Consider the following 55177-nt stretch of genomic DNA (forward strand, 5'->3'; position numbering starts at 1 on the left):
CCGGAGAGTGAACGATGCGGGAGTTCACCCAGGTGTCGCTCGCAGCTCAGCCCGTCAGAAACCACTTCCTGCGTGAGAAACCAGCGCAGAGCGCGTTTCTCATGAGGAATGTGGTTTCTCAGCGTGCGGTGTCGCAAGACGAGGTGCTGCAGGTGGGCATCCTGCTGCGCGGGCTGCTCCTCCCTCGCGGCGCTCGCCGTTTGCGGTAGGTGCGCGCCCGGCTCAGGGGGTGGCGGCGTGCAGCACGCGGAATGCCTCGCAGACCACGGGCATGTCAGGTTCGAAGCCGCGGGGGCTGTCGGAGTACCTCCGCCAGTAGCGCTCGTGCACCTCGCGCCAGTACTCGAGTGTGCGATCACCCTCGCCCTCGGCGAAGGCGTGTGCCGCCGAGACCCGGTCGAAGGGGACGACCTCGACGGCCGTCGTCTCGATCAGCGCGCGGGGCGCGCCGCCCCCGTCGAGGACGATGCTGAGCCACCCGACTTCGGGCAGCGGCTCGCCGGTGTGCTCGTAGTCCCACAGCGACGAGGCAGTCGCCGTCTTCGTCCCCGCCAGCATAAGCGCGAGGAGGCCGTCGGCGTGCTCGGCCGTCGCGCCGAAGGCCCAGGCCTCCGGCGCCGCCTCCGGCAGTCCGGGCACGACGGCCCGGCATTCGCTCCAGAACTGCTCGAGGGCTGCGTCAGCATGCATCCCCTCACCGTATGCGAAGCCCACCGCTGCGCTCGGCTCAGAGTGCGCCGCCCGGCCCCGGTACCCTTGAATCCATGCTCAATATGGCCGAGGGCCTGTCCCGACTCGGCGCTCTCGCCGCGAATCCCGTCGTCGCCACCCTCGCGACCGCCTTCGCCGATGCGGGCTTCGACCTCGCCGTCGTCGGCGGACCGGTGCGCGACGCGCTGCTCGGCCGCGAGACGCACGACCTCGACTTCACGACGAACGCCCGCCCCGACGACATCCTGGCGATCGTCAAGCCGATCTCCAGCACCCAGTGGGATATCGGCCGTGCCTTCGGCACCATCGGCGCCCGCGTGCAGGGCGAGCAGGTCGAGATCACCACGTACCGTGCCGACAGCTACGACGGCGTCACCCGCAAACCCGTCGTCGAGTTCGGCGACACCATCGACGGCGACCTGTTGCGGCGCGATTTCACCGTCAACGCGATGGCCCTGCAGGTTCCCGCCGTGAAGCTGATCGATCCGACGAGCGGAGTCGAGGACCTCGTCTCTGGCATCCTGCGCACCCCGATCGACCCCGAGATCAGCTTCGGTGACGACCCGCTGCGGATGCTGCGGGCGGCGCGCTTCAGCGCGCAGCTCGACTTCGCGATCGAGGACGCCACCTTCGCCGCCATCGAGAAGCTGCGTCAGACGCTCAAGATCGTCAGCCCCGAGCGCGTGCAGGGCGAGCTCGTGCGGCTCATGCAGACGGACGACCCGATCCGGGGCATCCGGGTGCTGGTCGAGAGCGGGCTGATCGAGGAGTTCCTGCCCGAGGTGAGCGCGCTGCGACTCGAGGTCGACGAGCACCACCACCATAAGGACGTCTACGAGCACTCGCTCACGGTGGTCCGCCAGGCGATCGATCTCGAGAAGGCGCGCAACCCCGAGGCCGCCCCCGACGTGCCGCTGCGCCTGGCCGCCCTGCTGCACGACATCGGCAAGCCGCGCACCCGCAAGCTCGAGAACGGCGGAGCGGTCACCTTCCACCACCACGATGTCGTGGGTTCGCGAATGGCGCGAAAGCGCCTGCAGGCTCTGCGGTTCGACGGTGACACGATCGATGCGGTCGCGAAGCTCATCGAGCTGCACCTGCGCTTCTTCGGCTATGCCGAGGGTGCGTGGACTGACAGCGCGGTGCGTCGGTACGTGCGCGATGCCGGAGACGTGGTCGAGCGCCTGCACATCCTCGTGCGCGCCGACGTCACCACCCGCAACAGGCGCAAGGCCGCTCGCCTCGCCTCCGCGTACGACGACATCGAGCGGCGCATCGTCGAGCTGCGCGAGCAGGAGGAGCTCGACAGCATCCGTCCTGAGCTCGACGGCAATCAGATCCAGCAGATCCTCGGCATCACGCCGGGCCGCGACGTCGGCGAGGCGTACCGGTTCCTGCTGGAGGTGCGCCTGGATGAGGGTGTGATCGGCGTGGATGCCGCCGAGCAGCGTCTGCGGGACTGGTGGGCCTCACGCGGTTGACCCTCACGGGGCCGGCGTGGCCGCGCCGCCGTCCTCGGTCGGCTCGGACGCGTCCGGCGTCGGGGACGGCTGCGGGACCGAGGGACCCGGCAGAGGGGACGGGTCGCCCGGTGCCGCCGGGTCGAACCGCTTCGGCGCACGGAGGAAGGGCGCTGCGTCCTTCTCGATCGTCGTCTCGCGCAGGGTCTCCGTCGCCGGGTCGAGCTCGCCGATGCGAAGCGGGTAGACGTTCCACACGTCGTCGCCTCTCGCGTCCTGGTAGGGCACGCGCACGGGATGCTCACCGTCCCATCCGAGGCCCCACCACCCTTCCTGCTCGATGCTGCGTCCACGTCCGAACAGGTTCAGCTGCGTGCCGCGGTCGGTGTAGAGCTGCACGCCGTCGAGCAGTTCCCCCTGCTCGTCGTAGGCGAAGATGTTCCCGACCTGCTTGCCATCCAGCAGCAGACCCCGCTGCTCGGATGGTCCTTCATAGACGTACTCCACGCGGGGCAGCAGCATGGATGCGAGCAGGAAGGGGAGCGCGAGCACCGCGACCACGCTGAGCACGCCCCGAACGGGTTGCAGCGCGGTGTGCGGAAGCCAGCGACCGCGGCCCCATTGCACGCTCAGCAGCACGAGGCCGATGCACAGCAGCCAGCCCAGAAGGGTGTCGGGTGTGGCGGATCCCATCGACGATCCGAACACGCTGTGCAGCAGGAAGTAGAGGGCGAGACCCCGCAGCACCCACCAGACCGGGCGCAGCGCGTTGAAGAGGTCGAGCAGCCACGCACCGAACTTGTGGCGCCGGATGCTCTCGGCCAGCTCCTGCAGGTTGCCGCGCATCCGGATGCCCAGCGGTTCGCCGCGCGCGGGTTCGCCGCGCTCGGGCAGGCCAGCGGCCGATCGAAGCTCGGCAGCGTACGCCGCGGGGTCGCCCAGATCGAGGACGCCTCCGCCGTCCGACGCCTGCTCGGCGAGGTCGGCGGTCAGCCCGTCGATGATGTCCTCGACCTCGTCGGCGGGAAGATCATCGAGATGCGAGCGCACCGCGTCGGCGAAGGTGCGAATGCGCTCGCGCAGCGGAACATCTGTGGCGTTCATGACTTCTCCCCGGTGGTGTCGGATGCAGAGCGGGTCGCGGCGAGCAGATCGGTCATCGCGTGCGAGAAGGTCGTCCAGCTGGCGATCTGCTCATCGAGGGATCTGGCTCCCTGCGCGTTGAGGGCGTAGTACTTGCGGTGCGGACCGCCATCGGAGGGCACGACGTAGCTCGACAGCGAGCCGGCCGCGTACAGGCGCCGGAGGGTGCCGTACACCGAGGCGTCGCCGACGTCGCCGAGTCCGGCGTCTCGCAGTCGTCGCACGATCTCGTAGCCGTACCCGTCCTCCCGCCGCAGCACTGCCAGCACCGCGACGTCGAGCACGCCCTTGAGCAGTTGAGTGGTGTCCAATCGGGACTCCCTTCCGTGCACCGCACGCTACCACGCAATGCACAGTACCGCGCGCAACACGCCACCGCCGATGCCCACGTCGGAGACAGGAGTCAGCGAGCGAGCTCCGCAACGACGGCCGCACGGAGCCACTGCATGTAGGTGTCCCGCTCCCACCCCGACTGCGCGACGAGCTGCTGATAGCTCTCGGGTGACAGCAGGAACGACAGCGTGGCCGCGGTTCTCCGGGGATCGTCCTGGGCGACGGCGAGGCCCCGGGCCATGAGCTCGTCGACCAGGCGGCGGTAGTCGTCGGCGCGACGGCGCAGGATCTGCGCGAGCACTTCATCGACGCGCTCATCCGACAGCGCGGCGCCCAGCAGAACCGTCCAGAGCCGGTGTCCTCGGGAGTTGGCCTCGGTGATCTGGGTCAGCACCGTATCGAGGAAGGCATCGTCCGGCAGGTCGAGCACGCCGCCGGCGACCTCGGTGTCGGTGAGCGACTCAGCGCCCTCTCGTCCCGAGAACGTCATCTCGAAGGCGGCGATCAGCAGCTCGGCCTTCGACGCGGCCGACTTGACGGTCTCGCCTGAGACGCCGGCCACTCGAGCGATTGCGGCGATCGTCGTCGCCTGGTACCCCTGCTGGGCGAACAGCTCTCCGGCCGCGGCGATGATCCGCGCGCGTGTCTCCCTCGCCTGACGCGCGCGGAGTTCGGAGCGGTAGACGCGAGCGGTGGATTCAACCATTGACTTTCCTCACGAGCAGATGAATACTTTCTCGGTATATCGATCTTAGAGAAGGAGCGCCATGTCCAGCCACCTCATCGCCTGCACCCCGGCTCACGGCCACGTCATGCCGCTGCTGCAGGTCGCCCGACATCTCATCGCGCGCGGTGACGACGTGACGTTCCTCACCAGCGCCCGCTACGCCGATCGCGTCGTCGGCACGGGCGCTCGGTTCGTGGCTCTTCCCGCCGCCGCCGACGTCGATCTCGACGACGCCGACGGCGCGTTCCCCGAGCGCGTGGGACTGACCGGAACAGCAGCCCTGCGCTTCGACATGAGCAATCTGTTCGTCAGGCCCGGAGTGGCTCAGCTCGCTGCCGTGCGCGCTGTGCTCGCAGAGCGACCTATCGACACCATGCTCGCCGAGCCTCTCTTTCTCGGCGCAGCGCTGCTGCAGCAGCTGCCACGGGGCGAGCGGCCGCCGGTGATAGCCCTGGGAATCTTCCCGCTCGGCGTCCGCAGCCGCGATGCTGCACCGTTCGGCCTCGGGATCACGCCGATGTCGGGACCGATCGGGCGCCTGCGCAACGTCGTGCTGCGAACCGTCGCCGAGCGCGTGATCTTCCGCCGCGTGCAGGAGGAGGCCGACGCGTTGGCCGCCCGGGAGACCGGCTCTGGCCTCGGGGGATTCATCCTGGACTGGACAGGACGAGCAGACGCGTACGTGCAGTTCACCGTTCCGGAGTTCGAGTACCCCCGATCGGACCTCCCGTCGACGGTGCATTTCGCCGGACCGCTTCCCGGCTCGTCCTCTGCGCACGCGCTGCCCGCGTGGTGGAGCGATCTCGATGCCGGCGCACCGGTCGTGCATGTGACCCAGGGAACCATCGCGAACAGCGACTTCTCACAGCTCCTGCTGCCGACCATCGATGCGCTGCGCGACAGCGATGTGCTCGTCGTCGCATCCACCGGCGGGCGTCCCGTGGGCGACATCGCATCCGACCTGCCTGCGAACGCCCGCATCGCCGAATATCTCCCCTACAACCTGCTGCTGGCGAAGACCGACGTCATGGTGACCAACGGCGGCTACGGCGGGGTTCAGCAGGCGCTGGCGCATGGAACACCACTGGTCGTCGCCGGGCGGACCGAAGACAAGGTCGAGGTCTGCGCGAGAGTGGGGTGGTCAGGTGCCGGCATCGACCTGCGCACGCAGACACCCGGTGCGCCGACGATCCGAGCCGCGGTGCACCGGGTGCTGAACGAGCCCTCCTTCCGGGCGAACGCATCGCGAATCGGCGGGGCGCTGCAGGCCGCCGACGCCTGGCAGACGCTCGACCGGGTGATCGACGCGGCCGCGCTGCAGCGCACGACCCCCGCCTGAATGCGCGCGTGACCGACGCGCGTCCCAGACGTACACTGGGCACACCCATCAGCGCCGATCGGAGCACGTGTGCCGTCCCCGTGGTCGTCATCGCGCGATGCCTCGCCGGAGGTCTCGCGTCTTCTGATCGAGCGAGCACATGAGGAGCTCGTGGCCGGCAACCTCGACGACAGTCGCCTTCAGCAGGTTCGGCCGCTGGTGCGAGCGTCGTGGGAACGAGCGTGGCAGAGTCGCGTCGGCGCGGAAGGACTGCCTCCCCTCGAGCTCAGTCAGGACGCGCTCGAGGCGTATCGCACCGGGCATCCGCTCGCCGGGGTGATGGACCTCATCCGCTCGCTGCTGCTGCCCGGCAGCGCAGAGGACTCCGGCGTGGTGGTCGCCGTCGGCGATCATGCCGGCCGTCTGCTGTGGGTCGAGGGTGACCTGCGCCAGCGGGTGCTGTCGGGGGAGATGGGCTTCGTCGAAGGCGCCAACTGGTCGGAGCAGACGGTGGGCACCTCGGCACCCGGCACCGCGCTCGCCGTCGGCGAGTCGGTGCAGATCCACCACGCAGAGCACTACAACCGTCTGGTGCAGCCGTGGTCGTGCACCGCCGCACCCGTGTTCGATCCCGAGACGCGTCGCATTCTCGGCGTGATCGACGTGACGGGTGGGGCCGAGGCGGTCACGCCTCAGGCCCGGATGCTGGTGGATGCCACGGTCCGAGCGGTCGAATCCCAGCTTCTGGTCGCCAGGCTGAGGGCGCGCAGCGAGTCCCCCCGCGTCACAGAGCGATCGCCGAGACGAGCACCCCGCGACACCCGTCAGGCCCGACTGCAGGTGCTCGCCCGTGATCGTGCGCGGCTCGAGCTCATCTCCGAAGACGGCGAGACCGTGGTGGAGCTCAGCGCCAGGCACGCCGAGATCCTGCTCATGCTCGCTGTGCACCGCCACGGGCTCTCGGCCGAGCGGCTCACCGAGCTCGTCTACGGCGAATCCGCTTCGCCCGACACCCTGCGGCCCGAGATGGTGCGGCTGCGCAAGGTGCTCGAGCGCGTGTCACCGGATCTCGCGCCGCAGTCGCGCCCGTACCGGCTGCCCGCGCCGCTCGAGACCGACGCGCACAACGTGCTCTCTTTGCTCGACCGAGGAGCGCACCGCGTCGCCCTGAGCGCCTACGCCGGTGCTGTTCTGCCTGAATCGACGTCGCCCGGTGTGGAGGAGTTCCGCGACACCGTGCGTGCAGCGCTGCACGAGGCGATGGTCACCGAGGCCAGCCTCGACGTGCTGCTCGCGTACGCGGAGATACCGGAGGGGAAGAACGACCCCGAAGCGCTGCGGATGTGCCTGGAGATGCTGCCCGCGCGCTCGCCGCGGCGTGCCGCTCTCGTCAGCCGGATCGAGAAGCTCGAGGGGCGCTGATTCGGGCATCCGGTTCGGGCATCCGATTCGGGCACCCGATTCGGCCATCCGGATCGACGCGCGTAGCGGCGCAACCCGATGCAACGTTGCGCATCGAGGTGCAACGTCACGCCACCTACTTTCGAACCCAACAGCCGCGCAGCATCGAGGCCGCGGCCCGTCGAAGGAGTCACCGATGACCATCGTCGAAGAAGACGTGTCCACCGCCTACGTCGCTCCCGGCCAGCCCGGAGCCGTCGCCAACTACCGCGCCCGCTACGGCCACTACATCGGCGGCGAGTTCGTCGAGCCCGCCAAGGGCCAGTACTTCGAGAACGTCAGCCCGGTCAACGGCAAGCCGTTCACCGAGGTCGCCCGCGGCACCGCCGAAGACATCGACCGCGCCGTCGACGTCGCCTGGAAGGCGTTCGAGTCATGGAAGCGCACCTCGCCGGCCGAGCGATCCGTGATCCTCAACAGGATCGCCGACCGCATCGAGGAGAACCTCGAGATGATCGCCGTCGCCGAGACGTGGGAGAACGGCAAGCCGGTGCGCGAGACGCTCGCCGCCGACATCCCGCTGGCGGTCGACCATTTCCGCTACTTCGCCGGCGTGCTGCGCGGGCAGGAGGGCGGCATCAGCCAGCTCGACGAGAACACCGTCGCGTACCACTTCCAGGAGCCGCTGGGCGTGGTCGGGCAGATCATCCCGTGGAACTTCCCGATCCTCATGGCCACGTGGAAGCTGGCTCCCGCCCTCGCCGCTGGAAACTGCGTGGTCATCAAGCCCGCCGAGCAGACCCCGGCATCCCTCCTCTTCCTCTTCGAGATCATCGGCGACCTGCTGCCGGCCGGTGTGGTGAACATCGTCAACGGGTTCGGCATCGAGGCCGGCGCTCCGCTCGCTCAGCACAAGCGCATCCGCAAGGTCGCGTTCACCGGTGAGACGACGACGGGCCGGCTGATCATGCAGTACGCGTCGCAGAACCTCATCCCCGTCACCCTCGAGCTCGGCGGCAAGTCGCCGAACGTCTTCTTCGAGGATGTCGCCCGCGCCGATGACCCGTTCTACGACAAGGCTCTCGAGGGCTTCACGATGTTCGCGCTCAACCAGGGCGAGGTGTGCACGTGCCCGTCGCGTGCTCTCATCCAGCGCTCGATCTATGACGGATTCCTCGCGGATGGACTCGAGCGGGTCGGCAAGGTGGTGCAGGGCAATCCGCTCGATCCTGCGACGATGATCGGCGCGCAGGCGTCGAACGACCAGCTCGAGAAGATCCTCAGCTACATCGACATCGGCAAGCAGGGCGGCGCGAAGCTGCTCACCGGCGGCGAGCGCGTCGACCTCGGCGGCGATCTCAGCGAGGGCTTCTACGTCGCGCCGACCGTCTTCGAGGGCACCAACGACATGCGCATCTTCCAGGAGGAGATCTTCGGCCCCGTGCTCTCGGTCACGAGCTTCAGCGACTTCGACGACGCGATCTCTATCGCCAACGACACGCTCTACGGCCTGGGCGCCGGGGTGTGGAGCCGCAGTGGCGACACGGCCTACCGTGCCGGTCGTGCGATCGAGGCGGGTCGCGTGTGGACGAACACGTACCACCAGTACCCGGCGCACGCCGCGTTCGGCGGGTACAAGCAGTCGGGCGTCGGCCGCGAGAACCACAAGATGATGCTCGATCACTACCAGCAGACGAAGAACCTGCTCGTGTCGTACGCGGAAGGCCCGATGGGCTTCTTCTGATCGGCATCCGGGCGGGCGTCGCGTGACGCCCGCCCGAGACCCCATTCGAGAGGAGCGGATCATGGTGAGCATCGGCAAGTACCAGCGGGTGGACGTCACGGATACCGCGGCCGAGCTGCTGCGCGAGCTGACAGCCCAGCACGGGCCGCTGATGTTCCATCAGTCGGGCGGATGCTGCGACGGCTCGTCGCCCATGTGCTATCCGATCGGCATGTTCATCACCGGCCCCAGCGACGTGCTGCTGGGGCGGCTCGAGGTCGAGGGTCTCGACCCGATCGAGGTCTTCATGTCGGAGGCCCAGTTCGAGTACTGGAAGTACACGCACCTGACGATCGACGCGGTGCCCGGCCGCGGAGCGGGGTTCAGCGTCGAGGGCCCGACCGGCATGCGGTTCCTGACCAGGTCCCGGATGCTGAACGACGCCGAGCTCGAGTACTTCGGTCTCGCCCCGGCATAGGCATCCTCCTAACTCGCGGTGGTCCCATATGGCCGCCTCGCGCGTGAGGATGCGGCCATATGGGACCCGCGGGGCTCGAGGGTGCGGCGGGCGCGGCGGATGCTGCGGCTGAGTGGTCCCATATGGCCGCGTCGGGCGTAGGGATGCGGCCATATGGGACCCGCGCGGCTCGAGGGCCCGCCCCGCGTCAGCGCAAGAACAGGAACGACAGGATGCCGATGAGCTGGGGCAGCAGCGTGACGCCGACGACGACGAGGATGATCACGAGCGTCACCCACGAGAAACCCCTCCGCAGGCGCCGGCCCTGAGGCGCGACCCCCGGAGGCGGCCGCAGCATCCCGGCCGGCGGGGCGAAGGGCAGCGCCGCCGCGGACGTTGCCGGGGCGTGGCCCGCGAGAGGCGACGCGGGCTGCGCTGCCGGATGCCGCACCGCAGTCTCCTGCGCGAGCCGCAGCCGGTCGTCGCGCCAGCGCGCCCACTGGTCGAACTTCGTCATCAGGGCGCCCACGGTGCCGAACAGCCACGCCCACGTGCTCGCATCGGTGGTCGACGCCGGGCGGCGCATGTAGAGGAAGAGCCAGTCATCGACGATCTCGACGTCGAGCTGCGCGGCGTGATCGATGAACCGCGCCATGATGTCGGGGGTGAACAGGTAGAGCGCGTCGGCCTCGTACCCGCTCGGGCAGTACAGCGTGAAGTGCTGGTCGAAGTCCCCCTCGAGCGAGAGCCGCTGGTCCTTCGAGAAGGTCGCGGGCAGGTTCGAGCCGAGTGCGTTGTTACCCAGCGCGTCGAGCACGATGTTCGGCAGGGGCACGTCGAGCTTCACGGCCACATAGCCCCAGCTGTGGGTCGTCTTGTTCTTGCCCGAGCCGGTCGTGTACTTGTAGTTGCCGAACTCGACGAAGCGCGGATTCTGGCCGCGCACGAGCTCAGAAGCCACCCGCGAGTGGCCGCGGTGGAAGATCATGCCGGGAAGCGGCGGGTCGTTCACGAGCGGGCGGAAGGTCATCGCGTTCGCCTGAGCGAAGCGGGAGATCCGGTAGGCGCTCTCCCGCGAACGGCGCCTCGAGACGATGAACAGCGGGATGCCGACGCCGGCGAGCGCGAGCGGGATCAGCACGGGGAGTGTGAACAGCGCCCCGAACCCCGCGTTTCCGGATGCGATGCCCGCGACCAGCCCTATCAGGGTCAAGCCGACCGTGGGCAGGAACACGAGGGCGAAGACCACCCCGATGACGAGCGCGATCGCGACCTGGGAGCCCGGAGCGGGGTTCTGCGCCTTGACCACCCGCCAGAACTCGTTCACCGCACGCGGATCGACGGGCTCGGTCAGCGGTCTGGTCTCGAACGGATACGGCCGCGGTGACAGGGGCGTCGTCATCGGCCACCCCCTCGCTCGGCGATCCACTCCATGCCTAAACGCTACCTGCCCCGCTCCCCGTCACCGGGTGTTCACTCGACGGACGCGTGTGCGTAAGAGCCACCCGGCACGATGACGCAGTGCCTGCACCCTCGATGACCGTGATCCTCCCCGCGAAGGACGCGGGCGGGTTCATCGGCACGGCGCTCGAGACCCTCACCCGCCAGTTCGCGGACGATCGCGTGCTGAAGCTCGTCGCGATCGACGACGGCTCGAGTGATGACACCGGGGCTGTGATGCACCGGTACGCCGAGCGGTTCGCGCACGCCGAGATCATCCGCAACGACACCCCCAGGGGCCTCGCCACCGCCCGCAATCAGGGGCTGGCGCACGTCGAGGGCGACTCCTTCTGCTTCCTCGATGGTGACGACTGGATGCAGCCCGGCCGGCTGCCCGTCCTGCAGCGAGCACTGCACGACCTCGGGTGCGACTTCCTGCGCACCGACCACGTCACCGTCCAGGGCGCGGAGCGCCGTCTGGTGCGCGCGCCGTTCACGGACCGCGGCGTCGCCGCCGATCCACGCGATGCGATCCTGCCCGCCGAGGATCGCACGATGGTCGACTATCCGTTCGCGTGGGCGGGTCTGGTGCATCGTCGGCTGCTCGATCAGGGTGTCGCCGATTTCAGAGACGGTCTGTTCACCGCCGAGGACCGCCCCTGGGTCTGGCGGCTGCACCTCACCGCACGCTCGTTCGCGGTCGTCGATGCTCCGCACCTGCTGTATCGACGTGGGCTGCCGGACTCGCTCTCGAAGACCCTGGATCGCCGCCAGCTGCATTTCACACGGGCTCTGAGTGAGGTCCTCGACCTCGTCGAGGCCGACCGGGAGGCCGATCGGCTGCTGCCCAAGGCCGTGTTCAGCGTGCTGGCGCTCAGCTCGCACCATCTCGTGCGCGCTCGCCGCATGCAGCCGGCCGTGCGTGGAGAGCTGCGCGTCGGCATCCGAGGTCTGCTCGCCCGCCTGCCGCGCGGCCAGGCGCAGACGGCGATCCAGCGGATCGGGGGTCCGCGCCGTCGTGTGCTCACGCGGGTGCTGCGAGAGGCGCACCGCGCATGAGCCGGCCGATTCAACTGTTCGCCCTGCACAGCGCATACGGGCTGATGACGGCAGTCGCCGCGATCGACGCAGGGCTGCTCGGTGGTGAGGACGACGACATCGAGCGCATCCTCGTGCCGATGAACACCGCCGCCGTGCCCGAGACCGCGCCCGATCTCGGGAGCGTGCCCCGACTGGCTTCGCTGCGCGCGCGATTCGATCGGATCGAAGCGCTGAACCCGCTGCTCGATCCGCTGCACCCGACGGCCTGGCGGCCCGATGACCACGACCTTCCCATCCTGGAACGGCTGTTGCGGCGGGCATGGGGCCTCGGCGACGCACGGCTCGAGCTGTTCGTGCAATCGCCGCAGGTCGCGCCGGCGCGCACGCTGATGACGCTGTTCTCACAGGCGCAGCTGAACGTCATCGGCGACGGGCTCATGACGTACTCGCCGATCCGCAGCGCGCTGCCACGGCAGGTCACCGAGCGCGTCGCACGCGTCGTGCACCCCGATGTCGTGCCTGGCGTCGCACCGCTCGTCTTCGTCGAGACCGGTGCGATCCGCGTGCCGGTCTCCGCTGCGGACCTCGGGCGAGTGCTGCGCGAGGCCGGGCGGGCGCAGCCGGATGCCGCTCTCGACACCCTTGTCACCCCCGGCGTCAGGACGGCGCTGGTTCTCGGGCAGTACCTGTCGGCCCTCGGGCTGATGAGCGCAGACGACGAGACCGCACTGCAGATGCGGATGATCGACCGAGCGGCGGATGGCGGCGCGCAGCGCGTCGTGTTCAAACCGCACCCCTCTGCGCCGCCTGCTCTGTCGGATGCGCTGGCGCAGCGGGCATCCGCTCGAGGGCTCGACTTGGCGACCTACGCGGGCGACCAGCCGGGCGAGTACGTCGCGCACCATTTGGGAGCGGCGGCCGTCATCGCCGGCTTCTCGACCGCTCTGCCGACCGTGCGGGCGGTGTTCGGCATCCCCGTGCACGCCGTGGGAGCCGACACCGTGCTCGCGCGACTGACGCCCTACGAGAACAGCAACCGAGTGCCCGCGGTCATCGTCGACGCTCTCGAGCGCCGCGTCGCGGCGGATGAGCTGCAGGGCGTCGTCAACGCCGTCGGGTACGCCATGCAGCCGGACATCGCCGCGCATCTGCGACCGAGCGCGATCGCCGCGCTCGCCGCCATGACCGCTGCCGACCGCGAGCGGTACGTTCCGCCCCATCGTCTGCGCGCCCTCGATCTGCCGGGAGCGCCCGCGCCGACGCGATGGCAGCGGACGGGCGACCAGGCCGGGGGAGTGGGGCGCTGGGAGGAGCTTCGGCTCACAATGGAGGGTGCGAAGCGCCGCGCCCGCAGAGTCTGGAAGGCGGCGTCCGGCCGATGACCGAGAACGAGCTCACTGTCGCCATCATCCCCGCCCGCGGCGGGTCGAAGGGCGTGCCGGGCAAGAACCTGCGGAGGGTCGGCGGGATACCGCTGGTCGAACGGGCGGTTCGCGCTGCTGCCGAGGCGCGAGGGGTGGACCTGGTGGTCGTCAGCACCGATGACGCCGAGATCGCACGAGTCGCCGCCGCGGCAGGTGCGCGGGTCATCGTGCGCCCGGCCGACCTGTCAAGCGACAGCGCGACTTCCGAGAGCGCGGTGCTGCACGCCCTCGACGCGCTCGCCGCCGACGGCGCTGCGGTCGGCACCGTGGTCTTCGTGCAGGCGACGTCCCCCTTCATCCCGAGTGAGGGCATCTCCGAAGCCGTCGCGCTCATCGTGACCGACCGATACGACAGCGTCTTCTCCGCCCACGAGACCTATGGCTTCCTCTGGCGACGGGATGCCGATGAGCTGGCGACCGCGATCAACCACGACGCCGCGCGTCGGCCGCGCCGACAGGACCGCGAGCCGCACCTCCTCGAGACCGGAGCGTTCTACGCCTTCACCGCCGATGGGTTCCGCGCGGCGCGTCACCGGTTCTTCGGGCGCATCGGCATCGTCCAGGTGCCCGAGACCGCTGCCATCGAGATCGACGACGAGCGCCAGCTCGCGGTCGCATGCGCTCTCGCGGCGCTCGAGGAGGCACCGGATGCCCCGATCGCAGCATCCGTGCTCGTCACCGACTTCGACGGGGTGCACACCGACGACACGGCCACCGTCGACACCGACGGCCGCGAGTCGGTGCGGGTGAGCCGGGAAGACGGCATGGGCGTCTCGCGGCTGCGCCGCGCGGGCATCCCGATGCTCATCCTCTCCACCGAGCTGAACCCCGTCGTGGCGCGCCGGGCCGAGAAGCTGCAGGTGCCGGTGCTTCATGGCGTCGATGACAAGGCCTCCGCTCTGGACTCGTGGGCCGCCGAGAACGGCGTCGCGCTGGCCGACATCGCCTACGTCGGCAACGACGTGAACGACCTCGGCGCCCTCGGCATGGTCGGCTGGCCGATCGCGGTGGCGAACGCGCACCCCGCCGTGAGGGCGGCCGCGCGCGTCGTGCTGACCCGTCGCGGTGGTGAGGGAGCGGTGCGTGAGGTCGCTGAGCGCATCCTCGCGGCCCGGTGAGTGAGCGGTCCTTGCCAGCCACCCCGGTTCGTCGCACCCGTGTCGGCAGAAGGTCACCGGCCCGACGCCACCGGTTCACCTGGCGCGCGTAGACCGGGAGGACACGACCGGAAACGGAGGGTCCTCATGACCGTCACCATCGCAGACCGCGTGATCGGCGGGGGCCGACCCACGTACGTCATCGCCGAGATCGGCTTGAACCACAACGGCGACGTCGAGATCGCCAAGCAGCTCATCGACGTGGCCCGCGCCGCCGGCGCCGACGCCGTGAAGTTCCAGAAGCGCACGCCCGAGATCGCCACGCCCGAGCACATGCGCGATGTGCCACGGGAGACGCCCTGGGGCACCATGAGCTACCTCGACTACCGTCGCCGTGTCGAATTCGGCCGCGAGCAGTACATCGAGATCGGCGACCACGCGACCATGGCCGGACTGCACTGGTTCGCATCGCCCTGGGACGTGCCGAGCGTGGACTTCCTCGAAGACCTCAACGTGGTCGCCCACAAGGTGGCATCCGCCAGCCTCACCGACACCGAGCTGCTTCAGGCGCTGCGCGCCACCGGCAAGCCGGTCATCCTCTCCACCGGCATGTCGACCATCGAGCAGATCGATCTCGCGCTCGACACGCTCGGCACCGACCGCACCATCCTCATGCACGCCACCTCGACGTATCCGATGGAGTCGGCAGAGGCGAACCTGAAGATGATCGCCACTCTGCGCGATCGCTACGCGGGCGTGCCGGTGGGCTACTCGGGACACGAGCGCGGCCTGCAGATCTCGCTCGCATCCGTCGCGCTCGGCGCGGTGGCCGTCGAGCGTCACATCACGCTCGACCGTGCCATGTGGGGCTCCGATCACGCAGCATCCCTCGAGCCGGCCGGGCTCGAGCGGCTGGTGCGCGACATCCGCGTCATCGAGGAGGCGCTCGGCGACGGAGTCAAGCGCGTCTATCCCGGCGAGCTCGCCCCCATGGCCAAACTGCGTCGCGTCGGCGCATGACCTTCCCCGGCAGCCGGCCGCCCCGGCTGCGAGTCGTCGTGATCGGCGATGCCGACTCGTTCGTCAAGTGGGCTGCGCACCTCATCGACCAGGTCGACGACATCAGCCAGCACCTGCTGCTGGTGCACACGCCGCTGGTCGTGAGCGATGCGCAGCGCGATGCCGCGGTCGCCGGAACCCGGTTCGCTGACCGCCCCGCGTCGATCACCCGGATCCCCTTCGACGACGTCGCCGACTGGCTCGCCAGAGACACCCCCGACATCATCGTGCTGGCCGGCCGCGCGCCCTTCGTGCGTCTGCTCGGACGCGAGATCGACCGGCTGACCCGCCGCCCCATCGTGGTCAGCGGTCTGCCGGGCATGTCGATCCCGGCGCTGCGCGGCGCGCTCGAGTACCGCCGGCACTGCGACCTCGTCGTCGTGCACTCGCACCGCGAGGTCACCGCGTACGCCCGCCTCGGTCGGGCTCTCGGACTGACGGTGCCGGTGGCGCTCGCGACCCTTCCCTTCGCCAAGCCGTCTCGTGCGGCGAGCACCGGCAGCGACCTCGTCTTCGCCGCGCAGGCGCTCGTTCCGGCGGATCGTGCGGAGCGGCGCCGCATCGCCGAGATCCTGCGCCTGGCGGCGGTCGCCGACCCGTCGCGCCGCGTCGTCGTCAAGCTGCGCTCGCGTCCCGGCGAGGTCGAAGCGCATCAGGAGCGCGACGGGTACACCGACCTGCTCGAGAACGCACCGGAGAACCTCGTCTTCTCGTTCGCGCCGATGGCGGAGGCGCTGGCGACTGCCGAGGGCCTGGTGACGGTGAGCTCGACGGCTGCGGTGGAGGCGCTGGCAGCCGGCATCCCGGTGATCGCGCTTGACGACTTCGGCGTCAGGCCCGACCTGCTCAATCGCGTCTTCGAGCGCAGCGGCCTGCTCGGCGGCGTGGACGATGTCGTGGCGCGGCGCTTCCGGCATCCGGATCCGCAATGGGCGGCGGCCAACTACTTCCACGATTCGCGGGATTCGCGGTGGTGGGAGCAGGTGCGCGCGCTGGTCGCGCAGCGACGCCGCGGTGCCCTGCCCGCGCGCACCGTGCCGGCACCGCGCGGCGGTGCGCTGCACGCCGCCTGGCACCGCCGCATGGTGCTCGGCGACGCCGACCGCACGCTGTCGGGTCGCATCGCGGCCGTGGTGGTGACGCCGGCGATCGCAGCTCTGGCCGCGCTGAAGCGCCGCCGCCGACCGGCTGTTCCGGATGCCCTGGCAGCCGACTTCACGCTCGCCCCGAGTCCGCTCGCGGAGCCGGTGCGACGCCATGCGGCATCCGCGTCGATCCGGTAGACCGCCGGTGTCTGCGAACTCGCCGGTCCGGTTCAGAACTCGCCGGAGCGAAGCAGGGCGACGGTTCCCGCGCCGATCTCACGGCGGGATGCCGGGGTCGCGGCGTAGTGCGCGATGAGCTCGGTGAGCAGGATGGGGTCGCTGGCGAGATCGCGCGGTGCCCAGCGCAGCTCACGGCCGTCGCGCATGCGCACCACGGCGTGCTGCTCAGCGAGCCCGGCGAATGCCACGTCGCCCCACGGGGCGGAGACCTCACGCCCCTGGCATCGCAGCCCCACCTGTTGCGGGGTCATCGACAGCACGGACCCCACCGGTCCCCTCCAGCCGCGGATGCTGCAGACGACCGCTGCTGCCGCGGGCACGAACATCACGGCCGGACCATAGCGCGTGGTCGAGGCGAGCTCACCGGTCGTGAGCACCCACACCACCGATGCGGCCAGCGCGAGGCCGGGGATCCCGAGCAGTCGCAGCGGCAGTCGCGTGCGCGTTGGGGGGCCGAACTCGACCATCTCGCCCTCGACCCGCAGGCGCAGGATGCGACGGCGCTGCACGCCGAGTTGCGCCACGACCGCCCACGCCGTGCAGGCGATCAGCGCCATGAGGCTCAGCGCGAACGCGAACACCGCCGGCGAGGGCGATGACAGCAGCAGGGATGCCAGCCATCCGCCGCCGACGAGTGCGATGATGCCGAAGCAGGTGAGCGCGATGCCGGTCGCCGCCGGGTTCGACCCGCGCCCTGTCCACCCCGAGCGGCCAGGCACCCAGATGCTCTGCGTCACTTCCAAGAGTCGCTCCACGCCTTCGTCGAACCGATCCTAGCGAGCGCCCGCGCCGGATGCGGCAGGCAGCAGCGGACGCGACGCACGATGCTGACCGCTCGTGTTTCCCAGGGAGCTCGGCTTCCGGTAGACTGTTGTGGTTGTCTGCCTGTCGGCATCCATTCGGGAAGCTGCGACAGACGACGTGCTACACACCCTCCTGCTTCCGGGAAAGTCCCGGGAGCCGTTCTAGTCCGAAGGAGGTGGGTAAGTGACGCACCAGTACGAGCTCATGGTCATTCTGACCCCCGAGCTGGACGAGCGCCAGGTTGCCCCCAACCTCGACAAGTTCCTGAAGGTCATCACCAACGATGGTGGCTCGATTGACAAGGTCGACATCTGGGGCAAGCGTCGTTTCGCCTACGAGATCAACAAGAAGAACGAGGGCATCTACGCCGTCGTCAACTTCACCGCCACCAGCGAGGCCACGGTCGAGCTCGACCGTCAGCTGAAGCTGAGCGAGCTCGTGTTCCGCACCAAGGTCCTGCGCGCCGAAGAGGCACAGGCCATGGTCGCCGCCGAGGCTAAGCGCGCTGCCGAGAAGGCCGCTCGCAAGCCCAAGGTCGCGAAGGCCTAAGGCTCATGGCCGGCGAAACCGTCATCACCGTGGTGGGCAACCTCACCGCAGACCCCGAGCTGCGTTACACGCAGAACGGCCTGCCGGTGGCGAACTTCACCATCGCCTCGACCCCGCGCACGTTCGACCGTCAGGCCAACGAGTGGAAGGACGGCGAAGCGCTGTTCCTCCGCGCGTCGGTGTGGCGCGAGTTCGCCGAGCACGTGGCAGGCTCGCTGACCAAGGGCATGCGCATCATCGCGCAGGGCCGTCTGCGTCAGCGCTCCTACCAGGACCGCGAAGGCAACCAGCGCACGTCGATCGAGCTGGAGGTTGACGAGATCGGTCCGTCGCTGCGATACGCGACGGCACAGGTCACGCGGGCCGCATCCAACGGCGGTGGACAGTCCCGTCCGCAGCAGCAGCAGCAACAGCAGGTCTCGGACGAGCCGTGGTCGACCCCCGGCTCCTCGAGCGCTGACGCCTGGAGCGCTCCGGGCAGCTTCGGCGACGACACCCCGTTCTGAATCTCAGGCCAGGGCCCTTCGACAGGCTCAGGGACCCAGGCCGATCATCTCTTAAGGAAGAAACATGGCTGGAAAGTCGAGCGGCGATCGCCGCAAGCCGCGGAAGGGTGGCAAGCCCACCGCTCCCGCGAAGTCCATCCGCGTTGGCGTCATCGACTACAAGGATGTCGCGACGCTTCGCAAGTTCATCTCGGAGCGCGGGAAGATCCGTGCCCGTCGTATCACCGGTGTCTCGGTGCAGGAGCAGCGTCTGATCGCCAAGGCGATCAAGAACGCTCGCGAGATGGCTCTCCTGCCTTACGCCGGCGCTGGCCGCTGAGGGGTACCGACATGGCAAAGCTGATTCTCACGAACGAGGTCGCCGGGCTCGGAAGCGCCGGTGACGTCATCGAGGTCAAGAACGGGTACGCCCGCAACTACCTCGTCCCCAAGGGCTACGCCGTGGCGTGGACCCGTGGTGGCCAGAAGCAGGTCGAGTCGATCCAGGCAGCCCGCAAGGCCCGCCAGATCCACGACCTCGACGAGGCGACCGCACTCAAGAACAAGCTCGAGGGCACCAAGGTCCGTCTGGCCGTCAAGGCCGGCGCCGAGGGTCGCCTGTTCGGCTCGGTGAAGACCGCCGACGTGGCCGACGCCGTCGCCGCTGAGGGCCTCGGCTCGATCGACAAGCGCAAGGTGCACTTCACCTCGCCGATCAAGACGACGGGCGAGCACGAGGCGACGGTTCGTCTGCACGACGACGTCACCGCCGCGATCACCCTTCAGGTCATCGCCGCGAAGTAATTCCGCTGCACCAGCAGGCCCCCGACATCTCCGGATGCCGGGGGCCTTCTGCATAGTGCGGCTGCGGTCCTTCGTCTGTCCAGCCTGCCGACGGCCGACGGCGATGCTGCGGGGTCGAAAGTGCACGCTTTCGGGGGCCCTTCTGTACACGATTGGCCCCGGCCAGTGGCCGCTGAAGTATTGCAGCGATACGCGATCCGTTGCGAATGCTGCGGGGTCGAAAGTGCACGCTGGGCGGGGCTCTTCTGTACTTTTTCGACCTCGCAGCGGCGCGTGGGCGGATGCTGAAGGGCATGCCTCTGCGGCGGATGCGACCGCAGAGGTCGCATCCGCCGCAAAGGCTGACATCAGGCCGTTGCGCGAGCGCGACGGACCAGCGCTGCACCGATGAGCAGCATCAGGCCGGCGAGCAGGGCGAGGACCGGAGCCATCTCACCGCCACCGGTCATGGCCAGCGCCGGGGTCCCGGCCAGGGCCGCCGATGTCGCCGAAACACGCGGCGACGTCACGAGGGCCGCGGTGACCACGCCGAGACCCGGCGCCTGGTCGATGCTGGGCCGCGTGCTCGGGTCGGTGCCCGGCTCAACGCCCGGGTTGGTGGTGCCGGGCTCAGTGCCCGGGTCGGTGGTGCCAGGCTCGGTGCCGGGCTCAGTGCCTGGGTCGGTGGTGCCAGGCTCGGTCCCGGGCTCGGCGCCGGGAGTGACTGCCGGCACCTCGACCGTGCTGTCGCCGATCAGGGAGATACCGTTGCCACCGATGGTGATGGGTGCGGTGATAGGCAGCAGCACCTGGGTGCCGCCGAGGATTCCACCGTTCCCGCCCGTGGTGGCGTCCGACGCAGGTGCACCGGACGCTGCGGTGCCGTCCGACCCCTGAGCGACGGTGGCGTCTCCGAGGAGGGAGATGCCGTTGCCGGTCACGGTGATCGGTGCGGTGACGGGTGCGAGCACCTGGGTGCCGCCGAGGATGCCGCCGTTGCCGCCGGTGGTGGCATCGGTCACGGGTGCCTCGGCGGGTGCGGATGCTCCCTGGGTCCCGTTGGAGGAGGTGGCGTCTCCGAGGACGGCGATGCTGTTGCCCCCGATGGTGATCGGCGCCGTGATGGGTGCGAGCACCTGGGTGCCGCTGAGGACACCCTCGGTTCCGTCAGTGGTGGCATCGGTTGCGGGTGCCTCGGCGGGTTCGGATGCTCCCTGGGTCCCGTTGGAGGCCGTGGCGTCTCCGAGGACGGCGATGCTGTTGCCCCCGATGGTGATCGGTGCGGTGATGGGTGCGAGCACCTGGGTGCCGCTGAGGATCGCGTCGTCGCCGCTGGTGCTGGCATCGATTGCGGGTGCCTCGGCGGGTTCGGATGCTCCCTGGGTCCCGTTGGAGGAGGTGGCGTCTCCGAGGAGGGAGATGCCGTTGCCGCCGATGGTGATCGGTGCGGTGACGGACACGAGGCCCTGCGTGCCCGACAGGATTCCGTCCGAACCCGAGGTGCTGGCTGGTGCCGGCGCAGGTACCGGTGCAGGTGCGGGCGCCGGTTCAGGCGCATCCGACTGAGCGGCGGTCGACCCGAGAACGCTCACGGCGTTCCCCGACACGTTCACCGGAAGGACCACGTCGATGACGGCCTGCGTGCCCGAAGCCACACCGCCGTCACCGGTGGTCTCGGCTGACGGAGCCGGTGCAGGAGCCGATGATCCGGCATCCGTCATCGATCCGGTGGTGGTTCCGCTGCCGAGCACCGAGACGGCGTTGCCGACGATGTCGATCGGCGCGGTGACCGGGGCGAGGATCTGGGTCCCCGAGAGGAGACCTTCGTCTCCGTTCGTTTCAGCCGCGTTCGCGGCCGTGGCGCCGAGCAGCGAGACGCCGCCGGCGATGAGCGCGCCCCACATGGCGTGCTTGACGATAGTGCGCATGAGAATTACTCCTGATCTGTGCGAGAGGAAGACCACACGGTCGCGTGGTCCGGCGTGCCGATACAGGATCGGCCGCCCTCTCGTCAGTCAGGAGAGACGTCGGTGCTGCCCGCCGGCGAAGCCGGCAGAGCGGCATCCGCGGGGATGCCCGTTCGCGATGACACGTCGAGATCAAGACGGTCGGAGGAGGGACGGTCAGAGCTGGTGCCGGGCGCACCCCCGCTGCCGCCCGCGGCGGATGTCGGGGCCACGACTCCCGGAGAACTGGCGGGCGCCCCGTGCGGATCGCCGGAAGGCCCGGTCTGCTGAACGCTGGAGTCTCGCGGAAGCGTGACGACGGCTGCGCGCTCAAGGACGAGCGGGACGGATGCCCAAGACTGCGCTGTGGAAGCGGCCGCGGGAGGTGCCGTGGCGGGCACCGTGGGCACCGCCTCGGGCTCGACAGCGAGTCCGGCAGCGCTGTCGACTGCGGGGTTCGCAGCCTCGGCGAGCGGAAGATCCAGCTCGGGACGGTCGGCACCACCGGTGCTCGGGATGCCGGGCTTGAGCCCGTCGACGACAGGGTCGACCGTGCTGTCGATGACGGGCGGCACGACATCGAGAACCGTGTCGACACCGGTCGCGACCTCGTTCACGAGGTCCGTCGCGCCGAGTCCGTCGACGATCGAGCCCACCACGGGAACGCTGCTGACAGCATCCGTCACCGGGGTCACGATCGCACTGACCGGAGCCGATGCGACGACGTCCTCGACGGTCTGCGTCGCGCTCGAGACCGTGTCGCCGACCTTCTCGACCACCTGCGCCGCCGGAGCTCCGACGACGGGAACCGATGCCACGGTGGACGTCGTCTTCGTGACCGCCTTCTCGACGGTCGAGACGACCGGAGAAGCGACCTGCTCGACGGTCGAGGTCACCGTCTTCGCGACCGGAGTGACGACACCGCCCAGGGTGTCGCCGACGAGTGACGTGATTCCTGAAAGAGGCGCAGGGGGCTCGTCATCCGCTCGAGCCTCACCGGCTCCGAGCACGGCGCTGAGAAGCGCCCAGGCGAGCACGAAGAGCGCGCCCCAGAGGTACACCGCAGATCTGCGGACCCCTGTCGTCTCCACGTTCATGCTCAACCCCCGTGCAATCTGAGAAATCTCTGATCGTGTCCAGGACGATACCTCACGAGTGGGACATCGTCCACCCTCGCGCATCCGATGAGCGACGCGCTGGACAGAGGTGCGTTAGGTTCAGGACTCATGAATGCGCCTGCCCTCACCATGCCCGCTCCGCGCATCGCGCCGCTGAAGGGCGGGCCGGTTCTGCGATGGGGTGTCGTCGCGCCGGGCGGTATCGCGACCGACTTCGTGCATGCGCTGCACACGCACACCGACCAGCGGGTGATCGCGGTAGCCTCGCGATCGGTGGACCGCGCCCGTGAGTTCGCCAGGCGGCACGGCATCCCACGCACGCACGACGACTATGCCGCCCTCTACGGCGACGAGCAGGTGCAGATCGTCTACATCGCGGCTCCGCACAGCGAGCACCGGCGACTGGCAATCGACGCGATCGCCGCAGGCAAGCACGTGCTCATCGAGAAGCCGATCGGGCTCTCCGCCGATGAGGCGCGCGAGATCGCCGCCGCTGCCGGGGCTGCCGGGGTCTTCGCCATGGAGGCGATGTGGACCCGCTTCCTCCCGCAGACGGATGTCATGCTGCACCTGCATGAAGACGGTGTCATCGGAGACCCGCGGCTGGTCATCGCCGATCTCGGGTTCGCCGCCGACCCGAGCGAGGGCGGACGACTCTTCGACCCCACCCTCGGCGGCGGCGCGCTGCTCGACCTCGGCGTGTACCCGGTCTGGCTCAGCCACCTGTGGCTGGGCGTGCCGACCGGCGTCACCGCGCTCGGCACCCTCACCGACTCCGGCGTCGACCAGCAGAGCGCGCTCGTGCTCGACTACCCCGCCGATGCTCAAGCGGTGCTGAGCACGAGCGTCCGGGTGACGTCGCCGGGCGCGGCATCCGTCTCGGGATCGGGCGGCATTCTGCAGATCGACCCCTCGTTCGTCTTCCCCGGTGGCTTCTCTGCGCAGCGGGGCGATGCTCGAGGGCACTTCGCCGATGACTCCGGTCTGCGCCACCGCGACGGGATGGCGTGGCAGGCCGCCGCCGTCGCGCAGCACATCGATGACGGGCTCACCGAGTCGCCGCTGCATCCGCTCCGGACGTCGATCGAGGTCATGACGAGCATCGACGAGGCCCGTCGGCAGCTGTCCGCCGCAGGCTGACCACGACAACGGCCTCCCTGAGCGGGTCCGAAGTGGGCGCCATGGGAGCGCGCCCATTTGCCTCTTGACAGTGTCGGAATCCCCGGCGTAACGTGAACGCCGAAGCTGCTGGGAGCGCTCCCACGAGAACTGTGGGAGCGTTTGCATGCTTCGCCCGAAGCGCACACAAGGGAGTGACCGTGAAATCAGCACGAAGCAGGATCGCCGCATCCGTCGCCGGCGTCGCAGCCGTGGCCCTCATCGCCACCGGATGCTCGAGCGGAGGTGGAGCCGAAGCGAGCGACGACCAGATCACCCTCTCGATCACGACCTTCGGCACCATGGGCGTCGACGCGAAGTACGCCGAGTACATGAAGCAGAATCCGAACATCAAGATCGAGGCGACCAACCTCGAAGGCGGTGGCGCGGCCCGCGACGACGCCTACGCGAAGATCGCGGCCGGCACCGGCCTCAGCGACATCGTCGCGATCGAGGAGGGCTGGCTCGGCACGATCGCCGAGGTGTCCGACGCGTTCGTCGACCTGCGCGACTACGGCATCGAGGACGTCAAGGACTCGTGGCTCGACTGGAAGTACGAGCAGGGCACCACGGCCGACGGAAAGGTTCTCGGCGCCGGCCTCGACATCGGCCCCCAGGGCCTGTGCTACCGCGGCGACCTCTTCGAGGCCGCGGGACTGCCCAGCGACCGCGACGAGGTGGCCGCATACTTCGGCGGCGAGGATGCCACGTGGGATCGCTTCTTCGAGGTCGGCAAGGAGTACGTCGACAAGTCGGGCAAGGCGTTCTATCACAGCCCGCGATTCTTCTGGAACTCGTTCGTCAACCAGCAGAAGGAGGGCTATTACAAGAAGGATGGCGAGACCCTCAACATCGAGGACAATGATGTGCTGAAGGAGCACTTCGGCAAGATCGTCGAGGCCGAGAAGGCGGGCCTCGGTGCAGGTCTTCCCGGCTGGGAGGTCGGGCCCGAGGCCAAGGCCGGTGACTTCGCCGTCTACATGTGCCCCAGCTGGATGCTCGGCATCGTGCAGGGCTACTACGACGAGGGCACCACCGACAGCGGCTGGGACTTCGCGAACGTGCTCCCGGGTGGCGCGGCCAACTGGGGCGGCGCATTCCTCGGCGTCGCAGAATCGTCCGAGCACAAGGAGGAGGCGGCCAAGCTCGCGCTCTGGCTCGCATCGCCCGAACAGCAGGCATCCGCGTTCGAGAAGGCCGGGCCCTACCCCAGCACGATGGAAGGCCAGAAGCTGGTCGCCGATACCACCAGCCCCTTCTTCAATGACGCTCCGATCGGCCAGATCTTCGCCGAGCGCTCCCAGGGCGTGGTCGCTCAGGTCAAGGGACCGGAGGACTCCAACATCCAGGACAACGTCTTCGGACCGATCTTCGACCGCGTCAGCCAGGGCGAGGTCACCGATCCCGACAAGGCCTGGGATGCCGCCATGGAACTGCTCGGCCAGATCCCGAGCTGACTGACTGCCGGGCGGCTCGACGCACGCCGTCGAGCCGCCCGGGCATCCACCCGCACCTCACCCCGTGATTGGTTCAACGATGAGCAGCACAACCGGCAGAGCCGCCCGCACGGAACTCACGTTCCGGCAGAAGGTCAGTCGCTTCGACCACACCTTCTCCCCGTACCTCTACATCGCGCCGTTCTTCATCCTGTTCGCGCTGATCGGCGTCTTCCCCATCGCCTACACCTTCAACGTGTCGCTCTACGACTGGCACCTGCTGAAGGGCCAGGGCGACTTCGTCGGGCTGCAGAACTACGTCGACGTGCTGAACGACCCGTTCTTCTGGAACGCCTTCGGCAACACGTTCAGCATCTTCCTGCTCTCGGCGATCCCGCAGCTCGTCATCGCCACGCTGGTGGCCGCGCTGCTGAACCAGGCCCTCCGCGGGCGCACGTTCTGGCGCATGAGCATCCTGCTGCCCTACATCGTCGCGCCCGTCGCGGTGACGGTCATCTTCCTGCAGGTCTTCAACCAGTACCACGGGCCGGTCGCCGGCCTGCTCGAGCTGCTCGGCCTCGATCCGATCCGCTGGGCCTTCGATGTCTTCCCCTCGCACGTCGCGATCGCGAGCATGGTCAACTGGCGCTGGACCGGGTACAACGCCCTGCTCCTGCTCGCCGCCATGCAGGCCGTACCGCGCGACATGTACGAGTCGGCCACCATCGATGGCGCCAGCAGACTGCGCCAGTTCTGGTCGGTCACGATCCCGCTCATCCGTCCGACGCTGATCTTCGTCGTGATCACGGCGACCATCGGTGGACTGCAGATCTTCACCGAGCCGAAGCTCTTCGACGGCCGCACCTACGGCGGCAGCGACCGGCAGTTCCAGACGATCGTGCTCTACCTGTACCAGCTCGGCTTCCCCATGCGCGACTTCGGCCGCGCCTCCGCGACGGCGTGGATCCTCTTCCTCGTCATCATGCTCGTCGGGCTGCTCAGCTTCTTGATCACCCGAGCCGTGCGCACCGCCGACGAGAAGACCTCGAAGGTGCGCAAGAAGCGAGTTCCGTCCCCGACCCCGGTTCCGGTCAACACTCAGCAGGGAGCATCATGACCGCCCTCCTCACCCCCGCGCCGGCGCCGGAGACGGATGCCGGGGCAGAACGCCAACGCCGCACCGTGGCATCCGAACGACGCGCTCGTCGCGTGCGCGCCTATGAGCGCCCGGGGATGCTGACCTATGCCCTGCTCATCGCGTACTTCGCCGGATCGGCGTTCCCGCTGTGGTGGTCGTTCGTCATCTCCTCGCGGCAGTCCTCCGACACCAACCTCGTGCCGCCGGCGATCCTGCCGGGACCGAACTTCGTCTCCCACGCCGCCGAGGTGTTCGAGACCGTCCCGTTCCTGCTCTCGCTGGTCAACAGCGCGGTGATCTCCGGTGCGATCACCATCTCCGTCGTCTTCTTCTCGACTCTCGCCGGGTACGCCTTCGCCAAGCTGCGCTTCCGCGGCCGCAACGGCCTGCTCGTGACGGTCATCGCCACCATGGCCGTCCCGACCCAGCTGGGCATCATCCCGCTGTTCATGCTGATGGCGGAGTGGCGCTGGATCGGCACCCTGCAGGCCGTCATCGTCCCCGGGATGGTCACCGCGTTCGGGGTGTTCTTCATGCGTCAGTACCTGGTCGACGTCATCCCCGACGAGCTCATCGAAGCCGCGCGCGTCGACGGCGCGAGCATGTGGGGCACGTTCTGGCACGTCGCCCTGCCCGCCGCTCGCCCCGCGATGGCCGTGCTCGGCCTCTTCAGCTTCATGGCCGCGTGGACCGACTACCTGTGGCCGCTGCTGGCCTTGAGTCCGCGGAATCCCAGCGTGCAGACCGCCCTCGCGGCGCTGAGCGCGGCCGGAGGACAGAACCCCGACAACGCCCTGGTGCTCGCCGGAGCGGTGCTCTCGGTCATCCCTCTTCTCATCCTCTTCTTTGTCGCGGGCCGTCAGCTCGTGACCGGAATCATGCAAGGCGCAGTGAAAGGCTGATATGACCATCCAGATGCAGGCGCACACCAGAGACAGCCCCGACTACCGGGACGCAGGACTCGACTTCCCCGCCGACTTCCTGATCGGCGCCGCCACCGCTGCGTACCAGATCGAGGGTGCGGCCACCGCAGACGGTCGCGGGGCGTCGATCTGGGACACCTTCAGCGCCACACCGGGCAGGGTCGTCGACGGCGACACGGGCGATGTGGCCGTCGACCACTACCACCGGCTCGAATCCGACCTCGACCTCATGGCAGAGCTCGGCATCGAGGCCTACCGGTTCTCGATCTCGTGGCCGCGCATCCAGCCGACCGGGTCCGGCCCGGTGAACGAACACGGCCTCGCCTTCTACGGTCGCCTCGTCGACGGGCTGATCGCCCGCGGCATCCGCCCGATCGCCACTCTCTATCACTGGGACCTGCCGCAGGCGCTCGAGGATGCCGGCGGATGGACCAACCGCGAGACCGCCTACCGGTTCGCCGAGTACACCCGTCACGTCGCCGAGGCGCTCGGCGACCGCGTGCCCGTGTGGACGACCCTGAACGAGCCGTGGTGCAGCGCGTTCCTCGGTTACGGGTCCGGCGCGCATGCTCCCGGCCGCACCGACGGCGCCGCAGCGCTTCAGGCCATGCATCACCTGAACCTCGCCCATGGCCTCGCGGTGCAGGTGCTGCGAGAGGTCGCGCCGCACGCGCAGGTGTCGGTCACCCTCAACTTCCACGTCGTCCGCGGCGCGGACGGTCAGGACTCCGAGGCCGTGCGACGCATCGATGCCCTCGCCAACCGGTCGTTCACGCAGCCCATGCTCGTGGGCGGCTATCCCGCTGATCTCATCGAAGACACGGCGCAGGTCACCGACTGGCTGTTCGTGCGACCCGGCGACGCCGAGATCATCCGTCAGCCGATCGACTTCCTCGGGGTCAACTACTACTCGACCACTCGCGTGCGGATGTGGGACGGCGTGGCCCCTCGCGAGCGGGCGGACGGGCACAAGGACGTCGGCGGCTCGGCCTGGCCGGGCAGTGACGTCGTCGAGTTCCTCACGCAGGACGGGCCGTACACCGCGATGGGGTGGAACATCGCCCCCGACGGACTCGAGGAGCTGCTGCTGAGCCTCAGCCGCGAGCATCCGGGACTGCCGCTGGTCATCACCGAGAACGGCGCGGCCTTCGACGACGAGCGCATCGGCGACCGCGTGCACGACGACGCCAGACTCGACTACCTGCGCCGTCACTTCACGGCCGCGCACCGCGCTCTGCAGCAGGGCGTCGACCTGCGCGGATACCTGGTCTGGTCGCTGTTCGACAACTTCGAATGGGGCTATGGGTACAGCAAGCGCTTCGGCGTCGTGCACGTCGACTACGACACGCAGGAGCGCACCGTCAAGGACAGCGGCCTGTGGCTGGCGCGGCTCATCGAGGAGCACCGGATCCCGGAGTGAGACCCCGCGCCGCCGTGGCGTACGGTGAAGAGACCCACCCTCGACAGCGAGGCGCCCACGATCGCGCGGGATGCGCAGCAGGAGACGAAGAGTGACCATCAGAGCGTCTCGCAGCGCGCAGCCCTGGGTCCCGACCCTCGAAGAGGTCGCGGCGCTCGCCGGAGTCTCGAGCTCGACCGCGTCGCGCGTCATCAACGGGTCGCCTCGGGTCACCGAGAACACCGTCGCGCGGGTGAACGCGGCGATCGCGAAGGTCGGGTACGTACCCAATCGCGCGGCACGCAGCCTCGCTCGCCGCAGCACCCAGACCGTCGCCATGATGATCCCCGAGCGCACGGCCGAGTTCTTCGCAGACCCGTACTTCGCCGAGGTGATCCAGGGCGCCGCGATGTACGCGTCATCGACCGAGTACTCCCTGACCCTGCTCATCGAGTCGGAGAAGGATCCGGAGAAGACGCATCAGCTCCTCCGCCGCGGCAACGTGGATGGAGCGCTGATCCTCTCGCATCACAGCGCCTCGTCGTCATATCGCGAGCTGGCGCGCACCCTGCCTGTCGTCTTCGGGGTGCGCCCGCCGGGTGAGACGGGGGAGGAGATCCACGTCGTCGATGTCGACAACATCGCCGTCGGCGCGCTCGCCACCCAGCACCTCATCGATCGTGGCCGCCGGCGGATCGCCACGATCAGCGGTCCTCTCGACACCTCTGCTGGCCAGGAGCGGCTGCAGGGCTGGCGCGACGCGCTCACCGCGGCGGGGCTCGAGGGCGCCGGCAGCGAAGAGGGGGACTACACGCCGACAGGGGGAGCAGCGGCGGCACGCCGGCTGCTCGAGAGCGGCGGAGAGATGGATGCCCTGTTCGTCGCGTCAGCGCAGATGGCGGCGGGTGCGCTGGGCGTGCTCAAGGAGCAGGGGATCCGGGTTCCGGACGATGTCGCCGTCGCCACCGTCGACAACAATGTCTTCTCGACGAGCGCGTCTCCGCAGCTCACCACGGTCGATCTGCACACTGCGGGGAAGGGCGCGGCGATGATGGCCACCATCGTGCGTCTGATCCGCGGCGAGCAGCTCGGTGCGGAGTCGGCGCTGCCGTTGGACCTCGTGATCCGCGAGTCCACTGGGTCATGACGCGCGCGGCGCGCCCGAGCCGCATCCGCGCTTGACTTTCCCCAGGTTCTGCACATCAGGGCCGAGGCGGGCAAACCTTCAATCTCACGTTGAGGCGGAATTTCGTCCACAGGGTGGGGAACCGAAGAAAACCTGATCAGGTGCAATAAAATTCGTTGATGTTAAAACTGTCCACTGACTTATCCACATCCGTTCTGCACAGACACTCCAGAGTTCTTCGCACACTCTCCACAGAGTTATCCACAGGCCTGCTTGCATGGGGATAACTCGGCTCCTACCTTGGGGGAGACCGGATGTCGGTGGCGCGTGTTCTGCTTGTGCCCGAGGCCGACTACCCGCCGGTCGCAAGCGCCGGTGACGTGTGTTCAGTCGTGCCGGCCGGGAGGAGCACCGTGTCGATCGCAGATATCTCGAACGAGCGTCTGGGTAACTCCCGCGCCCCCGAGCGCACGCCCCCGCACGACCTTCTCGCCGAGCAGAGCGCCCTGGGCGGCATGCTGCTTTCGAAGGATGCTGTCGCCGATGTGATCGAGATGCTCAAGGGTGCCGACTTCTACGTGCCCAAGCACGAGCTGATCTTCGAGGCGATCCTCTCGCTGTACTCGCACGGCGAGCCCACCGACGTCGTCGCCGTCACGGATGAGCTGATCAAGACGGGTGAGCTGGGGCGCGCCGGCGGGGCCGACTACCTGCACACCCTCACCTCGATCGTTCCGACCGCGGCGAACGCCGGCTACTACGCCGGGATCGTGGCGGAGCGCGCCATCCTGCGTCGCCTGGTCGACGCGGGCACGCGCATCGTGCAGCTCGGCTACGCGGGTGAGGGCGATGCCGCCGACATCGTCAACAACGCCCAAGCCGAGATCTACTCGGTGACCGGCTCCGAGACGGCCGAGGACTACGTGCCGCTCACCGTCGCCGTCGACGCGGCTGTCGAGGAGATCGAGGCGGCCAACGGCCGTGACGGCACGATGACCGGCATCCCCACCGGATTCCGCGAGCTGGACGAGCTGACCAACGGTCTGCACGGCGGTCAGATGATCGTCGTCGCGGCGAGACCGGCTATGGGTAAGGCGCTGGCGCTCGACACCCGGCTGCCCACCCCTACCGGGTGGACCACGATGGGTGACGTGCAGGTCGGCGATGATCTGTACGACGCGCATGGCCGCCCCACACGGGTGGTGGTGGCGACGGAGATCATGGTCGAGCGTCCTTGCTACGAGGTCGAGTTCTCGGATGGCTCGGTCATCGTCGCTGATGCACAGCACCAGTGGGTGACCGAGACGCGCGCGACCCGTCGTTCGCCCGCTGGCGGATCGGTGACGGTGACCACCGAGCAGATCCGCGACACCCTCACCGTCGGAGCTGACGCACGAGCCAATCACTCGGTGCAGAATGCGGCCGCGCTGCGTGCGCCGGATGCCGAGCTGCCGATTCCTCCCTACGTGCTGGGCGCGTGGCTCGGCGACGGGCACAGCGACGGTGCGCGCATGACCAGCGAGACTGCGGAGATCCCCGGGCTCATCGCAGCCACTGGCATCCGCGCCGAAGCGCGCGGCAACATGCTCTACGCGCTGAAGCTCCCCACCCAGACGCTCGTGCGCGACTGCGAGGTGTGCGGCACTCCATTCACTGCACGTCATCCGCACGTGCGCACCTGCGGGCGCACCTGCGGACCGAAGAACAAGGGCGCCCACCCCGAGCGCCTGAGCTGCCCCGACTGCGGTTCGCCGTTCTCGGGAGAGGCGCAGCGATGCGCTGAGTGCTACCGCGACCACGGCTCATTCACGGCCCTGCTGCGCGGCCTCGGCGTGATCGGCGACAAGCATGTGCCCGCGCAGTATCTGCGCGCCTCCGTCAGCCAGCGCCGCGAGCTGCTCGCCGGTCTGATGGACACGGATGGCACAGTCGTCCGTGGCGTCGGCTCGTGCCAGTTCGCGGTGACGAACAAGCGGCTCGCCGACAGTGTGTACGAGCTGATCGTGAGCCTCGGATACAAGTGCGGGCGCACGTCCAAGCGAGTCCACGGGCGCTCCGAAGCGTCGTCGACCTGTTACATCCTCAACTTCTCCACCGTGGACGACGTGTTCCGTCTGGAGCGCAAGCGCCGTCTGCACGAGCAGGAGCGGCCGGTCAGCATCGCCCGCATCGGCCGTCGCTACGTCAAGGCGGTGCGTCCGATCGCGAGCGTGCCGGTGCGATGCGTGCAGGTCGACAACGCCGAACACCTCTACCTCGCCGGCGAGTCGATGATCCCGACTCACAACTCGACGCTCGCCCTGGACTTTGCGCGCGCGGCAGCCATCGGCCACAACGAGCCATCGATCTTCTTCTCCCTCGAGATGGGCAAGAGCGAGATCGCGATGCGCCTGCTCAGCGCCGAAGGCGCGATCCCGCTGCAGAACATGCGCAAGGGAACCCTCGACCCGCGCGACTGGACCACGGTCGCCGCGACCCGCGGCCGCATCAACGATGCGCCGCTGTACATCGACGACAGCCCGAACATGACGCTCGTCGAGATCCGGGCGAAGTGCCGCCGGCTCAAGCAGCGTGAAGGCCTGCGGCTGGTCGTGATCGACTACCTGCAGCTGATGACGAGCGGCAAGCGCGTCGAGTCGCGTCAGCAGGAGGTCTCGGAGTTCTCGCGTGCGCTCAAGCTGCTCGCGAAGGAGCTGCAGGTGCCGGTGATCGCGCTGTCGCAGCTCAACCGTGGTGCCGAGCAGCGCTCGGACAAGAAGCCCGCGATCAGCGACCTGCGTGAGTCGGGCTCGATCGAGCAGGACGCCGACATGGTGATCCTCCTGCACCGCGAGGCGGCCTACGACAAGGACATCCGTCCCGGTGAGGCCGACCTGATCGTCGCCAAGCACCGCAACGGCCCGACCGCGACGATCACCGTCGCCTTCCAGGGCCACTACTCGCGGTTCAAGGACATGGCTCCTGGTGACTTCGGTGGCGGAGGCGGCGACTTCAACTGATCGTCCCGAGCGAGTGACGCAGGTCGTCCGGAGTGGTTGACTGGCGCGATGGCAGCCACTGCGATGTTTCCGCTCGAGACGGTGCTGTTCCCGTACACGCCTCTCGCCCTGCGCGTCTTCGAAGAGCGCTACCTGAAGATGCTCGGCGCGGCCCTCGAATCGCACGACCCATCATTCGGCGTCGTGCTCATCGAGCGCGGATCCGAGGCCGGGGGAGGAGACACCCGTTTCGCCACCGGCACGATGGCGCGAATCGTCGAGGTCGCGGCGACCGAGCGCGACATCGAACTGCTCGTCGTGGGCGCGGAGCGCATCGAAGTGGGCGCCTGGTGGAACGACGAGGTCTACCCGACCGCCGAGGTGCACGCGGTCCCGGAACTGACCTGGGACCCGATGCTCGCACCGCTGCGCGATGAAGCCGAGAAGCACGTCCGCCGCGTGCTCACCCGCAGTGCGCTCACCTCCGGCAGCCGGTGGGATCCCAGCATCGAGATCTCCGACGATCCGCTGGAGTCCTCGTGGCAGCTCGCCGCGATCGCGCCGCTGGGGCCGATCGACCAGCTCGAACTGCTGCGCGCGACCTCCCTCGCCGGGCTGCTCGCTCGAACCATCGACCTCACGCTCGAGGCCGAGCAGATCCTCACCGCGACATTCGACGGCGGGGACGACAACGACGATCCCGGGCTCACCGCCTGATCCGAGGGGTCACCACCCCATCGAACCGGGTTCGCCCTTGAAGGGACCCCGGATGCTCGAGGTGATCCAGCCGCCGTAGAAGCGACCCGGTTGCGGTGTGACCAGCTCGTCTCCGACGGTGCAGGCATCCATGTCGCCCGCGTAGACCGCGACCCCTCCGGTGAGCGACTCGAAGCCACGCGCCGGGCGCGGGTAGGTCCACGCCCCTCTGCGCACAACCCGCCCTCCACCATGCACGTCGAAGTACGCCGCCTCGCCCTTGAACTCACAGAACGACGACCCCTCCGTCGGTATGAGCGCTCCGTCGACGAACGATTCGAAGGGCAGGTAATACACGGGAGGATGGCTGGTCTCCAGCACGCGTACCGCCCCAGTGGTGTCCGCGATCAGCACGCCGCCCAGGCGGATCGTCACCCGCTCGGGCACCGGCTCGACGCGCGGTGGGCGTGGGTAGTCCCACACCGACTCCTCGCCGGCGTGGATGGGATCGGGTACGGGCCGTCTCATACCGCGAGGGTACTCGTCCACCGCGGCCCGACCGCCCGTCAGACCCGCTCCGCGATGACCCGCGCGGTCGCCACCGGATCCGGGCGGTGCATGACCGACTCGGGCACGATCACCAGCTCGGCGCTCTCGATCTCCGCGGCGAGCCGGTCGGAGGACCCGACGAGGAACGGGAAGGTCTGCGCGCCGCGCAGCACGGTCACCGGCACATCGACGTCCAGCAGAGCGGCATCCGGATGCCGATAGCGCAGCGTCAGCCGCGCGTCGTACACCGTCGACTGCGCGAGCGGGGCGAGGGCGGTCAGCTGGCCGCTTGCACGGCCCGCCTCGATCATCTCGGCCGGCAAGCCCACGGCGTCGCGCTGGAACATCGCGATGGCGTCCTCGTGCCGCTCGGTGTCGACCAGCTCCTGCAGTCGTCGCGGCAGCTCCTCGCCCCAGCCCTGCCCGTCGAAGTCGATCGGCGGCTCCGACAGGAACAGCGCACCGGTCGGCACCCCGCGTGACGCCGCGAACAGGGCCAGGATCGCGCCCGAGGAGTGGCCGAGAACAGCTCCCACTCCACCGACCCCCGCGATGACGGCCGCCAGATCGTCGGCCTCATCGGTCGGCGCCGAATCCGGGCGATCACCACTGCCGCCGCGCGCGCGACGATCCCAGGTCACTGCGCGGAACCCCGCTTCAGCCAGCGCCTCCGCCAGCGGCGCAGCATCCGCCGCTGTCGACAGCGCGCCGTTCACGACGACGACAGCCGGTCCCGCCCCGGTGGTCGTGTAGGAGGTCTCGGTTCCGTCTGCAGAGGTCGCGATGCTCATGACGCCATGCAACCACCTGGGCGAGCCCAGCGCGACGGGTTCTCGATGCCCGGCCTCAGGCGATCTCGACCGCGGTGCTCTCCGAGGCCCGCGGCTCACGCGGCTTCCGCCGCGCCCACTTCACCGGCAGGTTCTCGCCGTCCCACACCTGGATGATGCCCCAGACGGCCGCCGTCACCGGCACGGCGAGCACGGCGCCGACGAGGCCGCTCAGGGCGGTGCCCACGGCCAGGGCGACGAGGATGACGAACGCGTGCAGCTTCATCGTGCGGCCCATGAGGAACGGCTGCAGCAGGTTGCCCTCCAGCTGGTTGACCAGCACGACGACGCCGACGACCAGCAGGGCGCTCACCCAGCCGTTCGCGACGAGGGCGACCAGCGCCGCGAGCACGCCGGCCAGCGTCGCACCGACGATGGGGATGAATGCCAGCAGGAAGACGAGCACCGCGAGGGGGATGGCCAGCGGCACCTGCAGGATGAGCAGACCGATCAGGATGCCGACGGCATCCACCAGCGCGACGGTCGCCGTGCCGCGGACGTACGACCCGAGGACGCCCACCGTCTTGTGGCCGATCCGGCGCGCGCGGCGCTCGCTCTCGCCGTGGAACGGTCGCAGCAGGAACTCCCACATCTGCGGGCCGTCCTTGAGGAAGAAGAACAGGATGGTGACCAGCAGCACGAGTCCGGTGACGAAGCTCGCCACAGCGCTCACGCCCGCGAGCGCACCGGAGCCGAACTGCGCGCTCGTGACGAAGTCGGTGAGCGTCTTGGTCCACTCCTCGATCTGGTCGGGGGTGAACAGCTGGAACGGCAGCGTGTCGGTCCAGTCGATCAGATGGTCGACGCCCTGCTGCGCCTGCGAGTACAGGTCATCCCACTGATCGCGAACGGCCCAGACGATCAGCCAGCTCAAGCCGCCCAGCACGATGACGATCGTGAGCAGCGTGATGACAGTCGCCAGCAGGTCGGGGATATGGTGCCGCCGCAGCCATTTCATCGCCGGGGCGAAAGCGCACGCGAGGATGAGCGCGATGGCGAGCGGGATCGTCACCAGGGTGAGGTACTGGATGACGAACACGATGCCCGCCGCGACGGCGACCACCAGGAGGATCTGGATCGAGCGGATGCCGAGGCGTCCGAATCCGTCGGCCCACAGGCTCCACGGGGCACGCGTCGCCCGGGGCTCCACGGTCGTCTGATCGAGCTGGATGCGACGGGGACGATCGCTGCGGAACAGGGCCATTCCGCGAGCCTAGATGCCGCTCACGTCGCACGGCGAGTGCTTGACCGCGCGCCGCTCATGCGGCACACTGCCGGACGCCCCGCACACCGGCCGCCGGGCGCTGTCTTCAGCGGACGCTCGGGTCGATCGCATCCGTGGTGCGCGCGACCAGCATCCAGGCCAGAGCGCTGGCCGCGATCCAGAGAACATCCCCGGCGATCGACACGTTCAGCGCTGCGCTCAGCTCAGGCACCGAATCCGCGGCGTTCATCATGTTGCTGGAGGCTACATAGGTCAGGCTCGAGGCGATCCACAGCGCCCACCACCCGCGGAGCAGCCCGGAGCTCACCGGTGCCTGCGACCCTCGGACGATGTCCTTGACGTTCTGGAACGGGAACCACAGCGCCACAACGGGGATGAACCACGACCCGACATGCCATCCGGGTGAGCGGCGCAGTGCTGCCGGCGGCACCGACGAGGCCGCGCGGTGCTGCCAGATCAGCCAGCAGACACCCGCGCCGATCATGGTGAGGCCGGTGACGCCGGAGAGCAGCAGCGTCACGGAGTCGTACATCTGCAGGCTCTCGAAGCCCGTCCTGCCCGACGCGAGCCCCCCGAGCAGCGAGATGCCCCACAACTCGACGGCGGCCGCGAGCAGCGTCACGACACCGGATGCCAGGATGAGCCAGCGCGTCGCAGCGCCGATGCCGCGCAGCGGTCGCAGACCGACCGGCTGAAGCATCCCGGGCGCAGCGTAGGGCGACGGGCTCGGTGAGCCCGGGTGAGCAGGAGAGCCGTAGACGGGGCCGGGCATCTGCGGGTATCCCGGATCGCCGTACCCGGGCACGGACGGCTGCGGGTGCGAAGAGCGGGAGGGCTCGCGTGACGGAGGAGGGGGAGTGACGTTGCTCATGGGGTCCTTCGGCTCGACGGTGCTCGAACAGTATCAGTCGGCCACGCGACGAGAAGGGCGCTCAGGACTCGGCGGGCTGCATGGGCAGGTGCGGGCCGTGGTTCCAGGCGAGGATCGCCGGCTGCTCGCGGGCGAACCCCAGCACCGAGACCGACCCGGCGTCGAGCGAGATCGACGCCGCGAACCGCGGCGCCTGGCGCAGGAACACCGCGGTGAGGATGCGCAGGTAGTGACCGTGCGCGACGAGCGCGACATCTCCGGATGCCATCGCAGGCAGCACCCTCGTCAGCACGCGCGATGCCCGGGCGGCGACCTCCTCGACCGTCTCACCCGGCGTCTCGCCGCGGATCACACCGTGCGCGAAGGTGGTCCAGTTGTAGCCGAGCTCCGCGCGGATCTCCTTCGTGGTGCGGCCCTCGTATCCGCCGTAGTCCCACTCCACGAGCAGCGGGTCGATCCCCGCCTTCAAGCCCGCCAGCTCCGCCGTGCGGCGCGCGCGCTGCAGCGGCGAGCTCAGCACGAGCTGGAAGTCGTAGCCGGTCACCAGCTCGCCGGCCGCCCGGGCCAGTTCCTCGCCGTGCGCGGTGAGCGGGATGTCGGTCAGTCCGGTGTGCCTGCCCGTGCGCGACCACTCGGTCTCGCCGTGGCGCAGCAGCACGAGCTTGCCCGACGGGGCATCCGGAGCGGGGTGATCAGGCATCGGGTCGACGGCATCCACGCTCTCACCGTAACCCCCACGACCAGATCCCGGCACGGGCACCCGGTGCTCCCTCGCGCGACATCACGGCGAGAGCACGCGCACGCTGTGCGTCAGGCGGCTGCGGACGTCGAAGGCCTCGTTGCCGCCGAGCACCCGCGCCCCAGGCACCCCGCCGCGCAGCACCGTGCGCAGCGCGCTGCGGCGCACGACGACGACCGGCACGCCGCGAATGGCACCCAGTGGCGTCACGGCGTCGTCGAGGTCGTCGTCGGGGAGGATGAGGATCGCACCGCCGAAGCGCACCCGCGCAGCGCGCGCGACGGTCCGCATGCCGGCGAGCAGATCGCGGATCGGCGTGGCCGCCCCGACGGCGCTGCCGATGACCTCGCCCTGCCGGAACCGGACCGGCCCGCCGAAGTCCTCGGACATGAGACCGTACAGCCCGCTCGGGCTGAGCACGACGTGGTCCAGCTTCCCGCCGTCGTCCTCGCCGGTGGCGACGTCGTGCCAGGCCGTGAACCCGATGCCGAGCTCCTCGATCGCCGACGCCGTGACCTCCTCGGCCAGTGCGTCGGCCAGCATCCGTCGGGCCTCCCATGACGCCGCGCGCACCACGAGCGGGTCGTAGGCCTCGGCCTCCGTCACCTCGTGGCCGAGCTGGTCGGCGAGCAGCGCCCGGTAGCGGCGACGGCGCCACGCGCCCGCCTGTCCGTGGGACCGTCCTCGCGGGTGGGTGCCGGTCGCGCCAGGGGCCGCGGGGCGTGCGGCCCAGGATGCCGCTCCTCGTCCCCGGTCGTACGCGGCGCGGGCTGCTGAGGTGCCGACGAGCTCCCAGGCCTGCTGCACGCGGACGAACACCGCCGCATCTCCGCCGGTGTCGGGATGCGTCTGGCGCAGTCGGAGCCGGTAGGCGCGGCGCAGCTCGTCGTCCGAGACGGTGGCTGCGACTCCGAGAAGCTCATACGCGGATGCCGAGAGCGGGCCGTCGAAGGTCACCATCACACGTTAGACGCATCTTCTAGGCTGAGGACATGACCAAGAGCACCCTCTGGACCATCGTCGGCGTCGTCGTCTCGGTCGTCATCGCATTCTGGATCGTGAACGTCCTCTTCTCGCTGATCTGGTTCATCGCCAAGCTCGCGATCGTCGCGGTGGTCGCCGTGATCGTCTTCGCGGTCATCCGCACGCTGATGGCGCGCTCGAGCGGCGAGCGGCGCTGAGCGCTCAGCCTCTGAGAAACTCCAGCGCGGCCAGGCGGAACGCCTTCGCCCCCGGGGCGTTGAAGTGGTGTCGACCGGGAATCTCGAAGAACGTCGCCTGCGCAGCGGCCTCGGCAAGCCGCCGCGAGCCCTCGAGCACTGCATCCTGCGCACCGGTGGCGAACAGCACCGGCTGCTGCGGAGCGTGGGCGGGATCGGGGTCGATCGAGCGCGAGTCGCGCATGCCCTCGGCCAGCGCGAGCAGCGCGTGCATGTCGTTGCCCGCCACGCGCTCGGCCAGCGTGATGTAGCTCTGCGTCACCGGGTCTGCGACGGGAGTGCCGTCTGCGGCGTACCGGCGCACCTGGTCGGTGTCCAGCCGATCGAGCGGGATGCCGTCGGGCACCCCGCCGAGCACCGCCCGCTGAATGCGATCGTCGAGATCCAGCGCCACCTGCCAGCCGACCCGCGCTCCCAGCGAGTAGCCCGCATACAGCGCCTCGTCGACGAGGAAGGTGTCGAGCACCGACTCCACGTCGCGGGCGAGGTTCCGCACCGTGTAGCCCGCGGAGTCGTGCGGCTTCTGGCTGGCGCCATGCCCGCGCTGGTCGATGCCGAGAACGCGGAATCCTTCGCGTTCGAGCATGCGCACCCAGCCGGTGTGCACCCAGGTGTCGGCCGTGCTCGATGCGAATCCGTGCACGAGCACGACCGTCGGCCCGTTGGCATCACCCCACGAGTACGTCGCGAGGGCGACGCCGTCACCCACCTCGACATACTGGGGCTCGGGCGTCGTAGAGAGCGCGGAGAGGATGTCGACCACCCCTCCATCATGCTCCTGCCGGGCCGTCGACGGCCCGCTGCGCTGCGGCGGCGGGTCTCAGCCCTCGGCCGGAGACGGGTGCCCGGTGGTGTCGGGATCCGGCCGCGTCGTCGGGTTGTCCGGGTCCTCGCCCTCGGCCTGGCTGGGGTGATCACCGCCGCCCGAGCGGCCGCTCGTGTCGGCGTCCTCCGTGCCCTCATCGCGGTGGCCGAGTTCCTCGGTGCCGATTTCCTCGGCGGACATGTCGTCGTTCATCGCTCCTCCTTCGTATGCGGACTTGTGCAGGCGACGTTAGCCTCGGGCATCCGGCGTCGCCCACCGGGTTGACAGCCTCAGGAGAACAGCGTCACGAGCTGTCCTTCGACCCGCCGAGAAGGGTCGACGACGACACCCTCGTCGTACAGATCGAACACCCGTGGGTCGATGTAGCTTGCGCGCGCGACGGTGGGAGTGTTGCCCAGGGCGGATGCCGCGACACGCACCGCCTGGGCGGCCGCACGAGAGCGCGCGGTGGCGGTCGGCTTCAGGCCGATCTCGGCCAGTGCCACCGCGGCGGAGATGGTGCCGTGCAGCGTGCGGAAGTCCTTCGCTGTGAAGTCGCCTCCGGTGCGCAGCCGGACGTCGGCGTTGATGTCGGCGGCGCGAAGCGCGTGCCAGGCGGCCGTGCGGGCCGTGTCGTCCTGCCAGCTCAGCAGCAGCGAGCGACCGCCGCGGCGTTTCAGTCCGGCGATCAGCACGGCGAGATCGGGGTCGTCGACCTCGGACTCCCAGGGCTGGCCGCTCTTCCCCGGGAAGCGCAGCTCCACGATCCGGCCGCCGCGCACCCGGGCGTGCGATCCGCGAAGCGTGACCAGCCCGATGCTGCCGTGCGCCTTCGCGTACTGCTCCGACCCGACCCGCAGCAGGGCCGAGTCGAGCATCCGGAACGCTCCCGCGAGCACCCGAGGCCGGCCGAACCCGTCCGTGCGCAGGTCGCGGGTCACGCCGCCGCGGGCGGCGGGAAGCACCTCGGCCAGCTGGAGCATGCGATCGAACTTCTCCCGCGCCATCCGCTCATGCCACGCCGGGTGATAGATGTACTGGCGCCGCCCGGCGGCATCGATTCCGGTCGCGAGGATGTGTCCGTTCGCGTAGGGGCACATCCACACGTCAGTCCATGCGGGCGGCACGACGAGCGCGCGCAGCCGCTCGAGCATCGCCGGGTCGTCGACAGCGGCACCGTCAGGGCCGAGGAACCGATAGCCGCGCCCATGACGCAGGCGCCGGATGCCGGGGGCGTGCGGATCGCTTCGACGCAGGCGGGTCATGCATCCGGATTACCCACCGAAGCCGACCGTCGGCAAGCCCCTGGCGGCGCATCACGGAAAGAAGTAGACGCCTCCGTGTCGATCTTGTCGAAACGATTCGATAGAGTATCGGAGCGGCGCCGTGACGATCCATGGTGCCGCCCTCTTTTTGCCGGCACCTCCTCATCCCCCGGATCATCATGGCCACCACCCTCATCACTGGCCGCCCCTGGCGCGTCATCCTCCTCTTCTCCGTTCCCCTGCTCATCGGCAACGTCGTGCAGCAGCTCTACCAGTTCGTCGACACGATCGTCGTCGGACGCCAGCTGGGCGTGAGCTCGCTCGCCGCCGTGGGCGCGACGGGCAGCCTGATCTTCCTCGTCATCGGCTTCGCGTGGGGTCTCGCGAGCGGCTTCGCCATCCCCACCGCTCAGGCGTTCGGGGCGGGGGATGCCCGAGGTGTGAGCCGCTCGGTGGCCACGGGCACGGCGCTGACCGCGGCCACCAGCGTGATCCTCACGGTGCTCGGACCGCTCATCGCACGACCGTGTCTCGAGCTGCTGCAGACGCCGCCCGAGCTGATCGCCGAGGCCACCGCCTTCACGCAGGTGACCTTCATCGGCGGCAGCACGATCATGTTCTTCAACTATCTGGCGGCCATCATCCGCGCGGTCGGCGATTCGAGGACCCCGCTGGTGTTCCTCACCATCTCGTGTGCCCTGAACGTGGGGCTCGTGATCGTCATGGTCGGCCCGCTGGGCTGGGGTGTCGCCGGTGCCGCCTGGGCGACCGTGGTCGCGCAGGCGATCTCGGTGGTGCTGTGCCTGGCGTACCTGTGGCGCAGGCTGCCCGTGCTGCACGTGCACCGCGACGACTGGAGGATCAGCCGCGCCGACGTGCTCGAGCATCTGCGGCTCGGCCTGCCGATGGGATTCCAGGCGTCGATCATCGCGATCGGCACCCTCACGGTGCAGGTGGCGCTGAACAGGCTCGGCGCCGATGCGGTCGCCGCGTACACCGCTGCCTCGCGTATCGACGGCATGGCGGTCGCCGTGCTCGCCTCGCTGGGTCTCGCGTCGTCGATGTACGCAGCGCAGAACCTCGGTGCGCGCCGCCCCGACCGCATCCGCAGCGGCACGATCCAGGCGCTGGGGATGGCGATCGTCGCCTCGGTGCTGCTCGGCGCCTTCATGATCGCGTTCGGCGCATCGGTGGTGCGTCTGTTCGTCGGCGAGGGATCCGACCGCGTCGTGGACCTCGCGCATCAGATGCTGATCATCAACGGGGTGAGCTACTGGACGCTCGGCACGCTGTTCGTGCTGCGTGGCGCGCTGCAGGGGGTCGGACGGGTCGCCGTGCCGACGATCACCGGAGTGATCGAGCTGGTCGCGCGCGTGATCGCTGCCCTCGCGCTGGGTGCGATGTGGGGATTCGTGGGTGTGGCGCTGAGCAATCCGCTGGCCTGGATCGGTGCGGTGGCGCTTCTCGTGCCGGCCTATCTCTCCGCGCATCGCGCGTTCGCCCGCATGCCGGTCGAGCCGGTCGAGACCACACTGACCACGCCGGTCGCGGTGGTCAACCCCGCCGAGGGTGCTCAGCTGGTGGATGCTGTGTTCACCGGCCCGGCGCCGGTCGCCGCCGCACGTCTGAGCGCGCTGCGTCTTCCCAGGAGGATACGGCGCCCGCGCTGACACGGGCCGTTCACCCGTCATCCCTCAGGATGATGCCGAATCGTTCCCCGGGGGGACGCACAATCCGAATCTCCGCGCGTAACCTGGCTGTCACGAGCACGCCGCGACGCGGGGTGCGGATGACCGGGGGGTCGGGGAATGTCCAGTCTTGCAGTGGCCAACACGCTGGCATCGGTGCTCGTGCCGATCGGCAATGCCGGTGCGGTTCTCGCCATCGTCTGCTCGCTCGTCACCGCCTTCGCGCTGGCGCGCGGCGCCGCAGGGCTGGCGGGCGGTGGCGGGGGCGTGTGGATCCTGGGTGCGATGCTGAGCCTCTGCGCATCCTTCGCGTCGGTGTGGACTCCGGTCATCGTGTCGGTGGGCGCGCTCGCCGCGGCCTTCGTGGTCGGCACCGTCGTGCGCGTGCTGCTGCGCCGCGTGACACGCGCAGCCACGCCGGCATCGGTAACCGCCGCACCGGTCATCTCCGCAACGGCCCAGTCCGCGCCGGCCGAGCCGGCTCGGCACGACTCGGCACTCCCGGTGCGCGGCATCCAGACGCGAGCGATCACCGAGACGGTTCGCGTCGCCTCCTGATCGTGCGCAGCGCCGGCTATCGGTGATCGCGATCGAAGCGCTGCCCGGCGCTGTCGCCGGATGCCACGCGCTCGGCTTCCCGCGCGCGCAGCTCCACCCGGCGGATCTTGCCCGAGATCGTCTTCGGCAGCTCGGGCACGAACTCGATGACGCGCACCCAGAGATGGGATGAGAGGCGCTCGCGCGCGAAGGCGAAGATCTGCGCGGCGGCGTCGCGCTCGGCATCCGGACCCTCGACGGCGTCCGCTCGCAGGCAGACGTACGCCTTGGGCACCGCCAGCCGCGTCTCATCGGGGCTCGGGACCACGGCCGCCTCGACGACGAGATCATGCTCGAGCAGCACGGACTCGAGCTCGAACGGCGAGATCTTGTAGTCGGATGCCTTGAAGACGTCGTCGGCACGGCCGATGTACGTGAGGTAGCCGTCGTCGTCGCGTACGGCGATGTCGCCGGTGTGGTGATAGCCGCCCGCGCGGGACTCGGCTGTCTGATCGGGGTCGTCGTAGTAGCCCGCCATCAGGCCCAGCGGGCTGTCGGCGAGATCGAGGGCGATCTCGCCTTCGCGCTCGGTCGGCTCGCCGGTGACCGGGTCCAGCAGCACCACCGGGTACCCGGGCAGCGGCCGTCCCATCGATCCGTCCTTGACGATCTGACCAGGAGAGTTGCCGATGCACGCGGTCATCTCGGTCTGCCCGAATCCGTCGCGGATGGTCGAGCCCCACGCCTCGCGCACGCGCGCGATGACCTCGGGGTTCAGCGGCTCACCGGCTCCGACGAGTTCGCGCGGCGGGTGGAGCAGGCGAGTCAGATCGGCCTGGATCAGCATCCGCCACACCGTCGGCGGAGCGCAGAACGTCGAGACGTGATGGCTGTCCATCACCTGCATGAGGGTGTTCGCGTCGAACCGCTCGTAGTTGTACACGAACACGGTGGCCTCGGCGAGGAACGGCGAGTAGAAGCTCGACCAGGCGTGCTTCCCCCAGCCGGGGGAGGAGATGTTCAGGTGCACGTCGTCCGGCTTCACCCCCAGCCACCACATGGTGGAGAGGTGCCCGATCGGGTAGGACTCGTGCGTGTGAGCCACCAGCTTGGGCCGGCTGGTGGTGCCGCTGGTGAAGTAGAGCAGGGCCGTGTCGGATGCCGGGGTCGGTCCGTCCGGCTCGAAGCTCCGGTCGGCATCGCGCGAGGCGGCGAACGCGTGCCAGCCGTCCGCTGCCTTCCCGACGCAGATGCGCACGACCTCCGTGCCGCTCGTGCGCACGGCGTCCGTCACCCGTTCGGTCAGCGAACCGAGCGCGATGACCGCACGGGCGCGGCCGTGTGAGATGCGGTACGCGAGATCGGATGCCGAGAGCAGGGTCGACGTGGGGATCGCGATCGCCCCGATCTTCGTGATCGCGAGCATGATCTCCCACAGCTCGATCGTGTTGTCCAGCATCACGATCAGATGATCGCCGCGCCGGATGCCGAGGGTGCGCAGCCAGCTGGCGACCTGGTCCGAGCGGGCAGCGAGCTCTCCGTAGGTCCAGCTGCGCAGGGAGAGGTCGGCCGACACGATCTGCACCGCCGGCCGGTCGGGCCTCTCGCCGGCGACGACGTCGAACCACTCGAGAGCGAAGTTGAACTCGTCGACCTGCGGCCACGAGAACCCGGCGCGCGCTCCGTCGTAGTCGTCGCCATGCGCGAAGAGGAAGTCGCGCATCTCGCGCACTGCCATGGTGGCGGCGGTTGCGGCTCGGGTCATCGGAGGCTCCTTCGCTCGGTCGGCCCTTCCATGATGGCGCGACTGCGAGGCTGCGCAAAGGTGGCGCGACGTAGACTGGTCGGGTCACCGATCCGAGGACTGTCATGCCCGCCGCTTCCCACACGCGCACCGCGCGTCCCGCTACGGGGCGCCCTTTCACCGTGCGCACCGTGCAGCTCGCGCGCGCCCTCATGGCGGCTGTCGCCGCGATCATGATCACGTTCTCGCCCGATCACTCCGCCGCCGTCGGCCTGTCGTTGTTCGGCGGGTTCGCGATCGTCACCTCGCTGGTGCTGATCGTCGCCGCGATCATCGTTCACCGCGCGGGCCAGCGCTGGCCGTCGGTGCTGATGGGCGCGATCACGCTCGTCCTCGGCATGGCCGCGAGCATCTCGACCTGGCGCACCGACGCGCTGTTCTTCGTGCTCGTGATCACGTGGGCCGCGCTGACGGGTCTCGTCGAGCTGATCTCGGGCATCCGCTCGCGAGGCCAGGAGGGCTCTCGCGACGCGATCACCATCGGAGCGCTGGGACTGCTGCTCGCGGTGCTGCAGCTGTCCGTTCCCGTCGGATTCGTGCAGGACTACGCGGTCGAGGGGCACGAGATGTCGCTCACCGGCATCATCATCGGCGTGGGACTGTTCGGCGGCTACGCCGCCATCGTGGCGGTGTTCCTCGGCATCGCGGGGCTCGCACCCGCCGCGAAGAGCACCGCGACGACGGGCGAGACGACTGCCGGGGCCGACCGCCTGGCCGACCACGGAGGAGAGGCATGACCGACAACAAGCCGACGCGCAAAGAGATTCTGCGCCCGCTGCACCTCGTGGGCATCGCCCTCGCCGCCGGCGTCTTCGCGACGGTCGTCACCCTCGTCTCCACCGGGGCCTTCACCCAGCGCGTGAACCTGTCGATCGCCAAGGGCACCTATGAGGGTCTCACCCCGATCGGCTTGGGCCTGGTCATCGGCGGCGCCTCGTTCATCGTCACCCTCCTCGGTCTCGCGATGCTCATGCTCGCGGTCGACCCTGCGGATGTGACCAAGACCATCGATCGCCCGGTGCTCTTCGACCACGACGAGGCATCGTCGTCGCCGAAGACCGGCCAGACCGGCGCTTCGAACACCGGGCAGACCGGCGCGCCGAAGAGCGGGGAGCGCCGGGATGCCGGCGACGGCCCGGCCACGGCATCCTGACCCGCTTCATCCCTCCGGCAGCGTGAGCTGCAGCAGCCGATCGTCGTCGCGTCCGGGTGATCCACGACCGTCGGTGTTGTTCGTCAGCACCCAGAACGTGTCGCCGGGACCGGCGATGACGTCGCGGAGCCGACCGAACTCGCCGGTGTAGACCGGCCAGGGCTCGATGCTCGGCGTGGCCGTGTCATACAGCCAGAGCCGCCCGCCGCGCAGCCCCGCGACGTACACGACGTCGTCGATCACCGCGATCCCGCTGGGACTCGCCTCGCCGGGCGCCCAGACTGCGACCGGATCGATCGCGTCAGCCGCCCGCGCGAATCCCTCGTGGTCGGGCCAGCCGTAGTCGCCTCCCGCGTCGATGCGGTTCAGCTCATCCCAGGTGTCCTGCCCGAACTCGCTCGCCCACAGGGTGCCGTCGTCGGTCCACGCGAGACCCTGCACATTGCGATGGCCGAGGCTGTACACCGCGGTGCCGAACGGGTTCCCGCGCGCCGGCTCCCCCTCCGGCGTCACCCGCAGGATCTTCCCGCCGAGGTGGTCGCGGTCGCGAGCACGCTCGCGCTGCCCGGCATCGCCCGTGGCGATGTAGAGCATCCCGTCCGGGCCGAAGGCGATCCGTCCGCCGTCGTGGGTCGACGCACGGGGGATGCCTGAGACCACCACCTCGACTTCGCCGAGGGTCAGTGAGCCGGGCTCGCCGGCGAGCGGCATCCGCACCACCCGGTTGTCGTCCGCGGCACCGTGATAGGCGTAGAGCCAGCGCGTCTCGCCGTCATCGAGCAGCGCGAGCCCGTGCAGACCGGACTCGCCGCCCGAGACGACCCCGGGCACGACGCCCGCCTCGCGCAGGTCTCCGGATGCCGTCAGCTCGAGCACCTCGCCTCCGTCGCGCTGTGAGATCAGCGCCCCGCCGGCGTCGAGCCGCACCACCGACCACGGCGCGGCCAGACCCGATGCGAGAGTCACCGGCTCTGCGTTGGCCGTGTCGATCGGGCCCACGGCGGGCGGCCGCGGGATGCCGGGAGCCGAGCACCCCGCGAGAACGAGAGCGCCGAGCACGATCGCGGGTGCGACGCGTCGTCTCATCGGCCGCTCCTCTCAGGCGTGTGCTCTCCAGCATCCGCCACTTCGCGCCGCCGATCCACCCGCAGCGGGAATAGATCGGTCGTGGTCCGGCTTGGCCTTGTCATGACCGTCTCCGTCGATCGCGCCTCCGTCGGTCTGCGATCAGAGCGCGGCCCCGTGCTCGGCGCGCTCATGCTCGCCACCGGGCTCATCGCGATCGACACCACGATCCTCGCCACCGCCGTCCCGACGATCGTGCGGGATCTCGGCGACTATCAGCTGTTCCCGTGGCTGTTCTCGGTCTACCTCCTCGCGCAGGCGGTGAGCGTGCCCATCTACTCGCGCTTCGCCGACACGATCGGCCGCAAGCCGATCATTCTCATCGGCATCGGGCTGTTCCTCGCCGGATCTGTGCTGTGCGGGTTCGCATGGAGCATGCTCACGCTCATCCTGTTCCGCGTCGTGCAGGGTCTCGGCGCAGGCGCCGTGGGCCCGATGGCCATGACGATCGTGGGCGACATCTACACCGTCGCCGAGCGGGCCAAGGTGCAGGGCTACATGGCGAGCGTCTGGGCGATCTCATCGGTCGTCGGCCCGTCGCTCGGCGGGATCTTCGCGCAGCTGGATGCCTGGCGATGGATCTTCTTCGTCAACGTGCCGCTGTGCCTGCTGGCCGGATGGATGCTGATCACCAGGTATCACGAGCAGGTGGAGCGGAAGCGGCACCGGATCGACTACCTCGGTGCCGTTCTGCTGACGCTCGGGCTCACCGGCATCATCCTGGGACTGCTCGAGGGCGACAGCGCCTGGGCCTGGCTCTCGTGGCAGAGCGCGATCTGCTTCGGCGGAGGTGCGCTGCTTCTCGTCGCCTTCGCCTTCGTCGAGAAGCGGGCAGCGGAGCCGATCATCGACTTCGCCCTCATCACGCGGCGGCTCATCCTCACGTGCACGGCCGTCGCCTTCGGCGTCGGGGCGCTCACCATCGGCGTGACCAGCTTCGGCCCTGCCTACCTGGAAGGCGCGGGCGGGGCCATCCCGCTCATCTCCGGGCTCGCGGTCGCGGCATTGAGCATGGGCTGGCCGCTCGCGGCATCCCTCGTCGGCCGGCTGTACCTGCGCATCGGCTTCCGCCGCACGGTGCTGATCGGCATGTCGATCACGACCGTCGGGGCGGCCGGTCTGGTGCTCATCGCACCCTGGCCGAATCCGCTGCTGTTCGCCGCCGTCGCCTTCGTGCTCGGATTCGGGCTCGGCTGGACGGCCGCGCCGACGCTCATCGGCGCCCAGGCGGCCGTCGGCTGGGGAGAGCGCGGCGCCGTGACGGGCATGAACGGCTTCGCCCGATCCGCGGGAAGCGCGGTCGGTGTGGCCGTGCTCGGAGCCATCTCGAACTCGCTGCTCGACGCCGGCAAGGGCGCGGGTGACCCCGCCACCGTCGTCTGGGCGTCGACGTGGGTGTTCGTCGGCGCCGCCGTGTTCGCGGCACTGACGCTGCTCGCCGCGGTGCTCATGCCGCGCGACGACGTGCCCGAGCCGGACGCGGTGTGACGGCGCTCAGCGCGCCAGGCGCTGACGCTCAGCCGTCGCGGCGCTGGCCGAGGTTCTTCTTGATGTCCTCGAGCATGCCGCGCAGCCTCGCCTCGTCCCGCGCGTCCTGAGCAGCGCGCACCTGCGTCTGCTGACCGTTCTGTCCGCGACGGTTCAGCTGCGCGGCGACTCGGTCGAGCAGGTCGTCCACAGCGTCGGCGTCGTACCCGGAGCCGAGTAGACCCACCGCAGGGAACTGCTTCCGCGTCACGTCATCCGGTGCGAGCGTCGTCGTCAAGCTCGATTCCGCCTTCTTCAGCGAGGCGACGGCCTCATCGAGGAAGGCGTCGACCGCGTCGACCGCGTAGCGCTGACCCGACCGCCGCCGCCGAATCCGCACGTCGGCCAGCTCTGCGGCGGTGATTCCGGTCATCGCGCCAGGCGCTCGGCGATGCCCGTGTAGCTCGCCGGCGTGAGCGCGAGGAGGCGCTGCTTCGCGGCATCCCCGATCTCGAGCTTCTCGACGAACTCCGCCAGCTCCGCGCCGCCGACTCGGTGACCACGGGTGAGCTCCTTGAGCAGCGCGTACGGGTCGCTGATGCTCGAGCGGCCGGCGACGACCTCGGCGCGGATGACGGTCTGGATCGCCTCGGCGAGCACCTCCCAGTTGTGGTCGAGGTCGTCGAGAAGCACGTCGCGCCGCAGCGAGATCGCGTTCAGGCCCCGGCGCAGGTTGTCGAGCGCGAGCAGCGAGTGCCCGAACGCGACGCCGATGTTGCGCTGGGTGGTGGAATCGGTGAGATCGCGCTGGAGACGCGAGGTCACCAGCGTCTGCGAGAGCGAGTTCAGCAGCGCGCCCGACAGCTCGAGGTTCGCCTCGGCGTTCTCGAAGCGGATCGGGTTGATCTTGTGCGGCATGGTCGACGATCCGGTCGCGCCGGCGACGGGGATCTGCGCGAAGTAGCCGAGCGAGATGTAGGTCCAGACGTCCGTGGCGAGGTTGTGCAGGATGCCGCCGGCGTGACGCACCCGGTCGTACAGCTCGACCTGCCAGTCGTGCGACTCGATCTGCGTGGTGAGCACGTTGAATCCGAGGCCCATGCCCTCGATGTACTCGCGGGCGATGGTCGGCCAGTCGGCATCCGGGTCGGCCGCCAGGTGTGCAGACCAGGTGCCGGTCGCGCCAGAGAACTTCGCCAGGTAGTCGGATGCCGCGATCTGACCCCGCACGCGCTCCAGGCGCCACGCGAAGACGGCGAGCTCCTTGCCCATGGTCGACGGCGTCGCGGGCTGACCGTGCGTGCGCGACAGCATCGCGGCGTCGGCGTGCTCGACGGCCAGCTCGCGCAGCTTGGCGATCACGAGGTCGAGGGCGGGCAGCCAGACCTGCTCGACGGCGCGCTTCACGGTGAGCGCGTACGAGGCGGAGTTGATGTCCTCGCTGGTGCAGGCGAAGTGGGTGAGCTCGGCGATGGCATCCAGGCCCAGCGTCTGAAGCCGGTCGCGCACCAGGTACTCGATCGCCTTCACGTCGTGCTGGGTGACGGCTTCCTTCTCAGCCAGCCAGTCGATCTCGGCCTGACCGAAGTCGCGGTACAGCGCGCGGAGGCTCTCCTTCTCGGCATCCGGCAGCGGCGTCGTCTCGAACAGCGACCGGTCGGTGAGAGCGATCAGCCACTCCACCTCGACCTCGACGCGGGCGCGGTTCAGGCCCGCCTCGGAGAGGTAGTCGGCGAGACCTGCGACGGCGGCCTGGTAGCGGCCGTCGAGAGGGCTGAGCGGCTGGGTCGGGAGCGAAGGCAGAGAAGTCAGGGCAGGTCCTCCTGCTCAGGGTCCCGCGTCACGCGAGACGGCGATGGGATGCCCGCACAGCCGGCTCCAGCTGTGCGAAGAGGCCGCGGGTGGCGGTCTCAATCATACCGAGCACCGAATCGAACATCGCGGGGCCGGCGTAGTACGGATCGGGTACATCCATGCTCGACGCGTGCGGATCGTAGGCGCGCAGCAGCGTGACCTTGCCCTCGTCGTCCTCGCTGCGCGCCCACGCCCGCAGGATGCGCTCGTGGGTGCGATCGAGGGCGACGATCAGATCGTTCTCCGCGAAGGATGCGGCGCTGAACTGCTTCGCGCGGTGCGTCGACCCGTCGAGCCCGCGTCGGCTGAGCGCGTCGAGCGTGCGGCCGTCGGCGCGCTCGCCGACATGCCAGTCACCCGTACCGGCGCTGCGCGAGATGACGCGCGCGCCGAGTCCGCGCTGCGCGGAGAGCGCGCGAAGCACCACTTCGGCCATCGGGGAGCGACAGATATTGCCTGTGCAGACGAAGATGACGCGGAAGGGATCCGGGTCGGTCATCACACCATTCTGCCCGCAACCACTTCCGTCCCCAATCGCTGATCTCGTCGACTTGTGCACAGCGCCCAGGATCCCGGTGGGGCGGGGCTCGCAGAGTCGCGCACGCTGGACGCATGCTCACGATCTCCCCTCCCGGTGCACCGTCGGCCGATGAGATGGCAGCGGTGCTCACCGGGGTCCGCCTGCTCGACGATGCGCTCGACACCCTCGCGCAGGTGCGAACGGAGCTGGCGCGGCTGGTCGCCGACACGCACTGGCGAGCGGACGCCGTGGAGATCCTGCGTGCGTCGCTCATCGAGCGGCGGCACCGCGTCGACACGTACTGCTCAGAAGTCGCCGCGCAGCGCGACGCCTGCATGCGAGCGATCGCATGAGCAGCGACCTGCAGATCACCGGCGGGGGAGCCATCGCCGTCGATCCCGAGCAGATGCGAGCGGTATCGGATCGCATGGCCGCAGTGGCCGCGCGGCTGACCGATGCCGGGGAAAGCGTTCGCCGAGCGCACGGGTCTCTGATCGCCGCGTGGAGCACGGCGACGCGCATCGAGCTGTGGGCGCTCTGGGCGACCGCGCAGAGGCTCGCAGACGAGGGCGAAGCTCTCGCGTCCGATGCCGCAGGAACGGCGATCATGGCGGATGCCTTCGAACTGGCGGACCTGCGCGCGGAGCAGGACATGCTCTCGACCCAGCTGCCCGCCGCGGCGGACCGGCTGCAGGCGCGCATCGATGCGCTGCTCGACTCGAACCCCGAGCTCGACGCCATGGCGTCGACCCTCACCTCGACGTGGCAGAGGTCATCCACGGCCGGTCTGCTCGCGCAGCCCCTGGATGCGATCGCCTGGGGCGCGCTCAGCATGCAGGCCGCGGTGCCCGTGTGGATACTCGCGGGGCTGCTGCGCAGCGGCACGAGAGTGATGGGCACGGTTCCGAGCGGCACAGGCATCACGGGCGGAGCCCCGCCGGTCGTCGTCAGGCGGGTGTCGACGGCGTCTGTCGACGGTTCGGCCGTGACGTTGAAGCAGCTCGTCACGCGCCTGCCGGGCGGCAAGGCGCAGGTCGCTGTCGAGAAGCGCACCCATGCCGATGGGGCGGTTTCGTTCGTCGCCTACATCGACGGCACGCGCAGCATGACCAGTGGCGGGGACGACCCGTGGGACATGGGGTCGAACTGGGACCTCTACGTCGATCGCGAGCAGAGCGCGGCATATGCGGCGACTCTCGAGGCGCTGCAGCTGGCCGGGGCGGAGGAGGGAGCGCGGGTGGACCTGGTCGGATACTCGCAGGGCGCGGCGATCGCGGGGGCGGTGGCGATGAGCGGCATGTACGAGACGCCCCGGGTGATGATCGTCGGCAGCCCGGCCGTCCCATCGCTGGAGACCGATCAGACCCTCATCCGCGTCTTCCACACCGATGACCCGGTCGGCGCCGGCCTGACTGCGGGTGGGCCGGCGTATGCGACCGGTTCGCCGGAGAGCATCACGGTCTCTCGCGAGTATGCGACGAGGAGCGAGCTGAGTTCGGTGCCGTCGCACTTCCGCGACGCCTACGACGAGACGATCGCCCAGGCCGAGACCTCGGGCGATGCGCGAGTGAAGAGCCTGCACGAGAGTCTGCGTGCGGAGGCGCACGACATCGTCTCGGTCGAGCGGATGGAGTTCCAGGCGACGCGGCCGTGAGACCCGTCGACGGCGTCGCGTCAGCCGCGCTTCTTCTTCTCCTGCGGACGCAGGATGCCGCCGAGGATCGCGTTGATGACCGAGATGAGGAAAGCAGCGACGACGCCCCACCAGAACGACTCGACGGTCAGTCCCCAGCTGAACGCGCTCGTGATCCATGCCGTGATCCATAGCAGCAGCCCGTTGATGATGAACGAGATCAGACCGAGCGTGAGGATGTACAGCGGGAATGCCACGATGCGGATCACCGTGCCGATGATCGAGTTGACCAGCGCGAAGACCGCACCGACGGCGAGCAGAGTCAGCACGACCTGCAGGTCCTCGCCCGGGGCGAACGGCCGGATGCCGATACCGAGGACCGGGATCAGCGTGACGACCCAGATGGCGAAGGCGTTGATGACGACGCGGATGAGGAATCGCATGTGCCGATCCTGTCACGTCGGGGGTGTGCGCGCTCGAGCTTCAGCGGATGTGGGATCGGAAGACGTCGGCGATCTCATGCAGCTCGAGCCTGCTCTGCGACACGGCGAGAACGAGGTCGAACGCCTCATCATTCGTGAAGGTCACCTCGTACCCGTTCAGTTCGATGAAGATGAAGGAGAGATACAGGGAGAGGCGCTTGTTGCCATCGAAGAGCGAGTGGTTCTGAGCGACTGAACTGATGAGAGCGGCGGACTTCTCCTCGAGCGTCGGGTACGCATCGACCCCGAACATCCCGGCCGAAGGGCGTGCCAGAGCAGAGAAGAGCAGACCTTCATCCCGCACGCGCAGGCCCAGTGAGGCGACGAGAGCGAGCGCTTGCTGGGGCTCGATGTATTCCGTCATCGGCTACGCGTCTTCGAGGCGCTTGAGCACGCCGGCGTACCGCTCCGTGACGCCATCGGCGATCCGGAGGACGCGATCAGTCTTCGATTCGCTGTCCGCAAAACGGGCAGCGGCTTCGATGATGATCGCGTGCTTCGACGTGTGCCGGCGCGCCGCAATCTCGTCGAGCTTCGCGTCGAGGTCAGAGGGAAGTCGCAGGTTCATCGCCATACCAGAATGGTACTGCCTTACGCATCGTCGTCGGGGCCGATGCCGCCGCTCATAGACTGATGCCGTGACCGAGCCGATCCTGCCCCGCATCCGTCCTGAGATCGCCGCCCTGCCGCCGTACCGCCAGGGCAAGCAGGCAGGTCCTGACGCATTCAAGCTCTCCAGCAACGAGAACCCTTTCGAGCCGCTTCCGTCGGTGCTCGAGGCGCTGCAGTCGACCACGCCGGTGAACCGCTACCCCGACGCCTCCGCAGCGGCGCTGCGCGCCCGCCTCGGGGTGAAGTACGGCGTCGAGCCCGATGCGGTGCACGTCGCCGCGGGATCGGTGTCGATCCTGCACCAGCTCGTGCTCGGCACCGCGTCCGTCGGCGACGAGGTGGTCTACGCCTGGCGCTCGTTCGAGGCGTACCCGAGCCTTCCGCTTGTCGCGGGTGCGACCGGCGTGCAGGTGCCCCTTCGACAGGCTCAGGGACCGAATTCCGGGGGGCGGCACGACCTCGACGCGATGGCGGATGCCATCACCGAGCGCACCCGCGTGGTGATCGTCTGCACGCCGAACAACCCCACCGGGCCGATCGTCACCAGCGCGGAGTTCGCGGCCTTCGTCGCCCGCGTGCCGCAGGACGTGCTGATCATCCTCGACGAGGCGTACGCCGAGTTCGTCACCGCGCCCGATGCGGTCGACGGTCTCGCCGAGCGGATCTTCCAGCGGCATCCGAACGTGGTCGTGCTGCGCACCTTCTCGAAGGCATACGGGCTCGCCGGTCTGCGCGTGGGCTATGCCATCGGGCATCCGCGCGTGCTCGACGCCGCGCGCACCACCGGCATCCCGCTCTCCGTCACCAGTGCGGCCGAGCGCGCGGCGATCGCCAGCCTCGACGCCGAGGCCGAGCTCCGCGAACGGGTGTCGGTGATCGTCGAGCGCCGCACCCGCCTGCTCGGCGGCCTGCGCGCGCAGGGCTGGCAGGTGCCCGACTCGCAGGCGAACTTCGTCTGGCTGCCCGCGGGCGAGCGCACCGACGAGGTCGCCGCGGCCTTCGACGCCGCCGACCTCATCGTGCGTCCTTTCTCGGGCGACGGCATCCGCATCTCGGTCGGCGAAGAGGAGTCGATCGACCGCGTGCTGGCCGTCGCGAAGTCGCTGCTCTGACAGCGGAAGTCCAGGTGCCGGGCACTTACTAGGGTGCCCTAGGTATGCGTGACCTGGCATGCCGACGTGGGTAGCGTGGTCGGGTGACCCCGATCGAAGCACCCCTCGTCCGCGTCCTCGCCGACGACGGCAGCTATGCGCCATCGGCCGAGGCTGAGCGCTACCTGCCCCTCATCGACGCGCTGACCGACGCCGAGCTCGAGCAGTTCTACCGAGACATGGTCGTCATCCGCGCGATCGACACCCAGGCGACCAACCTGCAGCGCCAGGGCCAGCTCGCCCTGTGGCCGCCGAGCCGCGGGCAGGAGGCCGCTCAGGTCGGCTCCGCACGCGCCGCCCGCACCCAGGACACGCTGTTCCCCTCTTATCGTGAGCACGCCGTCACCCGCATCCGCGGCGTCGATTCCGTCGACATCCTCAAGGTCATGCGCGGCACCTCGCACGGCGGCTGGAACCCCACCGATCCCAAGAACGGCAACACCCGCATC

General features: G+C 69.3%; 57 protein-coding genes (1 of these 57 cut by a window edge). 32 read left to right on the forward strand and 25 right to left on the reverse strand.

Going from position 1 to position 55177, the window contains the following annotated elements; genetic code table 11:
- Positions 1-222: 222 nt before the first annotated feature.
- Complete coding sequence (locus ACIPV2_RS09300; RefSeq protein ID WP_400840554.1) at positions 223-690, reverse strand: ASCH domain-containing protein; 468 nt, start codon at positions 688-690, stop codon at positions 223-225.
- A gap of 74 nt (positions 691-764) precedes the next feature.
- Here ACIPV2_RS09300 and ACIPV2_RS09305 point away from each other — a divergent pair, with 74 nt between their 5' ends.
- Entirely contained in the window at positions 765-2192 is a 1428-nt protein-coding gene (locus tag ACIPV2_RS09305; protein ID WP_400840556.1) for a CCA tRNA nucleotidyltransferase, read from the forward strand.
- A gap of 3 nt (positions 2193-2195) precedes the next feature.
- On the opposite strand, the gene ACIPV2_RS09310 is transcribed toward ACIPV2_RS09305, so the two are convergent.
- The 3 genes from ACIPV2_RS09310 to ACIPV2_RS09320 form a co-directional block, all read right to left on the reverse strand.
- Positions 2196-3275 carry an HAAS signaling domain-containing protein gene (locus tag ACIPV2_RS09310; RefSeq protein ID WP_400840558.1) on the reverse strand — a complete coding sequence of 360 codons (1080 nt, stop codon included), beginning with the start codon at positions 3273-3275 and terminating at the stop codon, positions 2196-2198.
- Positions 3272-3625, reverse strand: a complete 354-nt coding sequence (locus tag ACIPV2_RS09315; protein WP_101187497.1) for a PadR family transcriptional regulator — start codon at positions 3623-3625, stop codon at positions 3272-3274. Before ACIPV2_RS09315 ends, ACIPV2_RS09310 begins: the two co-directional genes overlap by 4 nt.
- 92 nt (positions 3626-3717) lie before the next feature.
- On the reverse strand, positions 3718-4353 hold the full coding sequence (locus tag ACIPV2_RS09320) for a TetR/AcrR family transcriptional regulator (RefSeq protein WP_400840561.1): 636 nt from the start codon (positions 4351-4353) through the stop codon (positions 3718-3720).
- A gap of 61 nt (positions 4354-4414) precedes the next feature.
- Between ACIPV2_RS09320 and ACIPV2_RS09325 the strand changes: the two genes are divergently transcribed.
- From ACIPV2_RS09325 to ACIPV2_RS09340, 4 genes are all read left to right on the forward strand, one after another.
- Positions 4415-5713 carry a glycosyltransferase gene (locus ACIPV2_RS09325; protein ID WP_400840563.1) on the forward strand — a complete coding sequence of 433 codons (1299 nt, stop codon included), beginning with the start codon at positions 4415-4417 and terminating at the stop codon, positions 5711-5713.
- Positions 5714-5782: 69 nt separating this feature from the next.
- Positions 5783-7114: a transcriptional regulator gene (locus ACIPV2_RS09330; protein WP_400840565.1), complete on the forward strand. Its 1332-nt coding sequence runs from the start codon at positions 5783-5785 to the stop codon at positions 7112-7114.
- Between the two features lie 175 nt (positions 7115-7289).
- On the forward strand, positions 7290-8837 hold the full coding sequence (locus tag ACIPV2_RS09335; protein ID WP_400840567.1) for an aldehyde dehydrogenase family protein: 1548 nt from the start codon (positions 7290-7292) through the stop codon (positions 8835-8837).
- 61 nt (positions 8838-8898) lie between these two features.
- Positions 8899-9294: a DUF779 domain-containing protein gene (locus tag ACIPV2_RS09340; RefSeq protein ID WP_400840569.1), complete on the forward strand. Its 396-nt coding sequence runs from the start codon at positions 8899-8901 to the stop codon at positions 9292-9294.
- 187 nt (positions 9295-9481) lie between these two features.
- On the opposite strand, the gene ACIPV2_RS09345 is transcribed toward ACIPV2_RS09340, so the two are convergent.
- Positions 9482-10675: a hypothetical protein gene (locus tag ACIPV2_RS09345; protein ID WP_400840571.1), complete on the reverse strand. Its 1194-nt coding sequence runs from the start codon at positions 10673-10675 to the stop codon at positions 9482-9484.
- A gap of 119 nt (positions 10676-10794) precedes the next feature.
- On the opposite strand from ACIPV2_RS09345, the gene ACIPV2_RS09350 reads away from it, so the two are divergent.
- The 5 genes from ACIPV2_RS09350 to ACIPV2_RS09370 all read left to right on the forward strand — a co-directional run bounded on the left by ACIPV2_RS09350 (position 10795) and on the right by ACIPV2_RS09370 (position 16617).
- Positions 10795-11772 (forward strand): glycosyltransferase family 2 protein, encoded by a 978-nt coding sequence (locus ACIPV2_RS09350; protein WP_400840573.1) that lies wholly within the window; start codon positions 10795-10797, stop codon positions 11770-11772.
- Positions 11769-13136, forward strand: coding sequence for a polysialyltransferase family glycosyltransferase (locus ACIPV2_RS09355; RefSeq protein ID WP_400840575.1), 1368 nt, complete (start codon positions 11769-11771; stop codon positions 13134-13136). Before ACIPV2_RS09350 ends, ACIPV2_RS09355 begins: the two co-directional genes overlap by 4 nt.
- Positions 13133-14296, forward strand: coding sequence for a cytidylyltransferase domain-containing protein (locus ACIPV2_RS09360; RefSeq protein ID WP_400840577.1), 1164 nt, complete (start codon positions 13133-13135; stop codon positions 14294-14296). The genes ACIPV2_RS09355 and ACIPV2_RS09360 overlap by 4 nt, the downstream gene beginning before the upstream one ends.
- A 126-nt stretch (positions 14297-14422) precedes the next feature.
- The gene (locus tag ACIPV2_RS09365) at positions 14423-15295 is read left to right on the forward strand and encodes an N-acetylneuraminate synthase family protein (protein WP_400840579.1); all 873 of its coding nucleotides are present in this window, start codon (positions 14423-14425) and stop codon (positions 15293-15295) included.
- Positions 15292-16617: a DUF6716 putative glycosyltransferase gene (locus ACIPV2_RS09370; RefSeq protein WP_400840581.1), complete on the forward strand. Its 1326-nt coding sequence runs from the start codon at positions 15292-15294 to the stop codon at positions 16615-16617. The genes ACIPV2_RS09365 and ACIPV2_RS09370 overlap by 4 nt, the downstream gene beginning before the upstream one ends.
- A gap of 32 nt (positions 16618-16649) precedes the next feature.
- Here ACIPV2_RS09370 and ACIPV2_RS09375 read toward each other — a convergent pair whose 3' ends face one another.
- On the reverse strand, positions 16650-17396 hold the full coding sequence (locus tag ACIPV2_RS09375) for a hypothetical protein (RefSeq protein ID WP_400840582.1): 747 nt from the start codon (positions 17394-17396) through the stop codon (positions 16650-16652).
- Between the two features lie 250 nt (positions 17397-17646).
- Between ACIPV2_RS09375 and rpsF the strand changes: the two genes are divergently transcribed.
- The 4 genes from rpsF (at position 17647) to rplI (ending at position 19301) form a co-directional block, all read left to right on the forward strand.
- Entirely contained in the window at positions 17647-18012 is a 366-nt protein-coding gene (gene rpsF / locus ACIPV2_RS09380) for a 30S ribosomal protein S6 (protein ID WP_101187511.1), read from the forward strand.
- A gap of 5 nt (positions 18013-18017) precedes the next feature.
- On the forward strand, positions 18018-18518 hold the full coding sequence (locus ACIPV2_RS09385; RefSeq protein WP_400840584.1) for a single-stranded DNA-binding protein: 501 nt from the start codon (positions 18018-18020) through the stop codon (positions 18516-18518).
- Positions 18519-18582: 64 nt separating this feature from the next.
- On the forward strand, positions 18583-18837 hold the full coding sequence (gene rpsR / locus ACIPV2_RS09390; protein WP_071641238.1) for a 30S ribosomal protein S18: 255 nt from the start codon (positions 18583-18585) through the stop codon (positions 18835-18837).
- 11 nt (positions 18838-18848) lie between these two features.
- On the forward strand, positions 18849-19301 hold the full coding sequence (gene rplI / locus ACIPV2_RS09395) for a 50S ribosomal protein L9 (RefSeq protein WP_400840588.1): 453 nt from the start codon (positions 18849-18851) through the stop codon (positions 19299-19301).
- A gap of 347 nt (positions 19302-19648) precedes the next feature.
- On the opposite strand, the gene ACIPV2_RS09400 is transcribed toward rplI, so the two are convergent.
- Complete coding sequence (locus ACIPV2_RS09400; RefSeq protein WP_400840590.1) at positions 19649-21208, reverse strand: chaplin family protein; 1560 nt, start codon at positions 21206-21208, stop codon at positions 19649-19651.
- 83 nt (positions 21209-21291) lie between these two features.
- Positions 21292-22323 carry a hypothetical protein gene (locus ACIPV2_RS09405; protein WP_400840592.1) on the reverse strand — a complete coding sequence of 344 codons (1032 nt, stop codon included), beginning with the start codon at positions 22321-22323 and terminating at the stop codon, positions 21292-21294.
- Between the two features lie 129 nt (positions 22324-22452).
- On the opposite strand from ACIPV2_RS09405, the gene ACIPV2_RS09410 reads away from it, so the two are divergent.
- The 8 genes from ACIPV2_RS09410 (at position 22453) to ACIPV2_RS09445 (ending at position 33219) form a co-directional block, all read left to right on the forward strand.
- Positions 22453-23484 (forward strand): Gfo/Idh/MocA family protein, encoded by a 1032-nt coding sequence (locus ACIPV2_RS09410; RefSeq protein WP_400840594.1) that lies wholly within the window; start codon positions 22453-22455, stop codon positions 23482-23484.
- 179 nt (positions 23485-23663) lie between these two features.
- Positions 23664-24959, forward strand: a complete 1296-nt coding sequence (locus ACIPV2_RS09415) for an extracellular solute-binding protein (protein ID WP_400840596.1) — start codon at positions 23664-23666, stop codon at positions 24957-24959.
- Positions 24960-25038: 79 nt separating this feature from the next.
- Positions 25039-26055: a carbohydrate ABC transporter permease gene (locus tag ACIPV2_RS09420; RefSeq protein ID WP_400840599.1), complete on the forward strand. Its 1017-nt coding sequence runs from the start codon at positions 25039-25041 to the stop codon at positions 26053-26055.
- The gene (locus ACIPV2_RS09425) at positions 26052-26978 is read left to right on the forward strand and encodes a carbohydrate ABC transporter permease (protein ID WP_101187518.1); all 927 of its coding nucleotides are present in this window, start codon (positions 26052-26054) and stop codon (positions 26976-26978) included. Before ACIPV2_RS09420 ends, ACIPV2_RS09425 begins: the two co-directional genes overlap by 4 nt.
- 1 nt (position 26979) lies before the next feature.
- Positions 26980-28419 carry a GH1 family beta-glucosidase gene (locus ACIPV2_RS09430; RefSeq protein WP_400840602.1) on the forward strand — a complete coding sequence of 480 codons (1440 nt, stop codon included), beginning with the start codon at positions 26980-26982 and terminating at the stop codon, positions 28417-28419.
- A gap of 91 nt (positions 28420-28510) precedes the next feature.
- Positions 28511-29545, forward strand: coding sequence for a LacI family DNA-binding transcriptional regulator (locus ACIPV2_RS09435; protein ID WP_400840604.1), 1035 nt, complete (start codon positions 28511-28513; stop codon positions 29543-29545).
- A 293-nt stretch (positions 29546-29838) separates the two neighbouring features.
- Entirely contained in the window at positions 29839-32523 is a 2685-nt protein-coding gene (gene dnaB / locus ACIPV2_RS09440) for a replicative DNA helicase (RefSeq protein ID WP_400840606.1), read from the forward strand.
- Between the two features lie 48 nt (positions 32524-32571).
- The gene (locus ACIPV2_RS09445; RefSeq protein ID WP_400840608.1) at positions 32572-33219 is read left to right on the forward strand and encodes an LON peptidase substrate-binding domain-containing protein; all 648 of its coding nucleotides are present in this window, start codon (positions 32572-32574) and stop codon (positions 33217-33219) included.
- Between the two features lie 9 nt (positions 33220-33228).
- On the opposite strand, the gene ACIPV2_RS09450 is transcribed toward ACIPV2_RS09445, so the two are convergent.
- From ACIPV2_RS09450 to ACIPV2_RS09475, 6 genes are all read right to left on the reverse strand, one after another.
- The gene (locus ACIPV2_RS09450; protein ID WP_400840610.1) at positions 33229-33726 is read right to left on the reverse strand and encodes a DUF427 domain-containing protein; all 498 of its coding nucleotides are present in this window, start codon (positions 33724-33726) and stop codon (positions 33229-33231) included.
- A gap of 38 nt (positions 33727-33764) precedes the next feature.
- Entirely contained in the window at positions 33765-34538 is a 774-nt protein-coding gene (locus tag ACIPV2_RS09455) for an alpha/beta fold hydrolase (protein WP_400840612.1), read from the reverse strand.
- Between the two features lie 55 nt (positions 34539-34593).
- Positions 34594-35781, reverse strand: a complete 1188-nt coding sequence (locus ACIPV2_RS09460; protein WP_400840614.1) for an AI-2E family transporter — start codon at positions 35779-35781, stop codon at positions 34594-34596.
- A gap of 106 nt (positions 35782-35887) precedes the next feature.
- Positions 35888-36502, reverse strand: coding sequence for a DUF4328 domain-containing protein (locus tag ACIPV2_RS09465; RefSeq protein WP_400840616.1), 615 nt, complete (start codon positions 36500-36502; stop codon positions 35888-35890).
- A 232-nt stretch (positions 36503-36734) separates the two neighbouring features.
- A complete protein-coding gene (locus ACIPV2_RS09470; protein WP_400841792.1) occupies positions 36735-37373 on the reverse strand; it encodes a histidine phosphatase family protein in 639 nt (212 codons plus the stop codon).
- Positions 37374-37454: 81 nt separating this feature from the next.
- Positions 37455-38369 carry a J domain-containing protein gene (locus ACIPV2_RS09475; protein WP_400840618.1) on the reverse strand — a complete coding sequence of 305 codons (915 nt, stop codon included), beginning with the start codon at positions 38367-38369 and terminating at the stop codon, positions 37455-37457.
- Between the two features lie 35 nt (positions 38370-38404).
- Here ACIPV2_RS09475 and ACIPV2_RS09480 point away from each other — a divergent pair, with 35 nt between their 5' ends.
- Positions 38405-38593 carry a hypothetical protein gene (locus ACIPV2_RS09480; protein WP_101187529.1) on the forward strand — a complete coding sequence of 63 codons (189 nt, stop codon included), beginning with the start codon at positions 38405-38407 and terminating at the stop codon, positions 38591-38593.
- Positions 38594-38597: 4 nt separating this feature from the next.
- Here the strand turns inward: ACIPV2_RS09480 and ACIPV2_RS09485 are convergent, their stop codons facing one another.
- The 3 genes from ACIPV2_RS09485 to ACIPV2_RS09495 all read right to left on the reverse strand — a co-directional run bounded on the left by ACIPV2_RS09485 (position 38598) and on the right by ACIPV2_RS09495 (position 40702).
- On the reverse strand, positions 38598-39395 hold the full coding sequence (locus ACIPV2_RS09485) for an alpha/beta fold hydrolase (protein WP_400840621.1): 798 nt from the start codon (positions 39393-39395) through the stop codon (positions 38598-38600).
- A gap of 57 nt (positions 39396-39452) precedes the next feature.
- Positions 39453-39650 (reverse strand): hypothetical protein, encoded by a 198-nt coding sequence (locus ACIPV2_RS09490; protein ID WP_400840623.1) that lies wholly within the window; start codon positions 39648-39650, stop codon positions 39453-39455.
- 77 nt (positions 39651-39727) lie between these two features.
- Entirely contained in the window at positions 39728-40702 is a 975-nt protein-coding gene (locus tag ACIPV2_RS09495; protein ID WP_400840626.1) for a DNA topoisomerase IB, read from the reverse strand.
- Positions 40703-40881: 179 nt separating this feature from the next.
- Here ACIPV2_RS09495 and ACIPV2_RS09500 point away from each other — a divergent pair, with 179 nt between their 5' ends.
- Both ACIPV2_RS09500 and ACIPV2_RS09505 read left to right on the forward strand, forming a co-directional pair.
- Entirely contained in the window at positions 40882-42372 is a 1491-nt protein-coding gene (locus ACIPV2_RS09500; protein WP_400840628.1) for an MATE family efflux transporter, read from the forward strand.
- A 138-nt stretch (positions 42373-42510) separates the two neighbouring features.
- Entirely contained in the window at positions 42511-42948 is a 438-nt protein-coding gene (locus ACIPV2_RS09505) for a hypothetical protein (protein WP_400840630.1), read from the forward strand.
- Between the two features lie 16 nt (positions 42949-42964).
- On the opposite strand, the gene ACIPV2_RS09510 is transcribed toward ACIPV2_RS09505, so the two are convergent.
- Complete coding sequence (locus tag ACIPV2_RS09510) at positions 42965-44692, reverse strand: AMP-binding protein (RefSeq protein WP_400840632.1); 1728 nt, start codon at positions 44690-44692, stop codon at positions 42965-42967.
- A 104-nt stretch (positions 44693-44796) separates the two neighbouring features.
- Between ACIPV2_RS09510 and ACIPV2_RS09515 the strand changes: the two genes are divergently transcribed.
- Complete coding sequence (locus ACIPV2_RS09515) at positions 44797-45468, forward strand: acyl-CoA synthetase (RefSeq protein WP_400840634.1); 672 nt, start codon at positions 44797-44799, stop codon at positions 45466-45468.
- Positions 45465-45884 (forward strand): hypothetical protein, encoded by a 420-nt coding sequence (locus tag ACIPV2_RS09520; protein ID WP_400840636.1) that lies wholly within the window; start codon positions 45465-45467, stop codon positions 45882-45884. Before ACIPV2_RS09515 ends, ACIPV2_RS09520 begins: the two co-directional genes overlap by 4 nt.
- A 6-nt stretch (positions 45885-45890) precedes the next feature.
- Here ACIPV2_RS09520 and ACIPV2_RS09525 read toward each other — a convergent pair whose 3' ends face one another.
- Positions 45891-46970: a PQQ-dependent sugar dehydrogenase gene (locus ACIPV2_RS09525; protein WP_400840638.1), complete on the reverse strand. Its 1080-nt coding sequence runs from the start codon at positions 46968-46970 to the stop codon at positions 45891-45893.
- Between the two features lie 102 nt (positions 46971-47072).
- Between ACIPV2_RS09525 and ACIPV2_RS09530 the strand changes: the two genes are divergently transcribed.
- Positions 47073-48497 carry an MFS transporter gene (locus ACIPV2_RS09530; protein WP_400840640.1) on the forward strand — a complete coding sequence of 475 codons (1425 nt, stop codon included), beginning with the start codon at positions 47073-47075 and terminating at the stop codon, positions 48495-48497.
- Between the two features lie 28 nt (positions 48498-48525).
- On the opposite strand, the gene ACIPV2_RS09535 is transcribed toward ACIPV2_RS09530, so the two are convergent.
- The 3 genes from ACIPV2_RS09535 to ACIPV2_RS09545 are packed head-to-tail and all read right to left on the reverse strand — an operon-like array spanning position 48526 to position 50829.
- The gene (locus ACIPV2_RS09535; protein WP_400840642.1) at positions 48526-48909 is read right to left on the reverse strand and encodes a DivIVA domain-containing protein; all 384 of its coding nucleotides are present in this window, start codon (positions 48907-48909) and stop codon (positions 48526-48528) included.
- Entirely contained in the window at positions 48906-50279 is a 1374-nt protein-coding gene (purB, locus tag ACIPV2_RS09540) for an adenylosuccinate lyase (protein ID WP_400841794.1), read from the reverse strand. Before purB ends, ACIPV2_RS09535 begins: the two co-directional genes overlap by 4 nt.
- A 37-nt stretch (positions 50280-50316) precedes the next feature.
- Complete coding sequence (locus tag ACIPV2_RS09545; RefSeq protein ID WP_101187538.1) at positions 50317-50829, reverse strand: low molecular weight protein-tyrosine-phosphatase; 513 nt, start codon at positions 50827-50829, stop codon at positions 50317-50319.
- A 113-nt stretch (positions 50830-50942) separates the two neighbouring features.
- Here ACIPV2_RS09545 and ACIPV2_RS09550 point away from each other — a divergent pair, with 113 nt between their 5' ends.
- Together ACIPV2_RS09550 and ACIPV2_RS09555 are read left to right on the forward strand one after the other, a co-directional pair.
- The gene (locus ACIPV2_RS09550) at positions 50943-51203 is read left to right on the forward strand and encodes a hypothetical protein (RefSeq protein ID WP_400840644.1); all 261 of its coding nucleotides are present in this window, start codon (positions 50943-50945) and stop codon (positions 51201-51203) included.
- Positions 51200-52504: a hypothetical protein gene (locus tag ACIPV2_RS09555; protein ID WP_400840646.1), complete on the forward strand. Its 1305-nt coding sequence runs from the start codon at positions 51200-51202 to the stop codon at positions 52502-52504. The genes ACIPV2_RS09550 and ACIPV2_RS09555 overlap by 4 nt, the downstream gene beginning before the upstream one ends.
- Before the next feature lie 20 nt (positions 52505-52524).
- On the opposite strand, the gene ACIPV2_RS09560 is transcribed toward ACIPV2_RS09555, so the two are convergent.
- From ACIPV2_RS09560 to ACIPV2_RS09570, 3 genes are read right to left on the reverse strand one after another with little or no spacing between them, the layout of a single operon-like run.
- Positions 52525-52926: a phage holin family protein gene (locus ACIPV2_RS09560; protein ID WP_101187541.1), complete on the reverse strand. Its 402-nt coding sequence runs from the start codon at positions 52924-52926 to the stop codon at positions 52525-52527.
- Between the two features lie 40 nt (positions 52927-52966).
- Complete coding sequence (locus ACIPV2_RS09565; RefSeq protein WP_400840649.1) at positions 52967-53329, reverse strand: type II toxin-antitoxin system death-on-curing family toxin; 363 nt, start codon at positions 53327-53329, stop codon at positions 52967-52969.
- A gap of 3 nt (positions 53330-53332) precedes the next feature.
- Complete coding sequence (locus tag ACIPV2_RS09570) at positions 53333-53539, reverse strand: CopG family ribbon-helix-helix protein (RefSeq protein WP_400840651.1); 207 nt, start codon at positions 53537-53539, stop codon at positions 53333-53335.
- A 64-nt stretch (positions 53540-53603) separates the two neighbouring features.
- Here ACIPV2_RS09570 and ACIPV2_RS09575 point away from each other — a divergent pair, with 64 nt between their 5' ends.
- On the forward strand, positions 53604-54689 hold the full coding sequence (locus tag ACIPV2_RS09575) for a histidinol-phosphate transaminase (RefSeq protein WP_400840653.1): 1086 nt from the start codon (positions 53604-53606) through the stop codon (positions 54687-54689).
- A gap of 83 nt (positions 54690-54772) precedes the next feature.
- Positions 54773-55177 carry the start of a thiamine pyrophosphate-dependent enzyme gene (locus ACIPV2_RS09580; RefSeq protein ID WP_400840655.1) on the forward strand. Its footprint extends 723 nt past the window's final position, so 405 of the gene's 1128 nt are visible here — the first part of the coding sequence; it begins with the start codon at positions 54773-54775; its stop codon lies beyond the right edge, outside the window.

It is taken from the genome of Microbacterium sp. NPDC089987 (assembly GCF_044748505.1).
Taxonomy (GTDB): domain Bacteria; phylum Actinomycetota; class Actinomycetes; order Actinomycetales; family Microbacteriaceae; genus Microbacterium.

Coding starts and splice junctions, on each gene's coding strand:
- rpsR (WP_071641238.1), top strand. CDS start 18,583: ATGGCTGGAAAGTCGAGCGGCGATCGCCGCAAGCCGCGGAAGGGTGGC.
- ACIPV2_RS09360 (WP_400840577.1), top strand. CDS start 13,133: ATGACCGAGAACGAGCTCACTGTCGCCATCATCCCCGCCCGCGGCGGG.
- ACIPV2_RS09570 (WP_400840651.1), bottom strand. CDS start 53,539: ATGGCGATGAACCTGCGACTTCCCTCTGACCTCGACGCGAAGCTCGAC.
- ACIPV2_RS09430 (WP_400840602.1), top strand. CDS start 26,980: ATGACCATCCAGATGCAGGCGCACACCAGAGACAGCCCCGACTACCGG.
- ACIPV2_RS09465 (WP_400840616.1), bottom strand. CDS start 36,502: ATGCTTCAGCCGGTCGGTCTGCGACCGCTGCGCGGCATCGGCGCTGCG.
- ACIPV2_RS09445 (WP_400840608.1), top strand. CDS start 32,572: ATGGCAGCCACTGCGATGTTTCCGCTCGAGACGGTGCTGTTCCCGTAC.
- ACIPV2_RS09565 (WP_400840649.1), bottom strand. CDS start 53,329: ATGACGGAATACATCGAGCCCCAGCAAGCGCTCGCTCTCGTCGCCTCA.
- ACIPV2_RS09405 (WP_400840592.1), bottom strand. CDS start 22,323: ATGAACGTGGAGACGACAGGGGTCCGCAGATCTGCGGTGTACCTCTGG.
- ACIPV2_RS09525 (WP_400840638.1), bottom strand. CDS start 46,970: ATGAGACGACGCGTCGCACCCGCGATCGTGCTCGGCGCTCTCGTTCTC.
- ACIPV2_RS09355 (WP_400840575.1), top strand. CDS start 11,769: ATGAGCCGGCCGATTCAACTGTTCGCCCTGCACAGCGCATACGGGCTG.
- ACIPV2_RS09500 (WP_400840628.1), top strand. CDS start 40,882: ATGGCCACCACCCTCATCACTGGCCGCCCCTGGCGCGTCATCCTCCTC.
- ACIPV2_RS09490 (WP_400840623.1), bottom strand. CDS start 39,650: ATGAACGACGACATGTCCGCCGAGGAAATCGGCACCGAGGAACTCGGC.
- ACIPV2_RS09480 (WP_101187529.1), top strand. CDS start 38,405: ATGACCAAGAGCACCCTCTGGACCATCGTCGGCGTCGTCGTCTCGGTC.
- ACIPV2_RS09550 (WP_400840644.1), top strand. CDS start 50,943: ATGCTCACGATCTCCCCTCCCGGTGCACCGTCGGCCGATGAGATGGCA.
- ACIPV2_RS09460 (WP_400840614.1), bottom strand. CDS start 35,781: ATGGCCCTGTTCCGCAGCGATCGTCCCCGTCGCATCCAGCTCGATCAG.
- ACIPV2_RS09300 (WP_400840554.1), bottom strand. CDS start 690: ATGCATGCTGACGCAGCCCTCGAGCAGTTCTGGAGCGAATGCCGGGCC.
- ACIPV2_RS09370 (WP_400840581.1), top strand. CDS start 15,292: ATGACCTTCCCCGGCAGCCGGCCGCCCCGGCTGCGAGTCGTCGTGATC.
- ACIPV2_RS09455 (WP_400840612.1), bottom strand. CDS start 34,538: ATGAGCATCGCGACCTCTGCAGACGGAACCGAGACCTCCTACACGACC.
- ACIPV2_RS09450 (WP_400840610.1), bottom strand. CDS start 33,726: ATGAGACGGCCCGTACCCGATCCCATCCACGCCGGCGAGGAGTCGGTG.
- ACIPV2_RS09385 (WP_400840584.1), top strand. CDS start 18,018: ATGGCCGGCGAAACCGTCATCACCGTGGTGGGCAACCTCACCGCAGAC.
- ACIPV2_RS09345 (WP_400840571.1), bottom strand. CDS start 10,675: ATGACGACGCCCCTGTCACCGCGGCCGTATCCGTTCGAGACCAGACCG.
- ACIPV2_RS09505 (WP_400840630.1), top strand. CDS start 42,511: ATGTCCAGTCTTGCAGTGGCCAACACGCTGGCATCGGTGCTCGTGCCG.
- ACIPV2_RS09560 (WP_101187541.1), bottom strand. CDS start 52,926: ATGCGATTCCTCATCCGCGTCGTCATCAACGCCTTCGCCATCTGGGTC.
- ACIPV2_RS09305 (WP_400840556.1), top strand. CDS start 765: ATGCTCAATATGGCCGAGGGCCTGTCCCGACTCGGCGCTCTCGCCGCG.
- rplI (WP_400840588.1), top strand. CDS start 18,849: ATGGCAAAGCTGATTCTCACGAACGAGGTCGCCGGGCTCGGAAGCGCC.
- ACIPV2_RS09535 (WP_400840642.1), bottom strand. CDS start 48,909: ATGACCGGAATCACCGCCGCAGAGCTGGCCGACGTGCGGATTCGGCGG.
- ACIPV2_RS09425 (WP_101187518.1), top strand. CDS start 26,052: ATGACCGCCCTCCTCACCCCCGCGCCGGCGCCGGAGACGGATGCCGGG.
- ACIPV2_RS09510 (WP_400840632.1), bottom strand. CDS start 44,692: ATGACCCGAGCCGCAACCGCCGCCACCATGGCAGTGCGCGAGATGCGC.
- ACIPV2_RS09470 (WP_400841792.1), bottom strand. CDS start 37,373: ATGCCTGATCACCCCGCTCCGGATGCCCCGTCGGGCAAGCTCGTGCTG.
- ACIPV2_RS09335 (WP_400840567.1), top strand. CDS start 7,290: ATGACCATCGTCGAAGAAGACGTGTCCACCGCCTACGTCGCTCCCGGC.
- ACIPV2_RS09325 (WP_400840563.1), top strand. CDS start 4,415: ATGTCCAGCCACCTCATCGCCTGCACCCCGGCTCACGGCCACGTCATG.
- ACIPV2_RS09340 (WP_400840569.1), top strand. CDS start 8,899: ATGGTGAGCATCGGCAAGTACCAGCGGGTGGACGTCACGGATACCGCG.
- ACIPV2_RS09365 (WP_400840579.1), top strand. CDS start 14,423: ATGACCGTCACCATCGCAGACCGCGTGATCGGCGGGGGCCGACCCACG.
- ACIPV2_RS09320 (WP_400840561.1), bottom strand. CDS start 4,353: ATGGTTGAATCCACCGCTCGCGTCTACCGCTCCGAACTCCGCGCGCGT.
- ACIPV2_RS09495 (WP_400840626.1), bottom strand. CDS start 40,702: ATGACCCGCCTGCGTCGAAGCGATCCGCACGCCCCCGGCATCCGGCGC.
- ACIPV2_RS09520 (WP_400840636.1), top strand. CDS start 45,465: ATGACCGACAACAAGCCGACGCGCAAAGAGATTCTGCGCCCGCTGCAC.
- dnaB (WP_400840606.1), top strand. CDS start 29,839: ATGTCGGTGGCGCGTGTTCTGCTTGTGCCCGAGGCCGACTACCCGCCG.
- ACIPV2_RS09555 (WP_400840646.1), top strand. CDS start 51,200: ATGAGCAGCGACCTGCAGATCACCGGCGGGGGAGCCATCGCCGTCGAT.
- ACIPV2_RS09530 (WP_400840640.1), top strand. CDS start 47,073: ATGACCGTCTCCGTCGATCGCGCCTCCGTCGGTCTGCGATCAGAGCGC.
- ACIPV2_RS09515 (WP_400840634.1), top strand. CDS start 44,797: ATGCCCGCCGCTTCCCACACGCGCACCGCGCGTCCCGCTACGGGGCGC.
- ACIPV2_RS09310 (WP_400840558.1), bottom strand. CDS start 3,275: ATGAACGCCACAGATGTTCCGCTGCGCGAGCGCATTCGCACCTTCGCC.
- ACIPV2_RS09410 (WP_400840594.1), top strand. CDS start 22,453: ATGAATGCGCCTGCCCTCACCATGCCCGCTCCGCGCATCGCGCCGCTG.
- ACIPV2_RS09420 (WP_400840599.1), top strand. CDS start 25,039: ATGAGCAGCACAACCGGCAGAGCCGCCCGCACGGAACTCACGTTCCGG.
- ACIPV2_RS09400 (WP_400840590.1), bottom strand. CDS start 21,208: ATGCGCACTATCGTCAAGCACGCCATGTGGGGCGCGCTCATCGCCGGC.
- ACIPV2_RS09545 (WP_101187538.1), bottom strand. CDS start 50,829: ATGACCGACCCGGATCCCTTCCGCGTCATCTTCGTCTGCACAGGCAAT.